The 57,671-nt window shown below is 48.9% G+C and carries 47 protein-coding genes; 29 read left to right on the top strand and 18 right to left on the bottom strand.

Going from position 1 to position 57,671, the window contains the following annotated elements:
• The first annotated feature begins 133 nt into the window (after nucleotides 1-133).
• Nucleotides 134-787: a DNA oxidative demethylase AlkB gene (gene alkB, locus J1778_RS03225; protein ID WP_217171972.1), complete on the top strand. Its 654-nt coding sequence runs from the start codon at nucleotides 134-136 to the stop codon at nucleotides 785-787.
• A 108-nt stretch (nucleotides 788-895) separates the two neighbouring features.
• Nucleotides 896-1,375 (top strand): cold shock domain-containing protein, encoded by a 480-nt coding sequence (locus J1778_RS03220; protein ID WP_217171971.1) that lies wholly within the window; start codon nucleotides 896-898, stop codon nucleotides 1,373-1,375.
• Between the two features lie 69 nt (nucleotides 1,376-1,444).
• Here J1778_RS03220 and J1778_RS03215 read toward each other — a convergent pair whose 3' ends face one another.
• From J1778_RS03215 to J1778_RS03190, 6 genes are all read right to left on the bottom strand, one after another.
• A complete protein-coding gene (locus J1778_RS03215; RefSeq protein WP_217171970.1) occupies nucleotides 1,445-2,413 on the bottom strand; it encodes a Csu type fimbrial protein in 969 nt (322 codons plus the stop codon).
• Nucleotides 2,410-4,956, bottom strand: coding sequence for a fimbria/pilus outer membrane usher protein (locus J1778_RS03210; RefSeq protein ID WP_217171969.1), 2,547 nt, complete (start codon nucleotides 4,954-4,956; stop codon nucleotides 2,410-2,412). Before J1778_RS03210 ends, J1778_RS03215 begins: the two co-directional genes overlap by 4 nt.
• Nucleotides 4,957-4,974: 18 nt before the next feature.
• Nucleotides 4,975-5,772 carry a fimbrial biogenesis chaperone gene (locus J1778_RS03205; protein WP_238484545.1) on the bottom strand — a complete coding sequence of 266 codons (798 nt, stop codon included), beginning with the start codon at nucleotides 5,770-5,772 and terminating at the stop codon, nucleotides 4,975-4,977.
• Between the two features lie 18 nt (nucleotides 5,773-5,790).
• Complete coding sequence (locus J1778_RS03200) at nucleotides 5,791-6,330, bottom strand: Csu type fimbrial protein (RefSeq protein ID WP_217171968.1); 540 nt, start codon at nucleotides 6,328-6,330, stop codon at nucleotides 5,791-5,793.
• 8 nt (nucleotides 6,331-6,338) lie between these two features.
• Entirely contained in the window at nucleotides 6,339-6,857 is a 519-nt protein-coding gene (locus J1778_RS03195; protein ID WP_217171967.1) for a Csu type fimbrial protein, read from the bottom strand.
• A 63-nt stretch (nucleotides 6,858-6,920) separates the two neighbouring features.
• Nucleotides 6,921-7,466, bottom strand: a complete 546-nt coding sequence (locus J1778_RS03190; RefSeq protein WP_112287777.1) for a Csu type fimbrial protein — start codon at nucleotides 7,464-7,466, stop codon at nucleotides 6,921-6,923.
• Nucleotides 7,467-7,887: 421 nt separating this feature from the next.
• Between J1778_RS03190 and J1778_RS03185 the strand changes: the two genes are divergently transcribed.
• On the top strand, nucleotides 7,888-8,664 hold the full coding sequence (locus J1778_RS03185) for a YdcF family protein (protein WP_217171966.1): 777 nt from the start codon (nucleotides 7,888-7,890) through the stop codon (nucleotides 8,662-8,664).
• Here the strand turns inward: J1778_RS03185 and J1778_RS03180 are convergent.
• The gene (locus tag J1778_RS03180; RefSeq protein WP_217171965.1) at nucleotides 8,643-10,211 is read right to left on the bottom strand and encodes an MFS transporter; all 1,569 of its coding nucleotides are present in this window, start codon (nucleotides 10,209-10,211) and stop codon (nucleotides 8,643-8,645) included. The two genes, J1778_RS03185 and J1778_RS03180, sit on opposite strands and share 22 nt — an antisense overlap.
• Nucleotides 10,212-10,326: 115 nt before the next feature.
• Here J1778_RS03180 and J1778_RS03175 point away from each other — a divergent pair, with 115 nt between their 5' ends.
• Nucleotides 10,327-11,208 (top strand): LysR substrate-binding domain-containing protein, encoded by an 882-nt coding sequence (locus J1778_RS03175; protein WP_217171964.1) that lies wholly within the window; start codon nucleotides 10,327-10,329, stop codon nucleotides 11,206-11,208.
• Between the two features lie 67 nt (nucleotides 11,209-11,275).
• Here the strand turns inward: J1778_RS03175 and J1778_RS03170 are convergent, their stop codons facing one another.
• Nucleotides 11,276-13,393, bottom strand: a complete 2,118-nt coding sequence (locus tag J1778_RS03170) for a glycosyl hydrolase family 18 protein (protein ID WP_217171963.1) — start codon at nucleotides 13,391-13,393, stop codon at nucleotides 11,276-11,278.
• A 447-nt stretch (nucleotides 13,394-13,840) separates the two neighbouring features.
• Between J1778_RS03170 and J1778_RS03165 the strand changes: the two genes are divergently transcribed.
• The 5 genes from J1778_RS03165 to J1778_RS03145 all read left to right on the top strand — a co-directional run bounded on the left by J1778_RS03165 (nucleotide 13,841) and on the right by J1778_RS03145 (nucleotide 18,527).
• Nucleotides 13,841-14,287 (top strand): winged helix-turn-helix domain-containing protein, encoded by a 447-nt coding sequence (locus tag J1778_RS03165; RefSeq protein WP_217171962.1) that lies wholly within the window; start codon nucleotides 13,841-13,843, stop codon nucleotides 14,285-14,287.
• A 21-nt stretch (nucleotides 14,288-14,308) separates the two neighbouring features.
• The gene (locus J1778_RS03160) at nucleotides 14,309-14,851 is read left to right on the top strand and encodes a glycoside hydrolase family 108 protein (protein ID WP_217171961.1); all 543 of its coding nucleotides are present in this window, start codon (nucleotides 14,309-14,311) and stop codon (nucleotides 14,849-14,851) included.
• Between the two features lie 141 nt (nucleotides 14,852-14,992).
• A complete protein-coding gene (locus tag J1778_RS03155) occupies nucleotides 14,993-15,934 on the top strand; it encodes a LysR family transcriptional regulator (protein WP_217171960.1) in 942 nt (313 codons plus the stop codon).
• 197 nt (nucleotides 15,935-16,131) lie between these two features.
• Entirely contained in the window at nucleotides 16,132-16,464 is a 333-nt protein-coding gene (locus tag J1778_RS03150; RefSeq protein ID WP_217171959.1) for a phage holin family protein, read from the top strand.
• 290 nt (nucleotides 16,465-16,754) lie between these two features.
• Complete coding sequence (locus J1778_RS03145; RefSeq protein WP_217171958.1) at nucleotides 16,755-18,527, top strand: glycoside hydrolase family 19 protein; 1,773 nt, start codon at nucleotides 16,755-16,757, stop codon at nucleotides 18,525-18,527.
• Nucleotides 18,528-18,624: 97 nt separating this feature from the next.
• On the opposite strand, the gene J1778_RS03140 is transcribed toward J1778_RS03145, so the two are convergent.
• From J1778_RS03140 to J1778_RS03125, 4 genes are all read right to left on the bottom strand, one after another.
• Nucleotides 18,625-19,761: an aminotransferase class I/II-fold pyridoxal phosphate-dependent enzyme gene (locus J1778_RS03140; RefSeq protein ID WP_217171957.1), complete on the bottom strand. Its 1,137-nt coding sequence runs from the start codon at nucleotides 19,759-19,761 to the stop codon at nucleotides 18,625-18,627.
• Between the two features lie 44 nt (nucleotides 19,762-19,805).
• Nucleotides 19,806-20,630, bottom strand: a complete 825-nt coding sequence (locus tag J1778_RS03135) for an amino acid ABC transporter permease (RefSeq protein WP_113878136.1) — start codon at nucleotides 20,628-20,630, stop codon at nucleotides 19,806-19,808.
• The gene (locus tag J1778_RS03130) at nucleotides 20,630-21,448 is read right to left on the bottom strand and encodes a transporter substrate-binding domain-containing protein (protein WP_217171956.1); all 819 of its coding nucleotides are present in this window, start codon (nucleotides 21,446-21,448) and stop codon (nucleotides 20,630-20,632) included. Before J1778_RS03130 ends, J1778_RS03135 begins: the two co-directional genes overlap by 1 nt.
• A 162-nt stretch (nucleotides 21,449-21,610) precedes the next feature.
• Complete coding sequence (locus tag J1778_RS03125; RefSeq protein WP_217171955.1) at nucleotides 21,611-22,270, bottom strand: DUF1345 domain-containing protein; 660 nt, start codon at nucleotides 22,268-22,270, stop codon at nucleotides 21,611-21,613.
• 153 nt (nucleotides 22,271-22,423) lie between these two features.
• Here J1778_RS03125 and J1778_RS03120 point away from each other — a divergent pair, with 153 nt between their 5' ends.
• Both J1778_RS03120 and J1778_RS03115 read left to right on the top strand, forming a co-directional pair.
• Entirely contained in the window at nucleotides 22,424-23,716 is a 1,293-nt protein-coding gene (locus J1778_RS03120) for a hypothetical protein (RefSeq protein ID WP_217171954.1), read from the top strand.
• Nucleotides 23,713-24,348 (top strand): LysE family transporter, encoded by a 636-nt coding sequence (locus tag J1778_RS03115; RefSeq protein ID WP_217171953.1) that lies wholly within the window; start codon nucleotides 23,713-23,715, stop codon nucleotides 24,346-24,348. Before J1778_RS03120 ends, J1778_RS03115 begins: the two co-directional genes overlap by 4 nt.
• Here J1778_RS03115 and J1778_RS03110 read toward each other — a convergent pair.
• A complete protein-coding gene (locus J1778_RS03110; RefSeq protein ID WP_217171952.1) occupies nucleotides 24,338-25,153 on the bottom strand; it encodes an AraC family transcriptional regulator in 816 nt (271 codons plus the stop codon). The two genes, J1778_RS03115 and J1778_RS03110, sit on opposite strands and share 11 nt — an antisense overlap.
• A gap of 705 nt (nucleotides 25,154-25,858) precedes the next feature.
• Here J1778_RS03110 and J1778_RS03105 point away from each other — a divergent pair.
• Nucleotides 25,859-27,220, top strand: coding sequence for an APC family permease (locus J1778_RS03105; protein WP_217171997.1), 1,362 nt, complete (start codon nucleotides 25,859-25,861; stop codon nucleotides 27,218-27,220).
• Between the two features lie 69 nt (nucleotides 27,221-27,289).
• On the opposite strand, the gene J1778_RS03100 is transcribed toward J1778_RS03105, so the two are convergent.
• Together J1778_RS03100 and J1778_RS03095 are read right to left on the bottom strand one after the other, a co-directional pair.
• Nucleotides 27,290-27,613 carry an AzlD domain-containing protein gene (locus J1778_RS03100; protein ID WP_217171951.1) on the bottom strand — a complete coding sequence of 108 codons (324 nt, stop codon included), beginning with the start codon at nucleotides 27,611-27,613 and terminating at the stop codon, nucleotides 27,290-27,292.
• On the bottom strand, nucleotides 27,610-28,278 hold the full coding sequence (locus J1778_RS03095; protein ID WP_217171950.1) for an AzlC family ABC transporter permease: 669 nt from the start codon (nucleotides 28,276-28,278) through the stop codon (nucleotides 27,610-27,612). Before J1778_RS03095 ends, J1778_RS03100 begins: the two co-directional genes overlap by 4 nt.
• A 97-nt stretch (nucleotides 28,279-28,375) precedes the next feature.
• Here J1778_RS03095 and J1778_RS03090 point away from each other — a divergent pair, with 97 nt between their 5' ends.
• A complete protein-coding gene (locus J1778_RS03090) occupies nucleotides 28,376-28,924 on the top strand; it encodes a helix-turn-helix domain-containing protein (RefSeq protein ID WP_217171949.1) in 549 nt (182 codons plus the stop codon).
• On the opposite strand, the gene J1778_RS03085 is transcribed toward J1778_RS03090, so the two are convergent.
• Genes J1778_RS03085 through J1778_RS03075 form a run of 3 tightly spaced genes read right to left on the bottom strand, consistent with a single transcriptional unit; the run spans nucleotide 28,921 to nucleotide 34,033 of the window.
• Nucleotides 28,921-29,886 carry an acyltransferase gene (locus J1778_RS03085; RefSeq protein WP_217171948.1) on the bottom strand — a complete coding sequence of 322 codons (966 nt, stop codon included), beginning with the start codon at nucleotides 29,884-29,886 and terminating at the stop codon, nucleotides 28,921-28,923. The genes J1778_RS03090 and J1778_RS03085 overlap by 4 nt on opposite strands.
• On the bottom strand, nucleotides 29,883-32,948 hold the full coding sequence (locus J1778_RS03080; RefSeq protein WP_217171947.1) for an efflux RND transporter permease subunit: 3,066 nt from the start codon (nucleotides 32,946-32,948) through the stop codon (nucleotides 29,883-29,885). The genes J1778_RS03085 and J1778_RS03080 overlap by 4 nt, the downstream gene beginning before the upstream one ends.
• Nucleotides 32,948-34,033, bottom strand: coding sequence for an efflux RND transporter periplasmic adaptor subunit (locus J1778_RS03075; protein ID WP_420804061.1), 1,086 nt, complete (start codon nucleotides 34,031-34,033; stop codon nucleotides 32,948-32,950). The genes J1778_RS03080 and J1778_RS03075 overlap by 1 nt, the downstream gene beginning before the upstream one ends.
• 292 nt (nucleotides 34,034-34,325) lie before the next feature.
• Between J1778_RS03075 and J1778_RS03070 the strand changes: the two genes are divergently transcribed.
• The 16 genes from J1778_RS03070 to J1778_RS02995 all read left to right on the top strand — a co-directional run bounded on the left by J1778_RS03070 (nucleotide 34,326) and on the right by J1778_RS02995 (nucleotide 57,546).
• Nucleotides 34,326-37,055: a cation-transporting P-type ATPase gene (locus J1778_RS03070; RefSeq protein WP_217171945.1), complete on the top strand. Its 2,730-nt coding sequence runs from the start codon at nucleotides 34,326-34,328 to the stop codon at nucleotides 37,053-37,055.
• 996 nt (nucleotides 37,056-38,051) lie between these two features.
• Complete coding sequence (locus J1778_RS03065) at nucleotides 38,052-38,567, top strand: helix-turn-helix transcriptional regulator (RefSeq protein WP_338019635.1); 516 nt, start codon at nucleotides 38,052-38,054, stop codon at nucleotides 38,565-38,567.
• Between the two features lie 873 nt (nucleotides 38,568-39,440).
• Nucleotides 39,441-40,871, top strand: coding sequence for an undecaprenyl-phosphate galactose phosphotransferase WbaP (gene wbaP / locus J1778_RS03060; RefSeq protein WP_217171944.1), 1,431 nt, complete (start codon nucleotides 39,441-39,443; stop codon nucleotides 40,869-40,871).
• 290 nt (nucleotides 40,872-41,161) lie between these two features.
• Nucleotides 41,162-42,301 carry a polysaccharide export protein gene (locus tag J1778_RS03055; RefSeq protein WP_217171943.1) on the top strand — a complete coding sequence of 380 codons (1,140 nt, stop codon included), beginning with the start codon at nucleotides 41,162-41,164 and terminating at the stop codon, nucleotides 42,299-42,301.
• Complete coding sequence (locus tag J1778_RS03050; protein WP_274388724.1) at nucleotides 42,301-42,735, top strand: low molecular weight protein-tyrosine-phosphatase; 435 nt, start codon at nucleotides 42,301-42,303, stop codon at nucleotides 42,733-42,735. Before J1778_RS03055 ends, J1778_RS03050 begins: the two co-directional genes overlap by 1 nt.
• Nucleotides 42,736-42,756: 21 nt before the next feature.
• Nucleotides 42,757-44,928 carry a polysaccharide biosynthesis tyrosine autokinase gene (locus J1778_RS03045; RefSeq protein ID WP_217171941.1) on the top strand — a complete coding sequence of 724 codons (2,172 nt, stop codon included), beginning with the start codon at nucleotides 42,757-42,759 and terminating at the stop codon, nucleotides 44,926-44,928.
• 56 nt (nucleotides 44,929-44,984) lie between these two features.
• Nucleotides 44,985-46,445, top strand: a complete 1,461-nt coding sequence (locus J1778_RS03040; RefSeq protein ID WP_217171940.1) for a lipopolysaccharide biosynthesis protein — start codon at nucleotides 44,985-44,987, stop codon at nucleotides 46,443-46,445.
• On the top strand, nucleotides 46,445-47,563 hold the full coding sequence (locus J1778_RS03035) for a glycosyltransferase family 4 protein (protein ID WP_217171939.1): 1,119 nt from the start codon (nucleotides 46,445-46,447) through the stop codon (nucleotides 47,561-47,563). The genes J1778_RS03040 and J1778_RS03035 overlap by 1 nt, the downstream gene beginning before the upstream one ends.
• Nucleotides 47,564-47,580: 17 nt before the next feature.
• Nucleotides 47,581-48,687: a glycosyltransferase family 4 protein gene (locus tag J1778_RS03030; protein WP_217171938.1), complete on the top strand. Its 1,107-nt coding sequence runs from the start codon at nucleotides 47,581-47,583 to the stop codon at nucleotides 48,685-48,687.
• 9 nt (nucleotides 48,688-48,696) lie between these two features.
• Complete coding sequence (locus J1778_RS03025) at nucleotides 48,697-49,887, top strand: O-antigen ligase family protein (protein ID WP_217171937.1); 1,191 nt, start codon at nucleotides 48,697-48,699, stop codon at nucleotides 49,885-49,887.
• The gene (locus J1778_RS03020; protein WP_217171936.1) at nucleotides 49,887-51,188 is read left to right on the top strand and encodes a glycoside hydrolase family 55 protein; all 1,302 of its coding nucleotides are present in this window, start codon (nucleotides 49,887-49,889) and stop codon (nucleotides 51,186-51,188) included. The genes J1778_RS03025 and J1778_RS03020 overlap by 1 nt, the downstream gene beginning before the upstream one ends.
• A gap of 48 nt (nucleotides 51,189-51,236) precedes the next feature.
• Nucleotides 51,237-52,217, top strand: coding sequence for an acyltransferase family protein (locus J1778_RS03015; RefSeq protein WP_217171935.1), 981 nt, complete (start codon nucleotides 51,237-51,239; stop codon nucleotides 52,215-52,217).
• A gap of 75 nt (nucleotides 52,218-52,292) precedes the next feature.
• The gene (locus J1778_RS03010; protein ID WP_217171934.1) at nucleotides 52,293-53,714 is read left to right on the top strand and encodes a mannose-1-phosphate guanylyltransferase/mannose-6-phosphate isomerase; all 1,422 of its coding nucleotides are present in this window, start codon (nucleotides 52,293-52,295) and stop codon (nucleotides 53,712-53,714) included.
• Nucleotides 53,715-53,728: 14 nt separating this feature from the next.
• Nucleotides 53,729-55,108: a phosphomannomutase CpsG gene (cpsG, locus tag J1778_RS03005; RefSeq protein WP_217171933.1), complete on the top strand. Its 1,380-nt coding sequence runs from the start codon at nucleotides 53,729-53,731 to the stop codon at nucleotides 55,106-55,108.
• Between the two features lie 85 nt (nucleotides 55,109-55,193).
• Complete coding sequence (locus tag J1778_RS03000; RefSeq protein WP_217171932.1) at nucleotides 55,194-56,348, top strand: glycosyltransferase family 4 protein; 1,155 nt, start codon at nucleotides 55,194-55,196, stop codon at nucleotides 56,346-56,348.
• Between the two features lie 127 nt (nucleotides 56,349-56,475).
• Nucleotides 56,476-57,546 carry a GDP-mannose 4,6-dehydratase gene (locus J1778_RS02995; RefSeq protein WP_217171931.1) on the top strand — a complete coding sequence of 357 codons (1,071 nt, stop codon included), beginning with the start codon at nucleotides 56,476-56,478 and terminating at the stop codon, nucleotides 57,544-57,546.
• Nucleotides 57,547-57,671: the final 125 nt, after the last annotated feature.

Raw genomic sequence — 57,671 nt, 5'->3', positions numbered from 1 at the left:
GGCGCGGATTTTTCAGCATCGGCGTCATTTCACCCTGTTGCAGGGATCCGCTGACTTACTGCGCGCTGGCAGCGTCCATGACTGTCAGGCTACATCCGTTATACTTAACGGATACGCATGAACGGAGGCGCTTATGAATTTGGATCTTTTCGATCACCCGGATTTTCACCCGAACTGGCGTGAGGACTTGTGTCCCGGTGCGGTGGTGCTGCGCGGTGCCGCGCTGGAAAACGATGTGGCGTTGCTGGCGGAAATCGACCGTATTGCCGGACTGGTGCCTTTTCAGTATCGTGCGACGCCCGGCGGTTACGCGATGTCGGTGGCGATGACCAACTGCGGGGATGTCGGCTGGGTGACAGATAAAGCCGGATACCGTTATCAGGCGACATCGCCGGAAAACCATCAGCAATGGCCGCCGATGCCAGAATTGTTCCACGCTCTGGCGGTGAAAGCGGCAGAGCAGGCGGGATTTCCCGGATTTGAGCCGGACGCCTGCCTGATTAACCGTTATCAGCCCGGTGCCAAAATGAGCCTGCATCAGGACAAAGACGAGCACGACTTCAGTCAGCCGATAGTGTCTGTCTCGCTCGGTTTACCGGCTGTGTTTCAGTTTGGCGGCATGGAGCGCAGCGATAAAACACAGCGCGTGCAGCTGACGCATGGCGATATTGTGGTGTGGGGCGGCCCGTCGCGGCTGCGTTATCACGGCGTATTGCCGCTGAAAGCAGGCGAGCATCCGCTGACCGGATCCTACAGATTTAATCTGACGTTCCGAAAAGCGATATAAAGTGAGGGCATCGGGCAGTAAAGCACAGGACTTTATCCTCATTCTGCTTTACACTGCCGCCCTGCAAAAACTGACATGTTGAATAGATAATTACTTAGGCGGTAAGCGATGAACGGCGTAATCACAACCTGGTTTGAAGATAAAGGTTTCGGTTTTATCAAAGATGAAAACGGCGATAACCGTTATTTCCACGTGATTAAAGTTGCAAACCCTGAGCTGATTAAAAAAGATGCGGTAGTCACTTTTGAGCCGACCACCAATAACAAAGGCCTTTCCGCCTTTGCTGTGAAAGTCGAGCCGGAGAGCAAATACATCTTTATCGCCGGTGAGCGCATTAAAATCACCAGCATCAAATCCTTCCTGGCGTTTAACGAAGAAGTACCGGCAGAGTCGAAGATCGACAAAGAAAACGCCGTGCTGTCCGTGGGCCTGCTGATGAACCGCATCCGCCCGCAGGAAGTCCAGAAGAAAGCTGAAACGCGTACCATGAAAAAGCTGCTAATCACCACCTTCCAGAACAGCACTTATGTGTTTACGGAAGACGAAATTGATGTGGATGCCACCGTTAAAACCCTGAAAGCACTTTAAGATTTTCTGTTCCAAAACCGGTGCGCATTCGCTGCACCGGTTCTGTTTTTCCCTTTCCCTTTTTCTTTCTTAATAAGTCACCGTCACGGTCACCGTATCGCTGTAATTTCCGGCGGGCTGGTTGCTTTGCGCCAGATTTACGGAAGCGGTATATGGAAACGATTGTGATGTGCCGGTACCGGTCGCGCTGCTGTTGGTTGCCGCCGTCCATACCGTGCTGTCGCCTTTAAATATCTGATATTGCAGATAACTGGTGGTGCCGCCGACGGTGGAGGCCATCTGCCGGTACTGACCGGATGCCGCGACGCTGCTGGTGAGATTGACGGAATAACTGGCGTTGAGTGTACAACGTACGCTGATGGTATTAGCAACCACCGTTGTCAGGCCGGAAGGCAGCGCAGCGCTGCCAAAACCCACGTTCGGCGCGCTATCGATATAGCAAAAGTTGGTGACGTTAAGCGTCAGGTTGACGGAGCCGCTGACATTGCCGGTATCGGCGATACACAGCAAAGTGCCAACGGCCACCGAGCAGATGTTCCATCTCCAGGCGATAGGGATGGTATCCGTATAGGTACCGGCCGCCAGATTGGACAGCGTTTGGGGCATCACATATAACGGTAACGTACCGTTCGGCCCGGAGAATAACCCCAGTAATCCCAGTGCGGTTGTGCTGCTCCAGGTAATCACATCGCCCTGGTTATACACCGTGCCGCAGCTGCTGTCTTTACACAGGTTGTAAGGCAGATACTGACCGGTGGCCGCACTGTAAAGACGGGGCTGGGTGCCGCTCGGATGCAGTGTGGCGCCTATGGTGGCGGTAATGGTGTTGGTGCCGCCGATACTCAGCAACGGTCCGGTGCAGCTCAGGCCGCTGCTGCCCGAGGTCACCAGCGGTGATGTGCTGACCGCAAACGAGTTTTGGGTGCCCAGCGTGATGGTGGTGGCCGCCGTGGTACATCCGGCAAAAGCCTGCGATGTCGCGCCCAGCAACAGCATCAGCAGCAATCCCTGACGTATCCACTGCCTGAACATTCTCATGATTTATCTCCTGCCGTGGTTTTCGCTGTGCCACCGGGGCATGCCAGCGGGCCAACCTGCTCAATGCTGTGACGTTGAGGATCTAAGGTGAAACTGACCCGGCATACCGAATGATCTTCCTGCTGGATAGTCAGCACGTTGTTTTCCTTCAAATGCGAGAAGTACACCAGCCCGTCGTAACCGGTGACGGTGGTTTGCTGCGTATTTTGCTCGGTGACCAGTGTGCCCAGCTTGAGCGGTTGTCCTGCGGCGTCGTGCAGGGTGATATTGGCCGACAACACTTTCTCAACGCTGAATTTCACCACCACGCCGCTGCCTTGCTTCACCGCGATGCGGTCATTGACATTATTAGCCACCACGTCGGCAGGCAGCGGCAGGGTATCGATTTCCACTTTGGCCGGGTAATACGAGCTGACCGTCGGGATCAGCAGATGACCTTTCTTGTCGGTTTTGCCCATTTTCTGGTTCTCGAAAAGTACCGGAACGTCGGCGTAATGATCGGTATCGACCACGATAAAGGCATCATTGATCTTGTCCGAAAGGAACCAGTCGTTAGCCATAAATACGATTGAACCACTTAAGTCTGCCCAGTTGGTGTAATCGCCCTGATTGCCGTAGAACCCGCCCTGAAGGGTGGCATAGCGGGATTTCCAGGTGGCATCGGCCTGCTGATACGGATCGTTGCCGCCGCTGTAGGCCAGATTCCAGCCAAGGCCGCCGTCGGTTGGCGTGGCTTTGCTGGCACCAATCTGCTCCTGATAATTGCCCGCGCTGTCACGCTGTACACCAGCGTTCATGTTGATACTGGTGCCAATGGGAATGATGAATTGCAGTTGCGCGCTGTAGCCACTGTCGCCCAGCGTTTTGTTGAGCGATAAAAACATGCTGCTTTGTCCCCACAGCGAGCGGCTGTAGGAGAAATTCACCAGACGGGTATGCGAATTGTCATAGGCCTCCACGTCGTAATAGCCGATGCCCATCGTGCCGTTCGAAGACCCGAACGGTGATGTACTGAACGTCACCTGATCCGCCTGACGGCTTAACCGTGTGTCGCTGGTGTACGACGTCAGATCCTGATAACCCACCGTGCGTTTTGAACGCAGCGCCGAGAGGCTGAAAACTGTCGAATAGTAGGAATAACCCAGCGTGTACTGGCTGCCATCCTTTTTGTCAGTGATATTCTCGCCGGGCGGATTGTCGATTTCGCCGCTGGAATTCGGGATGCCCGTTATCTGCCCGTTGTTGACATTATCCTGCGTAATTATCTGGTTATCGCTGCTGACCGGCGGGTGATCGGCCTTACTCTGGCTGCCGGAAACGCTCAGTGTCCCCCAGGTACCTACCGCGACATCCGCGCCCAGTCCTCCCAGCGCCAGGCCTTGCACGATTTCGGTATGACCGGACAGGGTCAGATAATCGCTCAGCCCGTAACGGTAAATCCCGCTGAATGCGGCATCCGAATAATCGCCGTTAGTGACACCATAATTGTTACGCACCGCCCCGAGCGAGAAATCGAAATCGCTGAGGTTTTTGCGCAGCAGGGTGTTGGAAACATAGAACGGCACGCTGGTTGAAACCTGACGTCCGACCGCATCGGTGGTGACAATGGTCGCTTCACCGGCACCGTTGATATACGGCACGTTGGTCAGCGTAAACGGCCCGGAATTCAGGTTATTACTGCTGGCCTTGTAGCCATTGAGAAACAGGTCAACAGTGCTCGGTACCGCTGCCGTGCCGCTGTACTGCAACAGCGGATAAGTCACCAGATCCGGGCGAACGGCGAAGTTGCGGCTGATACGCAAACCGCCCATGCGCGCCGAATTACTCCAGGTCAGGGAATCGCTGACGAAATCCCCGACCTGATAGCTGATCAGGTTTTTCTCGTCGGTGAATCGCCAGAACGTGTCATAACGCAGATAGCCGTCCTGCGCGCTGCTGCCGCCATTTTCGTTATTGCCCGAACCGTCAACGTTATAGCGGTAAGTACCGGTATTGGTGAGCAGCCCGAGACTGCTGAATAAACGTTGCTCCATCCAGGTGGCGATAGATTTGGAACCACCGGGCGGGTCGGTGTAGTACGAGTCATAGTTAAACAGCAGGCCGGTGCTGCTTTGCGACGGTGTGTAGTTCATCAGCGGATCACCACTGACATTCTGGTTCGGCAACCAGGCGTCCGGCACCGTTAACACCAGTTGCTGGGTGGCCGAATCGTATTTCGCTTTCACGTCCGGCAGTTCGCCGACATTGATCAGCCCCTGCTGGCCGTTAATGTGGATGTGATTTTTTGCCAGTACACCGGCTTCCACAAAATAGGCATTATTGCGATACGTCACCGGCACCACCTGATTATCCGTCTGACCGTTGACCACAATCGACAGATAAAACATGGCGTCCGTCACCACCGGTGCCGCTCGCGGGGCATCGGGCAGTGAAGAATATTCCTGTGCCTGCGCGCTGAAGGTACTCAGGCAGATCAGGCACAGGCTTCCCCGGAAATACAGCGTTCGCTGATGACCTTCACGGGGAAGATGTCTGATTGGCATCCGGTGCGGCTCCTGCTGTTATTCGCCGCGTGGGATGACAATCGGTTTGGTGTTATCCGCAATTTGCGCATTGAGCTGTGCCCCCGGCGTGACGCCTGCCGGCACCGGCCAGCGCATCTGCTGCCCCGGTAATACATAGCCCATAAAACCGCCGACCATGGTTTTTACGCCTTGCTTCTGATTGCCGGTGGATGACCAGAACACGTTACTCAGACGCGCATGCACAATGCCGGTATTGCGCACCTGCAAATAGGTTTTGCCGCCTTCAGATACCGAACGCCAGGTGAGGATCGGGCGGGTCGCCGTTGATTCATCGCGTTTCATGTCAGGACGTTCGTTGGTCCATAAACTGCCGCCATCCATAAACAGCGGCAGGAGATAACGCATCTGCAATTGCAGCCCGACTACCGCTTTATCTTTGCCTTCACCGGCACTGTTCAGCGGGGACGGGATCTCATCAATAATAATGCGGTATGCCTGTTCGGTATTCGCGGGCACCGGCGTGTTGCGGATCAAACGGATCAACTGGCGCTGTCCCGGCGGCACGGTAGCGAAGGGCGGGCTGGCGACCACGTTGGTCTGATCGGCGTACTTCTCGTTAAAATTCTCCTGCTTCCAGGCCAGCACGCGCACCTGCAAAGACACCGGTTCCGCACCGCGGTTTTCCAGCCACAGGGCCGATCCGTTCTGATCGGATTCGATAATCTGATAGACCGGCCACACCAGCACTGAACTGGCAGCCTGAACCGCCATGCTGGAAAACAAAGCCACAGCCAGGGCGGTGGCGGCAATCATGCGTGAGAACATCGTCGTCATAGCTCATATCCTGATGATTCAATAAGTGAGAGTCACGGTTACCGTGTCGGTGTAAGTGCCCGCAGTGGGTGACGTCGTGAAAGAAAACAACCGGCCATAGACCGGGTAAGTTTGTGTGGTTGAGGGAAAGCTGCTGATGGTCATCGCCTGCGCACCGGTTCCCCAAACTACGGTGCGTGCGGCGTTCTGATACAGCTGATAGGCCAGCGTCGCGGTGGCACCGCTGTTGGCCATATAACGTTGTGCGGCAGAGCCGCCGTGTATGCCGTAATCCATCCCAATCGCCACCGTGGTGCCCGGTGTGCAGGTGACCACCACCGAGCCTGCACCTGAGGTGCTGGTCACATCGACATTGGTGGGAACGGAAGGAAATGAGCCGAAATTGAGGGTGCCGAGATTGGTGGTCGGACTGGACAGTGAGCTGCCGAAAACGCAGCCATTGGTGAGCGTGGCCGTGACGGTAAATGTGGCGGTGGCTGTCGCGGCGCGTGCCGAACTGCACAGCATCAGCGGCAGCAGCATAAACAACAGCTGCGGCACCAGCAGACGGCCAGGCATAAAAACCTCTACCAGGATACGGTGACATTCACCGTATCCTGATAAACACCGGCAGCAGGCGTGGTCTGTGCCGGAACGCGGCCATAGACCGTGCTCCACTGATCTGCACCGTTGCCGGTTCCGCTCACGCCGGTGACATTATCCCAGACCGTGGTACGCGCCGCTGTGGTGTAAAGGTTGTACTGCAAGGTCAGTGCGCTGTTGGTGGTATTAACCATCCTGCGGGCAGTAACGACGCCACTGCTGCCGCCATCCATGACGATTTTATACGTCAGCCCGTTCACGCAATTAACGCGAATCGACCCCGCCAGTTGCGCGCTGGTGGCGTTAACTGCGCTGGTGAGCGACGCATAATTGCCGAAATTCAGCGTACCGAAGCTGGTGCTGCCGGACGTCGTGGTTCCCGCATTGCAGGCAGGCAGCAACGTGGCACTGATGCCAATCGTTGCCGCCTGGCTGAAGGGAATGCGCAACTGCATTGACACCAGCAGGGCAGCCGGCAATAGCAGCAGTACCTTGATGTCCATGATCTTTCCTTCCTTGAAACAAAAGCCAGTCAGAGGCGAAACCGGCTCTGATGGAAAACAGCCTTACCAGGAAAGAGTGGCAACAACGGTATCGTTATAGGTCCCGGCAGCCGGTGTGGTGCTGGTCTGGTCAGCAGGCAGCACACGACCATAAATCGGGATATTTTGCGCAGTGGTGCCCGTCGTCAGAGTAATCGGCGTATTGATGGCGATTTCTGTGGTACGTGCAGTGTCAGAATAGAGACGGTAAGGAATGCTGTTGCCGCTGGATGTCATGGTCCGCAGCCCGCCGGTTGCCGCCAGTCCGCCATTCAGTGACAGCGTCGGTGTCAGCCCGGTGCTACAGGTGATGGTGACGGCACCGGTGCCGTTGGCACCAAATACTGTCCCGTTGATCACGCTGGTCAGATCCGCGTAATTACCAAAGTTCAGGGTACCCCACTGGTTGGTCCCGCCCGTTGATGTGCCGTTACCGACAGTACAACCGGTGCTGATGGTCAGCTGAACGCCTACCTGTCCTGTTAAAGTACCGGCTGCCTGAACACCTGCCGCTAAGATCAGCGTTGCAGCAGCAAGACCGGCCAGTAATAATGATTTTTTTTCGCCCATGATGACTCCCAATAACAGCTTACACAGTTGTGCATTCATGCAACGGCGTTGCATGTGGAAATCCTCTGGTGGTCAATAATTAACGCTAAAAACTGCAAGAAAAGCCGGTAATTAACAGCGTTCGGGACGGGTGTTATGTTTTTCCTTCACAATGGAACGGAACCCTGACCTTATGTGCATGATGGAAAACGCTGTTAAGGTTAAATATAAGTTAATAAATTTACCTTAAGGGGATCTTTTCAGCATTCTGGTTAATAAGGATAAAAATTCTATAAATTACAAATTATCCATTTTTTATCCCGTTTATTTTTGTTTTGTATTGTTAATGATTGCGTTAAGGCCACTAAACGATGAGGCTTTTTAACCATTGATTTTGTGGTGATATCGATTTGCTTCTCGCGATAGTTCAACGGAGCTACTGATGTTTTCAGATGATGTGATTGAGGATATGAACCGGCTGGCGCATTTTCTCGCCTTTGATCAGACCTCAGGAAAGGGGCCGGAAGGTGAACCGTCTCTGATGATCCTGCTGGGCAATGCAATTTTGCCGACCGCAGAAGCGGCGTTTCAGGCGCTGGCGCAGGGGCGGATTTCCCGTTTGCTGATTGCCGGGGGGATAGGTCATTCCACCGAATTGCTGTATCAGGCGGTACAGACACAAATGCGCTACCGGCATATTCCGACGTCAGGGCGCAGTGAGGCCGAAGTGCTGAATGATATCGGCGTTCAGTGCTGCGCTGCACCGCAAAAAAAGATTTTGCTGGAAACTGCCTCAGCCAACTGTGGCGACAATGCCTTACAGGCACGGCGGGTGCTGGATCTGGCCGGTGATCGCTCCACGCACATCACGCTGGTGCAGGATCCGCTGATGCAACTGCGTACCGACGCCAGCTTCCGCCACGTCTGGCGCGATCGTCCTGACGTGACATTCCTTAACTGGCCGGTGCTGGTGCCTCAGCTGGAACGTGAAGGCGATGGGCTGCGCTTTGCCGGAGAAGGGCATCACAGCCTGTGGTCGCTGCCACGGTTTGTGTCGCTGCTGCTCGGCGAAATTCCGCGCCTGCGTAATGCGCCGGGCGGTTATGGCCCGCGGGGAGCGGGCTTTATCGCAGAAGTTGATATTCCGGCAGAGATTGAGGAAATTTATGCCCGCCTGAAACCGGTGCTGGAGGCGGATTACGGTGACAGATCCTTCTGACTCCCTGCGGGTACGGGATCGGTTTCATCCTGATGATTCCCGCGCAGCGCCAGCAACACCACCAGCGCGGAAAACAGCGTAATCGCCATCAGACATAACAGTAGCGGATGCAGTGAAGCAGCATAAATCTGCTGAAGCTGCGCCGTGCTGGCCTGCGGAATAAGCTGCTGCGCTACGGCCAGATTACCGGTCGCCAGCCGCTGCGCCGCCTGAGTGATTGCCGGTAAGCTGATCGCCTGGGCACCGATCGCACTTCCCGTAAAATTCGCCGTCAGCGCGCTGTGCGTTAATGCTGAAAGAATGGCACCGACAATCGCCAGCGAAATGCCTTCCCCGGCCACCCGCGTGGTGCTGAAAATCCCGGTCGCCATGCCCGCCCGTTCTTTGGGAACGACGCTCACTGACAGTCCATCCATCAGCCCCCACGGCAGGCCGGTGCCGATACCGATCACCACCATCGGCGCGATCATGTCTGTCACATTTTGAGTCAGCACCGCCTGACTTAACCAGCCTAAACCGGCGGCAGCAATCACCAAACCCGATGTGCATAACACGCCCGCGGATACCCAGCGCGTCAGCCACGCCGCCAGAAGGGGAACTACCAGCATCGGCACCGAAAGTGCCATCATCATGAGTCCGGCACGTTCTTCGCTAAGATTTTCTACGCCGATAAACAGCATCGGCAAAATCACCAGCAGCACCACAAAACAGAAACCGGTCGCGAGTGGCAGCGCCTGCACACCGATAAAACGGATATAGCGGAACAGCGATAAATCGAGCATTGGTTTTTTTACCCGCAGCTCAGCAGTGACAAAAATCGCCAGTAACAGCGCCGCACCTGCCAGCAGCAATAGCACCGGCGTGCTGTTCAGGCCAGCCTGCGGTATTTCCATCAGAGCCCAGGTCAGCAGCGCCAGCATAGCGGTGAAGGAGACCGTGCCCGGCCAGTCGATACCCGCCGCCTGCGGATTGCGGGTTTCGCGCATTTTGCTGGCTCCGCTCACCAGCGCCAGCGCGGCAATCACCGTCGCGGAGAAAAATACCGAACGCCAGCCGAAGTGGGCGATCAGCACACCTGCGAGGAACGGACCGAAGGCCAGCCCGATGCCAAAACTGCTGCCCATCAGACTGAAAGCCCGGGTGCGCGCGGCGCCGTCAAATTCCTGTGCCAGAGCCGCCGCGCCACCTGCCAGTGCACCCGCCGCCGCGATGCCCTGTGCGGCACGCAGCAGATCAATCCACAGCAAACTGCTGCTGAAAGCCTGCAATAATGACAGCAGTGCAAACAGCGAAACGCCGCTGACAAACACTTTTTTACGCCCCAGCTCATCAGCCAGCGCGCCGGCCGCCATCAAAAAACAGCCGAAAGTGAGCATGAACGAATTGGTTATCCAGCTCAGCGCCTGCGCGCTGCCGCCAAGTTCGCGGGCAATGGCGGGCGTTGCCACCGCGCCGCTGACAAAATTGAGCGGCAAAATCACTGCCGCCAGACACACGGTAAACAGCACGCGCAGGCTGCCCGTCGAGGGTGTAGTCGATGATTTCATGGCTTCTTCCGATAAATGAGAATAATGGTGATGATAAAATGTCAGTAATATTGCGGAAACAGGGCGTAAGTCCGATGATTGAGGACTAAAACGCTCGAATAAACGGGAGTGGAAAATGGAAAACCTCAACGGCCTGCTGGCCTTCGTCCGTGCAGCGCAGAGTCAGAGTTTTGCCGCGGCCGCGGAGCGCATGGGGATTTCGGCCTCGGCGGTCGGCAAAAGCGTGGCGCGGCTGGAGGAAAAACTCAGCGTGCGCCTGTTCAACCGCAGCACGCGGCGCATCAGCCTGACCGATGAAGGCCAGCTATTTTTCGAACGCTGCCAGCAAATCGTTTCACAACTGGAAGAAGCGGAGCAGGAGCTGGTGAAGATTTCCGCTGTGCCACGCGGGAAATTACGCATTACCGCGCCCGCTATTGGATACCGCATCCTGTTGCCGCATCTGCCGGAATTTCGTCAGCGTTATCCCGATGTTGAACTTGATCTGGATTTCAGCGACCGGATGGTGGATGTCATCGACGAAGGTTTTGATATCGCGATCCGCAGCGGCGAACTGAACAGTTCACAAATGATGTCACGCCGCCTCGGGCCGTTCCGTTTTGCCATTGTGGGCAGTCCGGCGTATTTCACCCGCCATCCTGTGCCGCTAAAGCCTGACGATCTTTATCAGCACGCCTGCCTGCGCTACCGGTTTCCGAGCAACGGACAATGGCAGGAATGGGAGATGACAGGCGTGACGCCCCCTGAGCTGCCGCTGGCACTCAGCAGCAACAATCTGGAATCGATTTTACAGGCGGCATTGCAGGGGCTGGGACTGGCCTATGTGCCGGAATTTATTGTGCGGCCTTATCTTGAGTCCGGTGAACTGGTGGCGGTACTGCATGATTTTCTGAAAGAAGGCGGTAAGTTTTCGGTAGTGTGGCCGAGCAGCCGTCATATGCTGCCGAAAGTGCGGGTATTTATCGATTTTTTGACGGAAAAACAGGTCCTTGGATAACGCACGACGGCATAAAAAAACGGGGCACATGGCCCCGTGAGATTTTTTAAAGCCTGTCAGTAGCGGATCAGATTTGCTTCCACTGTGACCATTCACCGGTAAATTCGGCTTTGCCCGGCTCATTGCCCTGAGTCCAGTAGTTGGCCTGGTAATCTTTACCGTTCAGGCTGACTTTGTCGCCGGTGTTGTACACTTTGCTCGCATCCCAGGTGGCATATTTGCCAGCCGGAGAAGGTGTAGGTTCCGGCTCTGCTGGTTCTACAGGTTCTACAGGTTCTACAGGTTCTACAGGTTCTACAGGTTCTACAGGTTCTGGTTCAGAAGGCTCCGGCTGACTTGGTTCTGGTTCAACGGGTTCTGGTTCAACAGCCGCATTGCCCAGGACGGTCACGGTGATAGATTTGGAGGTAGATTCCTTACCATGCTCATCGGTGACGACCAGAGAGAAGCTGAAATCAGACTTGCTGACCAGCTCCGGTGCGGTGAAATCAGCACTGACGCTATTGTAAGAGGATAACCCGATAGCGGCAGGCGCAGTCCATTTGTAGGACAACGTGTCGTTGTCGCGGTCGGCAGAACCCGCTGCACTCAGACGTACTTTAGCACCGCTGAACACTTGCAACTGGATTTCACCAGTAGGAGCAGTGTTGCTTTCAACTGGCACTTCATCAGCAGGAACCTGACCCTCGATATTGACCCCTTCGAAATAGAACGGAGACATATCAATGACCTGCTGCTCGATAGCATAGCCAAGACCTTCACGTGCGGCATTGACCAGCAGGCCGTTGTCCTGATCGATAGTCCAGGTAAACAGTGCACCCAGACCTTTTTCAATCACATAACGGCCTTTCTCACGAACGGTACGCGGGGTATCAATCGACATGAAAATGCCGGAATCTTTGTTGTAAAGATAGTCCGCATCAGCCACCTGGTCGGTGTACACCGCAAAGCCGTTACGGCCTGACTTATTTTCCAGATCCAGATAGTTATTCACCAGGTCATACCATTCGGTGGTGCCGCTTTCGAATGTCCCGACGGTGGTTTTGCCTGCATCCGGCGTATAAGTGCCTTCTAAAGGAGAATAACTTTCCAGCACTGCATTCTGCGCGTTACGGGAGTAAGCTGCATAACCGACGTTCATGCGATCAGCCGGGAAGCCTTTTGCCAGCAGGTAATCAATGATGGTGTCGATGCCCCAGCCACCTTCGACCAGTGCATGCAGATTGGTGTGGTGCGACAGTTTTTCAGCCCAAGGTGTGCCGAAGAAGTCATAGGTCATCAGGTTTACGCCGTGCAGACCGGCAGCCAGCAGGGCAGGAACATCGGATTTTTCCAGAATGGCCACGACGGCAGAGCTGGCGATGCTGATTTTCACGTCAGAGCGTCTGATGGCAGCCATCTCTTTTGTGATTTCAGCAATCAGCAGGGCGTAGTTAGCACCATCATTATCATCATACGGGTTGTTATTCCCGGCATTACCTGGGTATTCCCAGTCGATATCCACTTCGCTGAACATCGGGAAACGGGTGAACAGACCGGCAACGCTTTTCGCAAAGATACTGCGACCTTCAGCGGTTTTCGCCATGTTGTGGAAGCCGTTACTTAACGTCCAGCCACCAATACTCATGGAAAGCACCAGATCATGACCGACTGCTTTGGCGCGTTTTTGCAGATCACGCAGGCCGCCGACCAGCCCTTTAACATTGGCCTGGGTGGCTGTTTCAGGAGAAAGCTCAACCCAGCCCGGATTATCCAGGTTGTTGTTAGTCGTGGACGTAAAGTCGCCCCACGGATCCAGGAACGTCGCCTGATGGGTCGTTTTGCCCAACTGAGCGGCAGCTTTCGAGACGGTAAAGGCTTTTTCACCCTGATCGCCTACGATGCCAACAAAGCCGAAGATAATTTTGTCGTAAGCCGTCGGTGGAATATTGGCGAGATCAAAACCACGACCGCGCGCCTCTTTGGCTGCCTGCGGGTTTTGCAAACGATCGTCATATTGTGACCAGTCAGTGTAGTAGCCAAATACTTTAGGTTTGTTTGCTTTGGCATATTTGTTATATACCGGTTTTGTTACGCGGGCAGAGGTATAGCTATATTCTGCAGTTTCTGTGGCGGGAACGAAACCGTCTTGTTTATAAGAACCTTCAGTTAATGGGTCTTGCTTAATAATTTTGCTGGTAGACATAGTGATTTCCTAAAGTTTGATTGAATACATCAACAGCCATTTGCTGCTGGTGGTTATCATCGTGGCGGAAATAAAAACCGGCAAATCACATTGAGATATAAATAAAAGTGACTACGATAAAATTTGTGATTGTTTTTTGGTCGGTGCATGCTGGCTAATTTTATCATTGTCAATAATCACGCTGATGACAAAATTACATATCACAAATTAACCATAAAAACATTACCATTCAGTATGTTGAGTAACCTGTGGCTGTTAAGTGAGAATTAAGTTGTTTTTGAGTTTTACTTAATAACCCCTCATATATTATGGGTGAATCACATCTTAACTAAAATACCTAATATTAATCCTATTGCCTGTGGAGAAATTAATAAAAGTAGATACGCTTAATCATCAGCAAAGATTACGTGGGGTTTCTCAGATGTTTGAAATAATGGAGGAGGGAAGATGATGGCTGTTTACCTGATAAATAGTGAATATGTTTTTAATGAAAAAACAAAGGAATTTAAAAGACTCCACAGTGATGTAAATATTAAGCTGACTTCAATGAGAGCACGCTGCCTGAGTTATATAATTGAACATGCTAAAGATGAAGTCATCGAAAAAGAGGCCATCTCACAAGCATTATGGGGAAGCAGAAGTAAATTCACCAGCGACGCCAGCCTCACTCAAACTCTTTATTTAATACGACGTGATCTTAAATTTGCCGGACTTGATGAATTTTTTATTACCGTGCCGAAATCAGGTATCCGTGTCAGTACCTCAGCCACCGTCGAAATCATGGAGGATAAGGCCCCACCTGTCAAAAACATCAGGCCTTGGCTGCTGGCGTTTGGTTTTATCGTCTCAGTGTTGTTGCTCGGTACCGCGTTGTTCCTGACGCTTCAACTTTAACCGTTGTCGGAGGAATACCTTATGTTTACCAATCCTGTGATCAATTCTGTACTGAAAAACGAAGGCGGTTATGTCGACCACCCGAATGACACCGGTGGCCCGACCCATTGGGGCATTACCGAAAAAACCGCCCGCAGCTATGGCTATACCGGGAAAATGATCGACTTCACGAAAGAAGATGCCTACCTGATCCTGGAGAAAAATTACTGGTATCAGCCGGGGTTTGACAAAGTTTATGCCATCGCCCCTGTGCTGGCACTGGAACTGTGCGATACCGGCACCAATATGGGGCCGGCGGTCGGCATTAAATGGTTGCAACGCTGGCTGAATGTGTTTAATCACGAGGAGGCCCACTATGCTGATATCGCGGTTGACGGCAAAATCGGTCCCGGTACGTTAAAGGCGTTGACGCAGTTCATCGAGAAACGCGGTACGGAGGGAGCTGGTGTGCTCGTCACCTCCCTAAATTGTAGTCAGGGGCAACGTTACCTGGAACTGGCTGAAGGGAGAACAGCCAATGAATCATTCGTTTATGGCTGGATGAAGGGGCGCATAAATCTTTAGTGTTTGGCAGAGTCTTTGGGAATGAGTATGCCAATCATAATGCTTATCAATATTAAAGATGGATTTTTCTGACAGTAAAATGCATAAAGAGTTGTATTCTTCATTTCGCAGCAAACTATCCCATTATCTGGAGAGCCAATAATGAATGCGCCACATACAATTAATTTCGATTACAACCTAATTAAGATAATGAATGAAGTCATTGTTTCGGGGAATATTTCTAAGGCAGCAGAGAATCTGAGCCTTACTCCCTCAGCGATAAGTTTGTCGATTAACAAACTCAGGCGGCACCTTGGGGCGGATTTGTTCTACCGTACGGCCACCGGTCTTAAACCGACGGCCACCGCGCTGGATATTCATGACTCTTTTGTTAACGCTATCACTATTATTGAAGACGTTCTTCAGTCGACAAAAACAGAGGGGCCATCCTGTCCAATATTACGCGTGATGTGTCCTGATGTGCTGGAAGATTATTATTTTAACAGGATGTATAAGAACGATTCTGGAAAAGCAGTAAAAGTTGAGTTTTCCAGCACGACGAATATTAAGGATGATGAAATGGTAAAGAGTTTGTTGCATGCGAATATCGATGTGGTCATTTCGCATCATGTCCTGCAACATGAAAAAATTACTTCGGTAAAGATGGATGCCATGGATAACTTCGTTATCTTGTGTGGTGCGAGCAGTTTATTGTCTAATCAAAAGGAACTGGCGTTGCTGCACTATTATGCGTTACCTCACGCAGTCTATAATGACGGTATTTATACTGATTTTACCAACCTTCTTGGCACCTCTCTGACCATTGATGCCCCTTATGCGGGCCTGGTCAAAGTCATTTATCGCTCTTCTTCCATCAACGGTATCATTAGCGCGCTGGAACGCAGTGATATGCTGACGGTCTTGCGTCGTATACTGGCAGACTATTTTATCAGGGAGCGAAACTGTAAGCTAAAGTGCTTTGATTTACCGAAAGAAATTTCTATCAAACAGTCGCCTGTTTACATGCATTACTTGTCCAACAGCAGCAAAAGACGTTATGTACATATGATACTTTCTCAACTGAAGACTATTGAGGCTGTCTGAACATTGTGGCAAGAAATGCGGTTAACGAGATTAACGATGAGATATTTTTATTTTTTAATGACAATTTTTTAATAAATACCCTTCGCCGGATGATTAAAATTAATTATTGAGGTGAAGTGATTATTGCTTTGATGCCAACAGGATTATGATTGTCGCAGTTATCTAATTGTACTTAATTAATCTATGAGGTTTTCATCATGATCACTTTTCATGCCAAAGAAGTCGTGTTTATCGAATTTGAATTATTAGTATCCATATTAGTGATGTCTTCATGGGGGGGGGTAGTGCGTTTCATTATGCGCTGCAAAAGTAAACCAACCATTGAGGATATTTATAAATGCTTTGCGCAAGTTGTGGTGTCGTGTTTCACCGGATTTCTGCTAAGTATCGTTTTTATCGAAAAAGATATGAGTTTTAATATGATTTTGCTGACCTCTGGGATGGGAGGCGTACTCGGCGGGCCGCTATTAATGATAGTCGGTGACCGGGTCAAGAAGTTGGCAGAAAACTTTACGTTTGCCCAGCGGTAAACGAATTGAATCAATGGAAGTTTAACACTGAGTAATAAGTGTGCGGACCGGTTCCTGGTGAACCGGTCCGCATTTTATTTCCATTAACGAAACTTTATAGGCCGAAATTTAATAAATATCATCCTGTTTTTATGATGTTTATGACTTTGTTTTTATTAGCAGTGAGGAGATTAGGCGAATAATCTTTCGATCAACAGGGCAGGGAAGCGTTACAGAGACTCTGGCCGGTTAATGTCATGCAGAAATTACTTTCAGCATTTAACTTCGACTCTATTTATAAGGTTATCCTTATGCGCAGAACTAAAGATAAAGCTCTTTTGCAGCTTATTACACTTTCCTGTCTGATGTCCGGCATGGCACCGGCTCTGGCAGCCGATACGTCAGACCCTTACGTCATCAAAGAAAGTGACCTGATCAAAAAAGAGAACAGCCTGACTCAAAACCCGCTGATGCAGGAAGTGAAGGCTTCTATCCGCACGCTGGATAACGATTCCGTGGATAAAATTGCTCCCGGCCGCAGTGATAACCCGGCTAACGTCAAGCGGGTGGAAAGCATTCTGGGTAGCGATAAGTGGGAATACATCTTCCCGCTGCGTGACCCGAGCTATACCTACACCAAGTTCCTGCAAGCCATCGGCAAGTTCCCGGCTGTATGCGGTACCTACACAGACGGACGTGATTCTGATGCTATTTGCCGCAAAGGCCTTGCCACCATGTTTGCACACTTCGCACAGGAAACGGGCGGTCACGAAAACTGGCGTCCGGAAGCGGAATGGCGTCAGGGGCTGGTTTATCTGCGTGAAATGGGCTGGAAAGAAGGGCAAAAAGGCGGCTATAACGGCGAATGTAATCCGAACGTCTGGCAGGGACAAACCTGGCCGTGCGGTAAAGATGCCGACGGTGATTTTGTCAGCTACTTCGGTCGCGGTGCCAAACAGCTTTCCTACAACTACAACTATGGCCCGTTCTCGGATGCGATGTTTGGCACGGTCAGAACCCTGCTGGATAAACCGGAGCTGGTTGCCGATACCTGGCTGAACCTTGCCAGCGCGGTGTTCTTCTACGTCACGCCGCAGGCACCGAAGCCGAGCATGTTGCATGTGATCGACGGCACCTGGCAGCCGAACGGTCGTGATAAAGCCAACGGTTTGGTGCCGGGATTCGGCGTGACCATTCAGATCATTAACGGCGGCGTTGAGTGCGGTGGCGCACAGGAAATTGCCCAGGGCCTGAACCGTATTTCGTATTACAAAAGCGAAGCGGAGTACCTGAAAGTGCCGGTTCCGGCAAATGAAGTACTGGGTTGTAAAAACATGAAGCAGTTCGATGAAGGTGGCGCGGGTGCCTTACCGCAATACTGGGAACAGGACTGGGGATGGTCAGCCGAAACCCCTACTGGCCTGACTTATTCCTGTCAGCTGGTCGGTTACCAGACACCTTACTCTGCGTTCAAAGAGGGCGATTACAAACGTTGCGTGCAGCACTTCTTTAACGTGAAAGTGGTGGATGATGCCGGTAAAGAGGAAGCGGTAACGCCTGCCCCTGAACCGACGCCAGCCCCAGCACCAGCACCGGCTGACGGCAATTCTGCGCCGGTGGCAAAACTCTCCGGCCCGATTGGGGATGTGGAAAGCCAGGCGAATGTGACGCTCAATGCGGCTGAATCTACCGACGCTGACGGCGATAAACTCACCTACAGCTGGTTGCTGCCGAACGGCACCACTCTGGCCGGTAACGATCGTGAGTCGCTGAGTTTTGTTGCACCGGTAGTCACCAGCAAGCAAAGCTTCAACTTCACCCTGACCGTATCAGACAGTAAGAAAAGCAGCGTGGCGACTTATGTTCTGACGGTGACACCGAAAGTATTGCCGCTTCCTGATGAAGGCACCAGCACCGGCTGCGCTGACAACTGGGATGCCGGTAAAGTGTATAACGGCGGAGAAAGTGTTAACTGGAAAGGTAAGGAGTATCTCGCGAATTACTGGACTCAGAACAATGAGCCAGGTAACCCGTCGTTCACTGGCGAATGGTCACAGTGGAAAGAGATCAAAGCCTGTAAGTAACCTGTAAGTCAATGGCAATTCCGGTTTCCGTTCACCGGGGAAAACTAAAATGGGTGCGATGTTTGCGCCCATTTTTTTCATCGCTCAACTGCCGGGTTTACGCGCCCCGTTTATCCAGCCATTTACCCATTTCGGCCAGCGCTTCGTCCAGATTTTCCCGACCAAAACCGATGCGCAGAAAATCTTCCGATACCGTGTTCAGTTCTGACGCGTAGGCCACCGAAGGAATGACCATCACACCGGCTTGTTCAACCAGTTGCGTAGCGAAAGCTTCTGCACCCTCTGCACCGGTATAACGTGGAAATGCCAGCACCCCGGCCTTTGGCACGCTGAGTCTGAACAGGTGCGGGTATTTCTCCAGAAATGCGGTGAGCGATGCGAGCTGACGGCGTGAGCGTTCCATCACCCGTTCGAGTATTGGCGCACGGGCGTTAAGCGCCACGGTGGTAAGAAACTCACCGGGCATCGAGTTGCAGATAGACAGATACTGTTTCATACGCTCCAGTTCCAGCATCCACAATTTATCCTGACACGCCACCCAGCCGATGCGCAGACCCGGTAATCCGTAAGCCTTTGAGGTCACATTCAGGGAGATCCCGCGCTCGTAAACATCGGCCAGTTGCGGCAGACGATCGGCCGGATCAAACTCGGTCAGCCGGTACACTTCGTCTGAAAAGATCCAGATCCCGCGCTCACGGCACAGGTCGATCAGATCGTTGAGTTGCTGACGGCTGATCAGTGCGCCGGTTGGATTATGCGGGAAGTTAATCACCAGCACTTTGGTATTGGCACGCAGTGCATCTCGGACTTTACCGGTATCCAGCGCCCAGTCGTTATCTTCATCGAGCGCCACGCCGGTGACGTCGCACAGCGATAACGGCACACTTTCCAGCGACTGGTAATTAGGGGTGATCACCACGGCGTGATCGCCGGATTTGAGCAGCATCTGGAAACTGGCGTAAATCGCTTCATCGGCACCGGCAAAACTGATGACGTCCTGCGCGGTGATATTTTTATAGGTCGAGGCGATGGCATCGAGCAGCTCGGGTGTTCCGCGCAGCGGCGGGTAATCCAGAACGGTTTGCATGAACGGCGCGCGGTGCTCTTTCCCTGCCAGTTCAAATAACGTATCGAGGCTCATCGATTCCGGATAAGACGACGACAGCGGGAAACGCACGGCGTGCTCGAGACGCGAGAGAAAGCTGATTAAACGAAAATCTTCAGGAAAAGCCATGACATACCTGCGATAAAAAGTCAGAACATCTGAAAATAAAGAGTTTAGCGGCGCTGGCCCTGGGCAAAGCGGCGCTCAAGGCGGCTTTGCAGCAGTTCCAGCACAATTGACATAATCCAGTAAATCGCCGCCGCAGTCGCCAGCATTTCCATATACCGGTACGTACTGCGCCCGTAAGACTGCGCCAGAAAATTCAGTTCCCACAGTCCCATCAGCGAGACTAATGAGGAATCTTTCAGCATCGAAATAAACATCGAACCGGCGGGCGGAATAATAATGCGCAGCGCCTGCGGTGCCGTTACGTGAACGGCCACCGTCCAGCGTGATACGCCCAGCGCCAGCGCCGCTTCCTGCTGACCGCGCGGTACTGAAAGTACGCCGCTGCGGATAGTTTCCGCCAGATACGCGCCGTAGTTCATCGACAACGCAATAATGCCGGAACTGAGCGCGCCGAGCACAATCCCGACCTGTGGCAGTGCCAGATAAATAATCAGCACCTGCACCAGCAGCGGGGTACCGCGAAACAGCGAGGCGTAAAACGTCGCACAACCAAAGGCCAGCGCGTTGTCAGACATCCGCCCGAGCGCGGTAATCAGTCCTATCAGCAGACAGAAAAACATTGAGCAGGCGGTGATCATAATGGTCAGCGCCGCGCCCTGAATGAAGCCGTCCGGCGAAAGACGCAGCCCCAGCAGGAAGGGAAGTTTCTGACCGATCAGGCTCCAGTCCAGCCCCATTTTGCTGAACGCGCCGAGCAGCAGACTGAGTAAAATCAGCCAGGTCAGCCCGGTTTTAAATTTAAACGCGTGTGCGTGGTGCCAGCGCTCCGGGGTTTCCACCTTGGGCTGGCTGTCCGGGATTTGCGGCATCACGGTACCTCGTGCGTAATATCTTCACCCAGCCAGTGCTGAGAGATTTTCGCCAGCGTGCCGTCGTCACGCAGCGATTTAATGGTGTCCGCCACTTTCTTATCCCACTCTGCGTCGCCTTTGTCGGTGGCGACCCAGTTAGGTTCTGCGTACAGTTCGGTGACAATTTTAAACACCGGCGCACGCTTGATACGGGCGTTAGCGGTGGCTAAATCGGATACCACGCCGTCAAGACGAACGCCCGGTCCAAGTGCCAGATTCTGGAACGCCACTTCTTCATCACTTGGAATGACCTGCACGTTATCGAACGGGAAAGCGATAGGCTTGCTGCCGGGGATGACCAGCGTTTTTTGCAGGTAAGTTTCGTAGGAAGAACCGATGCCGACGCCAATCTTTTTGTTGCTCAGATCGGCTGCCGATTTAAGGCGGTCATCTTTCTTATTCACCACCAGAACCGCTGGCGAATTGTAGTACGGCGTCGGGAAATCCAGCACTTTGGCACGCTCAGTATTTGGCGTCATCGAGCAGATACAGGTATCCCAGCGCCCCTGCCATTTCCCGCCGACAATCGTTTCCCAGCCCGGCGCGATGATTTCAAGTTTTACGCCCATGCGTTGCGCCACGGCTTTCGCCACATCCACGTCAAAACCGGCCAGCTGATTATTGTCATCAATAAAACCAAAAGGCGGATAGTCGTTGACGATGGCATTGCGCAGAACGCCAGTTTTAGTCACGCGATCCAGTGTCGCACCGGCAAAAGAGGCAGCAGAAAAAAGGGTGGCAGCAAGGAGTGTCACAGCAACAAACGGAGTGCGCATAAAGGGAGTTTCCTTAAACGTAACCAGATTGGGAGAATATTGTAAAAACCTACACTAAGTTTTAGACGTATAGAAGTCTATATTCAGCGTTTTTCCACTTATTCTCCACTTATAGTCAACTCTGCGGAAAATCCTGTGAATAACAGCGCATTACTTCAATCCCTAGTTCAGCAAGCCCGCCCCGACGTTAATCGAAAAACCTAAAATCGCCAGATTAAAGACAAATGAAATGACCGACTGCAGCAGGGCAATCTGGCGCATATCGGTAGTGCCGGTGGCGACGTCGGCGGTTTGTGAGGCGACGGCGATGGTGAACGAGAAATACAGAAAATCCCAGTAGCCGGGTTCGGCGGGTTTTTCCGGGAAAATCATCGGCGTAACGTCTTTTGTCCGTCGCAGATAATGGTGATGGGCGTAATGCATGGCAAACGACGTCGGCAAAAGCGCCCACGAGGCGATAAGCGTGGTCGCGGTCAGCAGAATGTGCAGAGTCTTTGCCGTTCCCGTGAGTTCTTTGAGTGAGCCGAGTTCCATCAGGATCGCCAGAATGCTCACAAGACACGTCAGCGTGACCAGCGTCAGCACCAGCGTCGCGCTTTCATCCTGGGTTTTGGCGATATGCGGAATATCTTTTGCTTCGGTACGCAACATGCGAAACCACAGGAAAAACAGGTACAGCCACGCCAGCACGTTCCAGCCGGTCATCAGTCGCTGCAAAATCCCCAGATGGGCGGGAAGCGCAAAAAAGCACACCACACCGGCAATTATCGAGATCATTAAACGGCCACGCACGCGCAGATAATGGCGCAAAGATAAACTCATGATGTCAGACACCTGGCAAAAAAGACGGATACGTTAACTGTAGTTGCTGGAGGCAATATCACGCGTTCGGACTTATGCGCAATTTCTTCCAATACCCGATCACAGCGGAATGATTTATTAGGTTTACCTCATTGCGCTCAAGGGTCTGAAACTATGTTTACTACGTCATTTTGGCCAGCTGCTGCGGCATACCAGGTTTCAATGATGGATCTGGATGCTCCGGAAAATTTAAATCCCAAAGCTCTGCAAACTATTCACTATTGCCTGCGCCTGACGGAAGCCATTAATCAGCTGGAAGCTGCATGTGAAAGTCGTTTGCTGGATGCGCTGCGTGAAGAGATGTCGATTCAATGTTTCCGTCTGGCACCGATGTTTGACGATCCGGATACCCGTCGCGGCCTGTTTTTACGGGCGGAAATTCTGGCGGATGACAGCTGCGGAAAAACGGTTCTGCCGCAGATTGCCGGCCTGAATGAACAGCAACTGGTGCTGGGTATCGGGAACACATCGACATGGGTCGGTAAATCGAAACAAAGTTTTTATTCTTCATGGTTTGGTGAACCCGCACCGGTCTTACAGGAAATCTCGGATGTGATGGACAATTTATTCCCGCAAAGCCTGCTGTATCTGCAAAAGGAAATTGCCGCGGATTTACTGGCGATGCCGGGCTGTGCTTACAAAATTATCAATCTGTTTGGCATTGCGGGTGAGGCCAATACCTATCCGAAACACTTTGCGTATTTCTTCCCGGAAGACGAAGGACTGAAGTATTCGCCGGTGAAACGCACGGTGGTATTTGCCAATACCTATCTGCAACTGTTCGAACTATTTTCGCGTACCGAAGCAGTAAAGATGGGCTGGGCGGAAGAATCGTTGCCGGAAAGCCAGGTGTGCCAGCGTTATCTGATTGCCTGGTTCCGCGGACATGACCTCGGGCATTCGCTGGTGCGTAATGAAAACGTCTTCCCGAAACTCAGCAAAATTGACCGCTGGGGTTCAATGATGGTGCAGGAAGCGCTGGCGGATCAGTTCGGTCTGCTGATGTGTCTGACGCCGCAGGTGGCTGACGGATTGCAGCTCGACCGCACGGTACTGGCGCGCATTTATTTCCTTGAAATGCTGCGTTATCTGCGCCGCGGCCCGTCAAGTTATCCCGATGCCGGTGCGGCGTGGATCCAGTTCAATTATCTGCGTGAGCACGGTTGTGTTGAGCTGAAAGCCGACACCATTGATTTCCATCCTGAGCTGTTTTTTAGCCAGATGGCAAGTCTCACCCGACTCATGAGCGAAGAACTGCTGGGTGGCGATACTGAACGTGCGCAGGCCTTCATGCTGCAACATTGTCCGCATACAAACCCTGAAGATGTTGAGGTGCTGATGGCCCGGCTGGGCACGACCAATGACATGATTGAATACAACCAGTTAATTAAGAGAGTCCCGTTATGATGCCGTTTTCAAATGGATTTTTGCTCAGTCTGTCGCTCTGTCTGGATATCGGGATTGCCAATATCGCCATGATGACGCTGGCGATGCAGCGCGGATATTTTCACGGCTTCTGGCTGGGTATCGGCACCTGCATCGGGGATTTGATTTACGCCGTGCTGGCGCTGGCAGGGATGACGATTTTGTTGCAATACCAGAGCGTGCGCTGGGTGTTGTGGGTCGGTGGTTCGCTGATGCTGATGTGGTTTACCTACAAAATGATCCGCGCCGCACTGGCTCCGGCGGAAGATCTGAATTCGGGAGACAGCGTTCAGCAACGATCGGTATGGCGAAATTTTGGTCGCGGCATTGTGTTGGCGATGTCCTCTCCGACGGCAATTCTGTGGTTTGCTGCCGTCGGTGGGGCGCTGATTTCCCGAATGGGGCAAGGCGGGACGGCAAACGCGTCGTGGTTTCTGAGTGGCTTTTTCATTGCCGGCGTATTCTGGACGGCAGTGATTTGCTCGGTCGGCAGTCTGGGAGGGAAAATGCTCGGTACCAAAATGCTCCGATATTCTTACATGGCCTCTGCGGTGATCTTCTCTTACTTCGCGCTGTATGTGGTGATCACCGGCTATCGAGAATTTATCGTGTAAGCCCCTGACTCATCTGCTGCGAGGCATTAAGTGACAGCGAATAAAGATGGGGAGTGATCCCCATCATTTTACGGAAAGTATTAATGAAGTGGCTTTGATCGTAAAAGCCCAGGCGGATAGCCACGTCCAGCGCATTACCGTTTTTGCGCAGCTGATTGCGCGCTTCCAGTAAACGTAACTGCATATGGTATTGCAGCGGCGGCATGCCGATGTGCTGGCGGAACAGCCGGACAAAATGGAACTTACTCAGTCCGCTGACCTGAGCCAGCGTATCAAGATGAATTTTCCGTGTCAGATGGTCGCGCATAAAATCGAGAGCAAGCTGTACAGGGCGCAGCGACTGTTCCTGTTCTCTGGCCGGTTCTTCCAGCAAGGCGCCGAGCAGCCACAGTAAATTTTGTTCCTGATCGTCATCATTGAGTGTGCGTTTGTAATGGCACAGCGCGGAAAACAGCGCCGGATTATTCAGCACGCCTTCTTTAAGCACCGGCGCGCAGTGGTCGGAACGCAGATTCTGGTCAACCGACACCTGGCGCAGTAACGACTGCGGAATATGTACGCTGAGGAATTCGACCTTGTCATCGCCAAACAGGGACGACTGAATAGTGGCCGGATTATAAATCGTGATTTCGCCACCGCGCACCAGCTCGGTTTTGCCATGCAGCCAGATTTCTTCCGTGCCGGTCAGATTGGCACTGATGACGTATTCGTCGTGAGTATGACGCGGAAATGAGGAATTACTCGCGGTCAGATGCGAGCACTCAATGTCGTTAGCCATCGTCCATTCAGAAATAGAAAGAGACACGTTCCACCCCGTAAATCATTGCTGTGCGAAAAAAATGACACGTTCTTTTTTTCTTATGCAGAATTTATAGCACAAACTGTGCACAACAAAAGTGAGTGACTTTTATCACGACACCTCTCCGGCATGCCGTGCCAGCACATCCCCCAACAGGCTGCCTCCGACGCGTTACTCATCCGGTTTTATAAACAGTCTGATCTAAAAAGGCTTTGGCGGGCGGATTTTTCAGATTTTGCCCAGTAGTGCGATATGAGCGAGGTCTGCCGCAAGGGAATCGATCGGGGAAGAGACTGAATGTTACATAACAGGCCTGAAGGTTATATTTAAGCGCCGGAATTCGATTATTAATAACGGAAATTCATGTTTGTTTTACATGATGAGAACAATTTATAAAACTCCCTAAAACCCGCTTTGACAATACGTGCCAGTTTTTACTGGTTATTTTATTTAATGCCTGTGTTTATTCTTCCCCGCCTTGTCATTTCATTACGGAATAAGGCAAAATATGCGCCCCCGCAAATCGGGGGATTATTCGTTATTTCTGCATTGGCGAAGGTACTCTTCGCACAAGAAAACATTTCAAAACAGAGGCCGGGCTTAGTACCGGATAGATATTTACTTTCAGATACCGACAGTCATGTCGCAAGGAAACATTAATGGTGCAGCACTCTCACTATGCCGCGTTTTCCATCATGGGAATTACACATCATGCCGGATAACGTCGTTACGGGTACCGCCTCCCGCGTGGAATTGCGTAAGAGTCTTACGTTGATTCCGGTTGTCATGATAGGCCTGGCCTATATGCAACCCATGACACTGTTCGATACGTTCGGTATTGTCTCCGGCCTGACTGACGGCCATGTGCCGACGGCGTATGCGTTTGCGCTGATCGCCGTCCTGTTTACCGCGCTGAGTTACGGCAAGCTGGTGCGCCGCTATCCTTCTGCGGGTTCGGCTTATACTTACGCGCAAAAAGCGATTCATCCGGTGGTCGGCTTTATGGTCGGCTGGTCGTCGCTGCTCGATTACTTATTCGCGCCGATGATTAATATCCTGCTGGCCAAAATCTATTTTGAAGCGCTGGTGCCTTCGGTGCCGTCGTGGATATTTGTGGTGGTGCTGGTCGGGTTTATGACGTTGTCGAATCTGCGCAGTATTAAAACCGTCGCCAACATTAATACGCTGGTGGTGGTCTTGCAGATTGTGCTGATTACGGTGATCACTGGCATGGTGATTTATGGCGTTGATCACGGCACCGGCTACGGTACGTTAGCCAGCACTAAGCCTTTCTGGGGTGAAAATGCGCATACTGTGCCGATGATTACCGGCGCGACCATTCTGTGTTTCTCCTTTACCGGCTTTGACGGCATCAGTAATTTATCGGAAGAAACCAAAGACGCAGAACGGGTGATCCCGCGGGCGATTTTCCTGACGGCATTAATCGGCGGCGTGATCTTTATTGCGGCGACGTATTTCCTGCAACTTTATTTCCCGGACATCTCCAGCTTTAAAGACCCGGACGCGTCACAACCTGAAATTATGTTGCAGGTGGCGGGCAGGGCGTTCCAGTTTGGCGCACTGATTTTCTCCAGTATCACCGTGCTGGCGTCCGGTATGGCGGCGCACGCGGGCGTTTCCCGTCTGATGTATGTGATGGGGCGCGATGGCGTATTCCCGAAACGCTTCTTCGGCTATATCCATCCGAAATGGCGCACGCCGTCTTTCAACGTGCTGCTGGTGGGTGCGATTGCCCTGATGGCGATTAACTTTGACCTGGTGACGGCAACGGCGCTGATTAACTTCGGCGCGCTGGTGGCGTTTACGTTCGTGAACCTGTCAGTGATTTCGCAATTCTGGATCCGTGAAAAACGTAATAAATCCGTGCTGGACCACGTCCAGTATCTGCTGCTGCCATTGTGCGGTGCGCTGACGGTCGGTGCGTTGTGGGTGAATCTGGAAGAAGGTTCGATGGTGCTGGGGCTTATCTGGGGGGCAATTGGCTTTATCTATCTGGCCTGTATGACCAAAAGTTTCCGCAATCCGGTGCCGCAATATGAAGATGTGGCGTAACGCTCGTCTTCCTTAAAACACCGCCGCTTTAAAAAAATGGCTCCTTTACAGGAGCCATTTTTGTTTCTGCTAGTGAATACCCATCCAGCGCATCAGCGCCGTAACGGCGGCTGCCGCGATAATAATCACAATCAGCGGCGCTTTTCGCCACGCTAATAAGAGCGCTACGCCGACGCCAATAATCCGTGCGTATCCGGCAAAATGCTGGCCTTCAAACAATGCCGACGTTGCCGCGACGGCCAGCAACAAGGTGGTCGCCGAATCGGAAAGCATCGTCTGGGTTGCCGGTGAGAAATTCAGGCGCGAACCCAGCCGGTAACCGGCAACGCGCATCAGGAATGTTCCGGCGGCCAGTACCGCAATACCGGCAATAATCAGGTTGTGAGAGGTCATTTCCGGTTCCTCCAGGTGAGTAATCCGAGCAGGGAAAACAGCACCGGCATACCGGCCGGGACAAACGGCACGGCGGCGACGGAAATCAGCGCACCACAGGAAGCGGGAATGCGCGTCCGGCGGCTGCGCAATGCCGGGAAAATCAACGCCAGCAGAATGGCCGGGAACACTGCGTCGAGGCCAATAGCTTTGATGTCCGGAATGAACTGACCGATATATGCGCCGGCAATCACGCTGACCGGCCAGAACAGCGCGATGCCTGCGCCGCATAACCAGTAGGCTTTTTTGCGTTTTTCATGGGTGGGCTGGGAGATGCCAAATACCACGCTTTCGTCATTCATGAGGTGGCAACCGAGCCAGCTCATGCCTTTGCTGCCGACCAGATCCTTTACCGCAATTCCGAACGGTAAATGGCGGGCATTGACCAGTAATCCGGCGGCTGCAGCGGCGAACGGACTGCCCCCGCCGCCGACGATGGCGATAAACAAAAACTCCGATGCACCGGCCAGCACCAGCAGCGAGAGCATCAGCGGCACCCACAGCGGAAAGCCGCCCGCGACGGCCAGCGATCCATACGAAATCCCCACCAGACCATCGGCCAGGCAGACCAGGAAGATGGCTTTCACCACATCACTTCCCAGCGGTGAAAAGAAACGCGCAGACATAATTTAATCCCATAACGAACGATTTCCCATTATAATGAACGCATCTGAATCGTTCTTCAAGTCGAACGATCGTTCGTTATATAAAACAGGCAGGATCATGTCACAACCCATCAGCGTTATCTCTAAAGGTCTGGTTCGTGAACGTCAGCGGGCAGGTTTGTCACTGGCAGAAGTGGCGCGTCGTGCTGGCGTCGCCAAATCAACGCTTTCTCAGCTGGAAGCGGGCAACGGTAATCCGAGTCTGGAAACCCTGTGGGCGCTGTGTGTGGCGCTCAATATTCCTTTTGCGCGCCTGATGGAACCGGAAATGAACAAGATGCAGGTGATCCGCCGTGGCGAAGGGCCGGCAGTGGTCGCTGAACTGGCGGATTATAAAGCCGTTTTACTGGCGACGTGTCCGCCGGGTTCGCGTCGGGATATTTATCTGCTGACCACGCAACCTGGCGCAGATCGCGTTTCCAGTCCGCATCCGCAGGGATCGGTCGAGCACATTATTATTACGCAGGGGCGCGCCCTCGTCGGGCTGATTGACTCACCGGTTGAGCTGAACGCCGGGGATTACATTTCCTATCCTGCCGACGTGGAACACATTTTCCGCGCACTGGAACCAGACACCATGGCGGTGCTGGTATCAGAGCAGAGCTAAAACGTAATCAGTTTCTTCGTCACCCTGTTCTTTAGCAGCAACATTGAAGACAGCACTGAAAGCAGGAACGTCAGCAGGATAACGAACAGCTTGGCGGTCAGGGAATTGATCGGGATCCACTGGATTAATAAATTGAAAAAGGTGTAGTGGAGAATATAAACCCCGGTCATGGTTTTCCCCAGCGAACTGACCATTTGACTCACCGGCAACCGCGTGGCGTCCTGTTTGACGCCATTGGCCGCGATAATAATCAATACCACCAAAATATAGACCTGCGATCCGGTCAGAATAAAACTGTTACGCTCGATGTTGAAGAGTGAAAAGAAGAAATGCTTTTCATAAAACCAGGTGAAGATATAGACAAACGGTATGGCGATGGCGGCAATTTTTGCCACCCGCGGGCGACCGTACAGCGCGGAAATCACCGGATCATACAACAACTGCCCGGTCAGATAATAAAGGACCCAGGTCCAGATGCGGAACTGTGCGGGCGTCGAAAAGGCTTTGTGTTCAGTGTAATAGATGGCCAGCAAATCATACGCAAACGAAAAAATCAGCAGTCCGGCAATCAGTGCGGCGAGGATGACGCGTCTTTTGGCCAGCCATTCCACTAACGGATGAAAGGTATAAATAATGACCAGTGAAAAGATAAACCACGGCTGGATAAGATAACCTTTCTGATAGGGTCCCCATAAATAATAAACCGAAAACCAGAAGATGAAGAGGGTTAATATGCTGCGAATTTTCTTCATCTGCCATTCTGTTGTGTGCTGTGAACCGGCATCCATATAACCGGTAACCACAAAAAACAACGGCGTGGCGATGGTCGAAATAAAGGTCAGAAAAGCCAGAATACTGTCGTAGTTATAATTGTAATTGTCGTAAGTGTTATAAACGGTAAAAAAAGTCACGGCGGTCAGGCAGCCGAGCGTTTTAATAATATTCAGTCCCGTGGTGTTCATTGTGTACGTCGTTGTCCTTCACGATGGAAACAGTTGTAAATCACCGGCAGCGCGAGCAGCGTCAGCACGGTGGCGAATCCCAGCCCGAACATGATAACAACCGCCATGCTCTGGAAAAAGACATCAAGCAATAGCGGGGCGAGGCCGAGCACCGTGGTAAAAGCTGTCAGCAGGATAGGGCGCAGACGCGAGGTGGCGGCGTGGATTATTGCCTCGGTCTGACTCTTCTCTTTTTTCTGCTGGCCGATTTCCTCGACCAGTACGATGCCGTTACGGATCAGCATGCCGCTCAGGCTGAGCAGGCCAATCAGGGCCATGAATCCGAAGGGAATACCGGTCAGCAGGAAGCCAAACGTCACACCGATCAGCGCCAGTGGCACGGTCAGCCAGATGGCGATGGCATTTTTCACCGAACTGAACATCAGCACGGTGATGATAAACATCATCAGAAAACCGATCGGCAACGTGGTGAATAATCCCTGTTGCGCTTCGGCGGAGTTTTCCGCGTCGCCGCCCCATTCTATGCTGTAGCCGTGTGGCAGGGTCAGCGCCTCAACCTGCGGTCGGATGCGCGCCAGCATATCGCCGGAGGTCTCGCCGCTGGCCGGATCCGGATCGGTCAGCACGGTCAGCACCCGCGATCGGTCGCGGCGCATGATCAGCGGATCTTCCCATTCGACTTTGAAATCACTGACCACGTTACTCAGCGGGATAAACTGCTGGCGCGTCTGGCTCCAGACCATGATATTCGCCATGTGATCGACATCCAGCCGTTCCGCTGCCGGAGGGCGCAGAACCACCGGCATCAGCGTCGAGCCGTCACGGAAAATGCCCACGGTGCTGCCGCTGAAATTCATCTGCAGGGCGCTGTCAACGTCACCCCGGTCAACGCCCAGTTCGCGGCCCAGATAAGGTGAGAACACCGGGCGTACCATTTTGCTGCGATCCTGCCAGTCGTTACGCACCCCGTCTGATGCACCGTCATCAAGAATAATTTTATCGACCTGGCTGGCGATCTGGCGAAGCGTATCGGGATCGGAGCCTTTGATGCGTACTTCAATTGCGCTGCCGCCGGACGGACCAAACATGATGCGTTTCAGGCTGGCATTCACTTCAGGATAATGATCACGAATGTTCTGTTCGGTGCGGCGGGTCAGTGCGGCGATTTTCCGCTGATCATCCATACGCACCATTATCTGCGCATAGTTGGAATACTGGCGTTCGCCGTTGTAAGTCAGAATAAAGCGCATCCCGCCCTGACCGACGGTGGTCACGGTGTTTTCCACGCCTTGCTGATGATTGATCTCTTTTTCGATTTCTCCCGCAATTCGCGCGGTGTGATTGATATCCGTGCCGTAAGGCATCCATAAATCGACGAAGAAAACAGGCGTATTAGACGACGGGAAAAAGTTCTGCCGCACAAAGCCGAATCCCCAGACTGACGCCACCAGCAACGCGGCGAGCACCGTCAGCGTAAGGGTCTGGCGCACCAGCAGCGCCGACAATACGCGCCGGTAAACGCGAAATATCCAGCCGCCGTAGGGATCGGCCTGCTCGTCTGGCTTTTTCTCCGCCACTTTCATGTTGGCGAATGCCCATTTCACCAGCACCGGCGTCAGCGTGAGAGCGGTCACCCAACTGAGCATCAGCGATATCAGTAACACCTGGAACAGCGATTTACAGTATTCACCGGTCGAATCCTGCGAGAGGCCGATCGGTGCAAACGCCAGAATGGCAATCACCGTTGCGCCCAGTAAAGGCAGGGCAGAGCGTTTAATGATATGCGAAATGGCATTCATCAGCGGATTGCCCTGCTGGCGGGAAATCAGCACACCTTCCACCACCACAATCGCGTTATCCACCAACATACTGAGCGCGATAATCAGCGCGCCGAGTGAAATACGCTGAAGCTCGATGCCGAACAAAAACATGATAAGCAACGTGCCGAGCACGTTCAGCGCCAGCGAGACGGCAATGATGATCCCGCTGCGCATTCCCATGAAAATCAGCAATACGCCCACCACAATTGCCAGCGCCATCAGAAAGTTAATGATGAATCCGTCTACGGATTTCTTCACTTCGGAAGCCTGATCGTAGAATACTTTAAGCTGGATCCCGGCCGGTTTATCGGCGGACAGCTGCTGCATCCGGGCTTCAATCGCGTGACCAATGTTCATGACATTCACACCGGGAATATATGAGACACCAATGGTCAGCGCATCGCGGCCATTGGCGTGGTAAATATTGCCCGGATGATCGTTCACACCCTTCGACACCGTGGCGATATCACGCAGGTAAATGCTGTGCGTAGATCCGGCGGGGCTGATCAGCACATTATTCAGTTCATCAATATTCTGAAAACCACCGGTCGGATGCAGACGGATCGACTCACTGCCGACCGTCATGCTGCCCGCGTCGGACACCAGATTCTGCCGGTTCAGCACATCGGCAAGGCGCGGCAATGTCACGCCATAAGCGGCCATTTTGGCGCGGGAAATCTCGATATAGACCTGTTCAGGAAGGATGCCGCCGATGGCGACCTTACCGACGCCGGGCACCAGCACCAGTTCCCTGCGCAATTGTTCCGCGTATTTACGCAGTTCGGGATTGCTAAAGTTGTCGCCATAAATCGAGAAAAAATAGCCGTACACATCGCCGAAATCATCGTTCACAAACGGCGGGCTGACACCGGGCGGAAATTGCAGCGTGGCGTCATTGACGCGGCGGCGCAGTTCATCCCAGATTTGCGGCAGTTCGGAGGAGTGATAGCGGGAATCAATATTGACGGTGATTTGCGATAAACCGACCGCGGAAATAGAAGAAATGTTATCGACATAAGGCAGGCGTTGCAGGGCGTTTTCCAGCGGCAGCGTGACTTCCTCCTCAACCTGCTGGGATGACGCACCGGGATACTGCACGGAAACCACGGCAGTTTTAATGGTAAAAGCCGGATCTTCCAGCCTTCCGATATTGAACAACGCAATCAGGCCGCCCACGCCGAGCAGCAGAATAACCAGCCAGACGCGGGTCGGATTATTGATAAAGCTGTCGTTAATACTCATCACAGACCCCGTTCCCTGACCCAGATGCGAACCGGTTGCTGAGCGTGTAATTCGCTCACGCCTGCCGCGACCACTCTGTCACCTTTTTGCAGTCCGTCCTTGATTTCGATGCCCTGAGAGGTCAGTTCGCCGACGGTCACCTTGCGGTCTTCGACGTGTAATGTGTCGCCTTCACCGGCAATCAACCAGACGTGTGCCTCATTGCGCTGACTGCTGTCCGGATTAAATACCGCTTCGACCGGAACCACCAGCGTATCTGCGGGCGTTGCCGTTGCGAGATTGGCCGGATTGATGGTCACCGTACCGCTTAAACCGGCGACGGCCGGGAAGTTTTCCGGGCGCGGCATGATCAGCGTCACCTGCCAGGTGAGTGAGTTGGCTTCGCTGCTGGCGGTGTGTTCTTTATAGGTGGCGGTGAATTCGCGGTCAGGAAGGTTGTTGATGCGCACCCGTGGCTGATAACTGGCATTACGCATATCGAGGCTGGTAAACAGGTTTTCCGGTACGCTGAAAATCACATCTAATAGATCGGAACGACTGATAGTCGCGACCGGCTGACCGGCGGCGACGACCTGATGATTGCGCACAGAAAGCCGGGCGATCACGCCGCTGAACGGTGCGGTCAGGTTCAAATCATTCAGTTCTTCCTGCGCGATTTTCAGCGCTGCCCTGGCCGAATCGCGGCTGGCTTTATGCACTTCGAGTTCAGCCTGCGAGACCACGTTGCGCCGTGCCAGCGTCTGATAACGTTCGAACTGACGCTGGGCCAGCGTGGCGGCGCTCTGACGATCGTTCAGGCGCTGGCGGGCATCGTTGTTGGTCAGCCGGGCAAGGATTTGTCCCTGTTTCACCGCTTCGCCTTCACGCACGTCCAGCGTCTGCAACTGGCCTGCGCGTTTAAACGCGATGTCGGTATTATCGCCTGCCAGAATGCGGGCTGGAAACACGCGGGTACTCAGCGGACTGGCCGCTTCAGCAGTGGCGATTTTAACCTGACGCGGCGGGACGGGAGCGTCTGTGGTTTTCTGATCACAGGCGCTTAAAAGGAAAAGGAGGATCAAAGCGGGAGAAAAACGGATATTCAAAATACTTCCCCTCATGCAAAATACATGTGAAAAAATAATTACCGGCAGAATAGTGAGGGCTTTAATACGCAGGCTCCGCTATTTTCCGCTATGACGTATTTTCAGTGAGACTGTTTAGCTACTTATTGTTTTTCTTTATTTAATTGTTTTTTTAAAGCACGGAATTAACACTATTTAAGTCGATATATTATAGTTTATACAGCTTTATCTATCTTGCCAGAAAACATCACGACAATTCATTCATTACCCGCTTCATTCATGAACCATTTCAGGGGTCAAGGAGTCAGGCATTATGAATAATCCAGCGCCACTTGCTGTGAATAAAACTGCTGTGAATGCATCCACCACAGAAAAACTGTGGTATCAGCAAACCGTAGAAGAAAGTCTGGCAGGGTTGCAGACAGGGCCTGCCGGGCTTTCCCCCGAAGACGCACAAAATAAATTAAAACATTACGGACCGAACGTTCTTCCGCAAAAAGAAGGTAAGTCTTTATTTATAAAGTTTATCTCTCACTTTAAAGACATTCTCATCTATATATTACTCGCGGCGGCCGTCGTCACCGCCATTATGGGGCACTGGGTCGATACGCTGGTGATATTAGGCGTGGCGGTGATCAACGCATTAATCGGTTTTATTCAGGAAAATAATGCCGAGAAATCATTGAAAAGTATTCAGAATATGCTTTCCAGTGAGGCGCTGGTATTACGCAGCGGACAACAGGTCACCGTGGCAACCGATGAAATTGTGCCGGGCGACATTGTGCTGCTGCGCCCCGGTGACAAAATTCCTGCCGATTTACGTCTTATTGATGTCCATAACCTGCGGGTCGAAGAAGCCATTCTGACCGGTGAATCCACCGTGGTGTCGAAAAAGACTGATGCACTGGTAGGTGAGAAATCGATAGGCGATCGCAAAAATCTGGCGTTTTCAGGCACCACGGTCAGTTCCGGTACCGCCAGCGGCGTGGTATTTGCCACCGGCGGCCAGACTGAACTTGGCCATATCAATGAAATGTTGTCCTCCATTGAAGACAACAAAACCCCGCTGCTGGTGCAGATAGACAAACTGGGTAAATCTATTTTCGTCATCATTCTGTTCATGATGGTGGCGCTGCTGATTTTCGGTTATCTGCTGCGCGATATCCCGTTTGGCGAACTGCTGCTGTCGGTGATAAGCCTTGCGGTCGCAGCGGTACCGGAAGGCTTACCGGCGATCATTTCGATTATTCTTTCGCTCGGCGTGCAGGCGATGGCGCGCTCCAAAGCCATTATCCGCAAGCTGCCTACCGTGGAAACACTGGGCGCGATGTCAGTCATTTGTTCGGATAAAACCGGCACCCTGACCATGAATGAAATGACGGTCAAAGCGGTGATTCTGGCGGATAACATCTGGACGGTGGAAGGCAACAGCTACGAACCAATGGGCAGCTTCTCGATTGCCGGTTCGGCGTCGCCGCTGCCAGCGGATTCTTCGCCTCTGCTTACTCAGTTTTTGCGTACCGTGGATATCTGTAACGACAGTACGCTGAAACAGGACGCTCAGGGCCACTGGGGCATTACCGGGGGCCCGACCGAAGGGGCGCTGAAAGTTCTGGCGGCCAAGGCGCATTTGCCTGAGATCGCGTTCAGTCTCAGCAGTAAAATTCCGTTTGATTCGCTCTACAAATATATGGCGGTGGCCGGTGAGAAAAACGGTGAATCGCAGATCATGCTGACCGGCGCACCGGATGTGTTGCTCAAACTCTGTCAGTTCCAGCAGACGCCGCAAGGTGCGGTACCGCTGGATCATGCGTACTGGGAGTCGGCGATAACGCGGTATGCCAGCGAAGGACTGCGTATGGTGGCCGCGGCCTGGAAACCTGTCGATCAGCCCGTCGCCTCACTGGATCATCCGGAACTCAGCCACGGCATGGTGTTGATCGGCATTGCGGGCATGATGGATCCGCCGCGTCCGGAAGCGATTGTGGCGATCGGCGAATGTCAGCAGGCGGGGATCCGCGTCAAGATGATCACCGGTGACCATCAGGAAACGGCGATGGCGATCGGTAAAATGCTCGGCATCGGTAACAGCGGGAACTCCATCACCGGTTATGAGCTGGAACATATGGACGACGCCCAACTGAGAACGGCCGCAGTACAGTTCGATATTTTCGCCCGTACCAGCCCGGAACATAAACTGCGTCTGGTGAAAGCGTTGCAGGAGACCGGTGAAATTGTCGGAATGACCGGCGACGGCGTGAATGATGCGCCGGCGCTGAAACAGGCCAACGTCGGCATTGCCATGGGCATTAAAGGCACCGAGGTGACCAAAGAGTCCGCCGATATGATCCTGGTGGATGACAACTTTGCCACAATCGCCAACGCGGTCAGAGAAGGGCGCCGGGTTTACGATAACCTGAAAAAAACCATCCTCTTTATTATGCCGACCAACCTGGCGCAGGGGTTGCTGATTATCATCGCTATTCTGATGGGGAATCTGCTGCCGTTAACGCCGGTGCAAATTTTGTGGATGAACATGGCAACGTCCGCCACGCTCTCCTTCGGGCTGGCGTTTGAGGAAGCGGAAAGCCGTGTGATGCGTCGTCCGCCGCGCAACGTCAGCGCGCATGTCATGGATAAATACGCCATCTGGCGTGTGGCCTTTGTCGGATTACTGATTTCCATCAGTGCCTTCATGCTGGAAGCCTGGCTGCAACCGCGCGGTTATGAGCCTGAATTTATCCGTACGGTGCTGTTGCAGACGCTGGTGACTGCGCAGTGGGTGTACATGATTAACTGCCGCGATTCGGACAACTTCTCCCTTAACCGTGGCCTGCTGCAAAACAAAGGTATCTGGATTGTCACCGTGGTGCTGTTCGCGCTACAGGCGATCATTATCTACGTTCCGCTGATGAACACGTTGTTTGGCACGCGACCATTGCCATTCATCTACTGGGTCATCGGGCTGCTGATCGGCATCGCGCTGTTCGTGATTGTCGAGATAGAAAAAGTGCTCACCCGTAGCTGGCGCAAGGCAGGTTAACCGCCAGCAATGTAATCAGATATCCTCAGCTAAAACCTGAAACCAGCCGAAAGGCTGGTTTTTTATTGCCCGGTTCAAGCGTTATTTTACAAATATTTACATTTTGGAAAACGTGATTTGCATATTTTCGCGACCTGTCTGACAGAGGAAGAACGTTAAGGATAATTCCTCGTTTTTGATACAGAGATGTTACGTTAAGCGGAGGGGTATTTAAGAATACTCTTGGTCATGTTATTGGCTTAAAAACAAATGAAGGCCAATGTTTGTTTCAAAATAAAGCAATAAGACTATTTAATCATCATGTAAGAATAGTCTCAGGTTTGCCGGTTGAATTGCAAATGTTAATTTACAAGCATAAATGTATATAAAAAAACAATAGATCTGTTCTCCGTAATAAGATTTTCAGAAAATCACCCAATTCTTACGTATTGATGTTTATTATCGGTAAATAAATAAAACTTAATTCATCATTAAAATAGAGAAATATTCTGTTTTAACTGAAAGTTTCAGGTAAATTAGTGTGTGAATGAAACACACCCCATGGGGAAGATTATTGTTGAGACTGTTCTTAGTTTTTTGTTGAAATAAATCAAAAATCGTCGTATTGCTCACATTTTTCTGGCGTATTTGGAAAATCACTAGGAATTCGCCTAGTAAAGATTGATGAATTTAACGATAAGAACGTGTAAATCGATCGGTTAAACCTATTGTTGTTTCCAATTATGAGCGAGAAAAACGATTTGAAGAGTTTCCGCTGCGTATTACTCTACATACGGCTACTGAAAAGATTTAAATAGGATATAGAACTAATTTTAATATTCGTTTTCCTTATATCGTTCTGAGAGTGCTTTATTCTTCCCCGGCTCCACGGGGCAGGATTTGAGCGTTTTTAAAACCTCACAATTAGGCGGCCCAATGCCTCGGGTAATAATTTGGAGTGAGTGCCAGTATACGAAACTGGCGTTGAAAGAAATAATCTCCAGGAAGTTACCTTATGTGAACGACGTCATTTCTTATGACTACGGCGATGAGGTGGACTTGTATGCAAAAGATTATCTGATCATTGATCCTTCAGGCGGCGGGTTCCACAGATGTTATGAATTTTTGAGAGAAAATCTGAGGATATTGGATCCGGAAAGGATCCTCATTATGTCCTCTGCGGTCGATATGTTGATGCTTGAACTTTTGCTTAAGAAAGAATGTAAGTTTCTTAAGAAGAAAAAAGAATTGCCAGCCGTCGTGACTTCTGTAGAACAGTTCATCCAGCTTAAGGGCGTGACGCTTAACAAGGAGGCCTTTAATTACAATATTACCAAGATGGAAGAGAAGGTTTTAGTGATGATGATGTCTGGTCTGTCCGTGACAAGCATATCAAATATTCTCAAACTGAGCGTAAAGACGGTAAGTGTACATAAGTGCAATTCTTTAAGAAAAATAGGCGTTGACGCCAACAGCAGTTCAGCATTGTTTTTTTTGCATAAACATGCCGTGGGAAACAGAATTGGCAGTTAAAAAGTGAATTTATGATCAGATTTTCTTCATTGAGTGATGTTTATGAGCATGACTTTTGAGGGAAAAAATGCATCTGGTCAGCAGAAGTTCAGGTTATATCTGTGCATCTGCAGTGTCTGTCTCCGGGATTATGCCCGGTTTTGAGTGAGTCAGTAATATGATTGCTGTACGCTTTGGTTGGACAATTTCGGAGCAGCAAAGTCGGGGTTGTCCTGGATGATGAATGAATTAGTTGAATATATAAAAATGGGTAAGACTTTTTTTGGCAACACCAGGGAATCCTTTCACTAAAAAAATTATCGATCACCTTAGTTCTTATAGCCACGGTGTCATCATTAATGGCGTCGGGAATTCGCAGCACACAGAGTTTCTGTGTGGCAGTGATGTCTGTACCATGCAAGGGACATTGTGGTTACCTTACGGACAAGAAGAGTTTGATAAGTCCTTTTTGATAAAGAGAATATTAAGTGATGAATGGGTGAATAGTATGTGATTTACCGTTTGTCAGTTTAATGTAGATTGCCACGCATTAATCACCCCAGCTATTTCGGTGAGGGTTAACTGCGTTAAATATTTTATTAGGTATATTTTGGCAAATTGGTGGCCGTAAACCAGGGGCGGTAGCATAGCCAAAAAACCGTGAATTATGAACTTTGTATTAATAACGTATGAAATTTAATTTTTTGAATTTTGCAAAAGACTTTCTGGGGTATGAGATTTTTATCTGCATCAGAGAATGTCATGCGTTTTATTTATCAATAAAACATTCGATGTCTGACTCACGCAGCTATCGCATTATTATTCATCATCATAAAATTCACTCAGGCAAACGCGTGAGGGAAGATTATTATCGTTAATTGTTGTGAGGTGCATATGACATTTCTCACCAGGAACCTTTGGTCAAATTTATTACTCGCTTTATCCGATTTTCTTAGCTTCACCCTTTCTCTTTATCTGGCTAAAGGGATCCTCGGGCAGGTCATGACGCATTTTGAGGAACGGATCCCCGCTGCACAAACTTCAGGCTGGATTGCGCTGCACAGCTTATTAGCTGTTTGTTGTGTGGCGTGGTTCCACTTGCGATTAAGACATTATTACTATCGCAAAACGTTCTGGTTTGAATTGAAAGAAATCCTGCGCACACTGCTTATCTTTGCGCTTATCGAAATCGCCGTGATCGCTTTTGCTAAATGGTATTTCTCCCGTTATCTCTGGGTGCTGACCTGGACTCTTGTACTTATTCTGGTGCCATTTGCACGAATGATGACCAAGCGTGTGCTGGACTCTCTCGGGCTTTGGGAACGTGACGCAATCATTATTGGCAGCGGCAATAATGCGCGTGAAGGTTATAACGCCATTAAAAATGACAGAAACCTCGGGTTACGGGTTCTCAAGTTTATTTCCAGTGAAGGCGGTGATCAGCCTGGAGATACGATAGAAGGCGTGCCGGTTATGCCTTCGGACGAAAACTGGGTACGCACTAATGTCGATAAGAAGACGCAGTTTATCGTGGCGGTAGAATCGCATCAGAGCGGCATCCGAAATGCATGGCTGCGGGTATTTATGATTAATGGTTACCGCTCCGTCTCTGTCATCCCAACGCTTCGCGGTATGCCGCTGGATAATACCGACATGTCATTTATATTCAGCCAGGAAGTCATGATTTTTCGCGTGCATCAGAACCTGGCGAAGTGCTCCTCGCGGTTGGCGAAACGCTTATTTGATATCGTCGGCTCAGTAGCGTTTATCATGCTGCTGTCCCCGCTGCTGGTTTACATCAGCCTGAAAGTGAGAAAAGACGGTGGGCCTGCAATTTATGGTCATGAGCGCATTGGCCAAAATGGTAAGCCCTTTAAATGTCTGAAATTCCGCTCGATGGTCATTAACTCGAAGGAAGTCCTGGACGAGCTGCTGGAAAATAATGCACAAGCGAGACAGGAATGGGATCTGACCTTCAAACTGAAATATGATCCGCGCATAACAACTATCGGCCATTTTTTGCGCAGAACCAGTCTTGATGAGTTACCGCAACTGTTTAACGTTTTAAAAGGGGAAATGAGCCTGGTAGGGCCGCGTCCTATTATTACTGCTGAACTGGAACGTTATTACGATGAAGTTGAATATTACCTGCTCAGCAAGCCGGGAATGACCGGGCTTTGGCAGGTGAGCGGACGCAGTGAAGTCGATTACTCAACCCGCGTTTATCTTGATGCCTGGTATGTCAAGAACTGGTCAATGTGGAATGACATTGCCATTTTATTTAAAACCGTGGGTGTTGTGCTCAGAAGGGAGGGCGCGTATTAGACCATTAACTGAAATCACGTGATGATTTTTTCGATGAATTATTCTGCACCGGATACCTGGATAAGAAATGAATCTTTCACTTTAATGTGCGAGATAAATAATTGTTTAACACTTTCATGGGCTCAGTCATTAAGACCGTTAACTCGGTTTGAAACGATCAGGTATGAAAGTGTTTTGGTGCTTTTATTAATATCTACACACAGGAATGAGAAACTGCGACTGCCAGATTGGAAATATGGATTCGCTCTGAGAGGCAGATATTAAACCTGAACCACAGATGATGTGAAATAATGAAAAATAGATTTTTGAATATTTCTCTGATGATATCCGCGTTGGGACTATTAAGTGGCTGCACCCTTGTTCCCGGGCAGAGTTTAAAAACAGCGGGAAAGGCAGTCATTGAACAACCCGATGATCATTATGATATTGATAAACTGGTTAATATTTATCCCCTGACGCCAACGCTGATCGATAATTTACGGCCACAATCGGTGATAGCCCGCCCTAATCCGCAGTTAGACCAGCAGATTAAAAATTATGAATATCATATCGGTGTCGGCGATGTACTGATGGTGACCGTCTGGGATCACCCTGAACTGACAACACCGGCAGGTCAATACCGAAGTGCCAGTGATACCGGTAACTGGGTTAATTCAGACGGTACGATTTTCTATCCCTATATTGGTAAATTAAACGTCACCGGTAAAACGGTCACCCAGGTTCGTCAGGAGATCAGTACCCGTCTGGCAACTTTTATTGAAAGCCCGCAAGTTGATGTCAGTATCGCCGCGTTCCGGTCGCAAAAAATTTATACCACCGGGGAAGTCATAAAATCTGGTCAGCAACCCGTCACCAATATTCCGCTTACTGTTATTGATGCCATCAATGCGGCAGGAGGATTAGCGCCGGATGCAGACTGGCGCAACGTGGTGCTGAACCATAAAGGTGAGAATACGCAGATTTCCCTGCATGCTCTGATGCAAAAGGGTGACCTGACACAGAACCGCTTGCTGTATCCCGGTGACATTCTGTTCGTACCGCGTAACGACGACCTTAAAGTGTTTGTGATGGGAGAAGTCACTAAACAGAGCACGCTGAAAATGGATCGCAGCGGAATGACGCTGGCCGAAGCGCTGGGTAACTCAGAGGGTATTTCACAAAGCATGGCAGATGCTTCCGGGATATTTGTCATTCGCCCGCTTAAAGGCAGTAATAAAAGCAAAATCGCCGACATCTATCAGTTGAATGCAAAAGATGCCTCATCGATGGTGATGAGCACTGAATTCCAGCTGCAACCCTACGATATCGTTTATGTCACTACGGCACCGGTTGTTCGCTGGAATCGGGTGATATCTCAGATAGTCCCGACTATTGCGGGTGTCCATGACATGATCGAAGCGGGCCGTTTTGTACGGCAATGGAATCCATGATGTTTGATTCTATTTTGATCGTCTGTACCGGCAATATCTGCCGTTCGCCGATTGCAGAAAGAATACTCAGGCTGAATTTACCGGATAAGAAAATAGACTCAGCCGGAACGATTGCTATGGTCGATAAGCCGGCGGATCCCGGCGCAGCGAGGGTGGCAGAAAAGCATAATCTGGTGCTGAGTAACCACCGCGCAACCCAATTCACTGCTGAGTTAGGTCGGGAATATGACCTGATTCTGGTCATGGAAAAATCCCATCAGGAACAGATCAGCCGCGTTTCTCCAGAGACGCGGGGCAAGATCATGTTGCTGGGCCACTGGCTGGGACAGAGGGATATTCCAGATCCCTACCGCAAAAGTCATGAAGCTTTTGAGTCTGTTTACCGGTTAATCGATCAGGCCTGCCAATCCTGGTTGCAAAAACTGAACGGATAACACCATCAGGAAAATCTACGCATGTCACCAGTCATTTCAAAACACCCCGCGTCACTTGATTCAGATGAAATAGATTTAGGGCGCCTGATTGGCGAACTAATCGATCACCGGAAATTGATTATTTTTATCACCGCAGCACTAACCTTGCTGGCGGTGATATATGTTCTGTTTGCCACACCTGTCTATCAGGCGGATGCATTAATTCAGGTCGAACAGAAACAGGGAAATGCCATACTTGAAAGCCTGAGTCAGGTACTGCCTGATTCTCAGCCTCAGTCGGCGCCGGAAATTGCCCTGTTACAGTCGCGGATGATTCTGGGCAAAACGGTCGATGACCTGAATTTACAGGCGGTGGTAGAACAGAAGTATTTGCCGGTATTTGGCCGGGGATGGGCAAGACTGACCGGAGAAAAACCGGGCTCATTAGCAGTGAGTCATCTTTATTTGCCTGATAACGGCAGTGATGCACCCACAATCGTCGTGAGCGTGGTGGATAAAAATAACTATCTGGTCGAGGGCGACGATTTTGAATTAAAAGGCGTGGTGGGGGAATTGCTTAGCGAGAAGGGCATCTCTTTGATGGTCAATGATATACAGGCGACGCCGGGCACTCAATTCCGCGTTTATTATCTGACGAAGTTGAAAGCAATTAATAACTTGCTGGATGCGTTTAATGTCAGCGACCAGGGGAAAGACACCGGCATTCTTAACCTGTCGCTCAACGGCGAAAGTCCGAACCATATCTCGGCGGTCTTAAATAGCATCAGCCAAAACTATCTTGACCAGAACATTGCACGTCAGGCTGCGCAAGACGCCAAAAGCCTCGATTTCCTGGAACGCCAGTTACCGCAGGTTCGTGCTGATCTGAATAAGTCAGAAGATAGCCTGAATACCTATCGGCGACAGAAGGATTCAGTCGACTTATCCCTTGAAGCGAAGTCAGTGCTGGATCAGATTGTTAATGTGGAAAGTCAGTTAAACGAACTGACTTTCCGTGAGGCTGAGATTTCCCAGCTGTACACCAAAGACCATCCGACCTATAAAGCGCTGCTGGAAAAACGTCAGACACTCCTGAAAGAGCGCGACAGACTGAATAAAAGCGTGTCTGAAATGCCGGGTACCCAACAAGAAGTCGCGAGGTTAAGCCGGGATGCGGAATCCAATCGGGCTATTTATATGCAATTGCTCAATCGCCAGCAGGAGTTGAGCATCGCTAAATCCAGCGCAATCGGTAATGTAAGGATCATTGACCCGGCAGTGACTGAACCTAAAGCCGTTAAGCCTAAAAAAGTGCTAATTGTATTGATTGGTATGATATTAGGCGCAGTCATTTCCGTGAGCATCGTCCTACTGCGCTTATTCTTGCGTAAGGGAATAGATTCTCCTGAGCTGCTGGAAGAAAGAGGGATAAATGTTTACGCGAGTATTCCGCTGTCAGAATGGCTGAGCAGAAAATCCAAGTCTGCTAAATACAGTCCTGTGAAGTCCAAAAGAAAAGAGACGGAAACAAGTTTTCTGGTTGTTGAAAATTCGGCCGATCTCGCTATCGAAGCAATACGTAGCCTGCGAACAAGTCTTCATTTCGCTATGATGGAAGCTAAAAATAATGTTCTGATGATATCCGGTCCAAGTCAAAATGCCGGGAAAACCTTTGTAAGCAGTAATCTGGCAGTGGTAATTGCACAGACTAATAAAAAGATACTTTTTATTGATGCTGATATGCGAAAAGGGTATGCCCATAAATTATTTAAAGCAGGCATTGAAATTGGTCTTTCAGATATTTTGTCCGGGAAATCTGATCCTAATTCCTCTGCGATAAATATCCCTTCAGTGGGCATTGATTTTATCTCCAGAGGTGCGGTCCCGCCCAATCCGGCAGAGTTACTCATGCACAGGCGATTCGAAAGTTTGATCAGTTGGGCATCTGAAAATTATGATCTTGTTATTATTGATACACCTCCCATTCTTGCGGTCACGGATGCTGCAATTATCGGAAAATATGTCGGCACAACATTGCTGGTCGCTCGCTATGGAATGAACACCGTTAAAGAAATAGAAGTGAGTATAAGGCGGTTCGAGCAAAGTGGCGTACAGGTCAAGGGGTGCATTATTAATAGTGTTATTAAAAAAGCTAGCAGTTATTATGGGTATGGATATAGTGGCTACAACTATGCTTATTCGGACGATAAATAGCACTTATGTTAAAAGTAAAATAAAACTGAACGCAGGTTTTGTCGGATTTAAAAAATATGACAACTAACTCTTTAAAAGAGCGCACTATTACAGGGCTAATCTGGAATGCCATTGAAAGGTTTATGGTACAGGGCGGACAGTTCGTCATCCGGATTATGATAGCAAGGATGATTACCCCTGCAGAATACGGCCTGATAGGGATGGTGGCCGTTTTCCTGGTGCTTTCTGATGTGATAATTAACGGAGGTTTCTCACAGGCATTAATTCAAAAGAAAGACCGTTCAGACTTAGATTATTCAACTGTTTTTCACATTAACTTTGTATTGGGGTTAATGATATATGGGGTTCTATATGTCCTTGCTCCATATATTTCAGAGTTTTATAGCGATAACAGACTTGTCGAAGTAATCAGGTTAATATCAATCAGTATTGTTATTAAGTCACTTAGCGTTGTTCAGATAGCAAAGTTAAGCATAGAATTAAACTTTAGGCTTAAAACATTTGTTAATTTCTGGGCTGTACTGATTAGTGGTGTATTTGCTATCTATTTGGCCTATATGAATTATGGTGTCTATGCACTGGTTTATCAGGCAATAAGTTATTCAGCTATCGTAACCATTCTGATGTTTATTGTTTCTAGATGGCGACCTAAACTACAATTTTCTTTTACCAGAACCAAAGAACTGTTCAATTTTGGATCCAAGGTATTTTTAGCCGGACTCACCGGCGTATTATCAGATAACTCATATTCAATCCTTATTGGTCGCCTCTTTACGAGCAAGGAGGTCGGGTTTTATGCGCAAGGCCGTAATCTGCCTGACTTACTGTCTGTAAACCTTTTCAACGTTTTGCAAGGTGTTTTGTTTCCGGTAATGGCTGCCGCTCAGGATGACAGGGAGCGGTTGCTGAAGATATATAAAAAGAGCCTGGATATGACAGCTTTCATCGTTCTTCCTTGTATGGTTGGACTCGTGGTGATAGCGGAGCCCTTTGTCAGATTATTCCTTACTGACAAATGGCTGCCTTCCGTTTTTATTATCCAGTGGCTAGCACTGTCGCGCATGATTATTCCACTCGGTGCAATAAATGCGAATCTTTTAAATGCAATCGGTCGGTCCGACCTGTATCTGAAGATTGACCTGATAAAACTTCCATTGACTATCATCGGTCTGTTTATTTCTGCTCCATTTGGATTGAAGTACATGGTTATAAGCAACTTTGTTATTTCTATATTTTACTTTTTTATTAACGCTTACTATCCGGGGAAATTGTTTGGTTACGGTGCAGTGAAACAACTGAAAGATATGTCATTAGTATTCATAGCGACATTATTGATGTTTTTATCGACCTACTTCATCAGTGTCGATGGTGGATTCATTGATATTATTTTGAAGGTTATTCTGGGCGCTGTAGTTTACATGCTGTGTTGCGCAATGCTTAAAGTTAATGCTCTTTGGGAAGTATTTAATTATGCCAAAGAGAAGATGAATAAAAATAGACAGAAAGGTGGTGCGTAATGCGGAAGATATTAATTTTCACCAATGAGTTTTATCCCTTCAAAGGTGGTATTGGTCGATATTGTGAAGAATTAATTAATGTTATTAAACATGATAATCAAGTAACACTCATTGCCCCTAAATATGATGATAAGCTCAAGCAGAGTGACATCAGCAAAAAAATGACATTAAATCTTTTTTCAGGTGGACAGTTTAAATACTGGCATCTGCCAAAACTAATAAAAAAAGTGATGTCTATAAATTTTGATGAATATGACTATGTTTTGGTCGCAGACTGGCCATTTTGGATTGCCATACAATGCGTAAATAAATTTACGTTGAGGAATAAAATAAAATTTAATCTTATGCTACATGGAAGTGAAGTCCTTAATCTAAAGAATGGTAAGGCTTCTATATTTGCAAAGATGTTAAATTTATTTTCTGGTGTGAAAACTATATTTACTAACAGTAATTATACGAAACGTATTTTACTGGAAAACCATCATGTCCCAAAAGAGATCCCGGTAATTGTTACGTATCTTGGGGTTTCTCAGGATGAGAAGATAAGCAATGAAACTTATCTGAATAATGCTAATTCAGAACAGTTCAATATACTCACTGTTGGGAGATTAGACGACAGAAAAGGGTATGATTATGTCATTAAATCATTAGGTTTGCTTCCTCCAGATGTCAGAAAAAAAATCATCTACACCATCGTAGGTAATGGGAGTGATGACTTTATAGAGAATTTGAAAACACTGGCTGAGCGTAATGACGTCAGACTTATGATTCGGTCTGGCATTGGTGACGAAGAACTTAAGAAAATTTACCAGCAAAATAAAGTTTTTGTGCTTGCTGCAAAACATAGTAATAAAAAGATTGAGGGTTTCGGATTGGTTTTCCTGGAAGCCGCAATCTACGGTATACCTTCTGTTGCAACAGATGTGGGGGCAATCAGCGAGGTTGTATTAAATAATCGTAATGGGCTCGTAGTAAAAGAAGATATTCACGAAATTGCTCAGGCAATCATGACGCTCTACAAAGACAGGGTGTTACTCAGCGAATTAAGTAATAACTGTATTTCTGATGTGAAGAAATTCACTTGGTCAAAGCTGGCAGAACTCACCTTGAACGATTAAAAACAGGCAGAAACAAAATGAAAAAAGAAAAAATCCTGTATGTTGATACCTGCCATGATGTCGCCGGTGGACAAAGAAGTCTGATTGCACTACTGGAGAAAATCAATGGGAAAGTTGATTTTAATATCCTGATTGACAAGAAAAACATTAAATATAAAACGGAATTACTGAAATCAGGGATCAGCGAAAGACATATTAATTATATTGATAGCAAACCATTTAACTCACGGGTTATAGGGGGGGTTAATCTGATGTTACGAACCCTGGAGAGGAGTAATTACTACTCTATCGTACATTGTAATACATTTTATGATGGGCTGTTTGCAATGCCTTCATTCCGGATCAGAGGTCGTAAAACAGTTTTTCGCGCACGATGCGGTATTGATTTATCGAATCATGGTTTCGTGGATAATGTTATATACCGACTTTCAACGGTGATACTGGCAAACTCTGAATATGTGAAAAGTACGTTTAAACGGGTGTCAGATTCACTGTTTAAAATAAGGGTTATCTATAACCCACTCGATTTAAAATTTCTGAACAGAACCAGCGGGGAGTCTGTTCAGGATAATGAAAAGTATGTTATTGCTGTTATTGGCGCAATAACTGAAGTTAAGAATCAAATGGAAGTCTTGCAGGCTCTTTATCTGTTAAATGACACTTCAGTTAAGTTAAGGTTTATTGGGGAGCCAAGAAGCACTGAAAAAGATAAAGAATATTGTAAGCAACTACAAAAATTCACCCAGGAACATAACCTGCACGAACAGGTAGAATTTACCGGCTTTGTTTCTGATGTCCGCGAGAGCTTACATGACGTAAATCTGGTCTGTGTCCCATCTGACAGAGAGCCATTAGGGAGAGTGATTTTCGAAACTCAACTCTACGAGATCCCAGTGTTAGCTTCCAATTCTGGCGGCAATACTGAACTGGTCGAAAATAATATCACCGGATATTTGTATGAGCTGGGCAATGTCGAACAACTTGCCGAAAAGCTTAAACTGGTCAAAGCTGATCATTCACTGATAACGAGTAATGCTAAAGATTTCATCATCAAGAGATTTTCTCCGGAACGCACTTATCTTGCAGAATTGAGTTTATACACGGAAATAATGAAATTAGAATGAAGGTATTTAATGCAATCTGTCAATAAGAATAGTATCGCAATTCAATTCTCATGTCTTGCTATGGTTATAATTACATTGATACCTTTTGGGCGTGGGGATATATCCGGCCTCGAAATTGCTTTTCCATTTTCAATGCTGTCATTGTTTTTTTTCTTATTGAGAAAAAACAAAAGAAACAAACACGCTTTATATATTATATTATTTATTTCGTTATGGTCAGTTTGGGTGTTGTCAGGGATTACCTACAGTTACATGTATTATCCGGGTTCAACTGACCACATTCCGGCCTATTTGAGGTATTTCAGAATGCTGGAGATGTATATCCCTGGCGTCCTGATACTGGCTTTTAGCCGCGGAATCAATGAGCGGCAACAGAAGCGGGTTGCATTCTTTTTTATAATTCTTTTCATTCTTGTTACCCTCGAAACATCAGTTGGTTTTTTTTTGCAGAGCCAGGCACTGACAGCCACTCAGATGTATAAATATCCAGGAATGGGTTACGTGTTCAGGGCCGGAGGAGTTGCAAAGGATTCCAGCGCTTACAGTAATCTTATACTTCTTCTAGGATTTACGGCATTTATTGAACTAAGGAGAGCAGGCAGGAACTCGTTTCTATTTACCGTGATTTTGATTTGCTTTCTTATCAATATTTATCTTTCTATGTCCAGAAGTCTGCTGGTTGCTGCTTTGGTTTATTTTGTTTTTAAGCTCGGTCTGGAGCGTAAAATAAAACCCCTGACGTTAATGTTAATCGCTGTATCTATTATTTCATTATTAATTTTTGGAATGAATAACGAGTATTTATCTTCATTCTGGGGGAGGTTATCCGGTGCTAATCAACAGGATATAAGTTCAGGCAGATTTACAACCTGGGCATTACTGCTTGGACTCGTTGGTGATAACCCTTTGCTTGGAGTAGGTTATCGTTTATCCACAGAGAAGTACGGTCTTATTCCTGATAACATGTTTCTCTCACTTTCTGTTGAGACAGGAGTTATTGGGCTTCTACTTTACCTTTCTTTTCTGCTATCACTTTGTTCATTTGTTTATAAAAATAATAGGGATAAATTTCCTCTGATCATGGCTTATACTATCTCTGGTATGTTCATCGATATATCAACATTTTGGGTAAGCGTACCTTTGTTTTTATTTACTATGAGTATCTATAAAAAGCGAGATATTCATGATGAAGGTGAATAATGTGCAATCAGGATCAATTTTTAAAAGAAAGTATAAATGAGCAGAGGCGTTCTTTTTTAAAGTATTCTTCTGTTGGATTTGCAAGCTCGTATCTCTTTCTCAATAGTGCTTATGGTATCAATTCAGTGCCTGCCAGGATTCCTGATCTGAATATGTTAGATTTTGGTGCCAAAGGCGATGGTGTAAATGATGATTCTTTTGCCTTTCAGCGGGCATGTGATGTTGCGGCTAAGCTCGGAGGTGCCAGGATCCATTTACCCGATCCTGATAAATATTACCGCCTGCTGTTTCCTGTCTATTTGTCAGATAACACAGAAGTCTTTGGTCAGGGAGAAAGTACTAAAATCCTCTTTGAGGATCCTTTGTTTGTAAAAGGTCGAGGTGGTTTTGTTATTGGTTCAAGTAAGGAGGCAAACAGAGAATACGCTAAGCAACGTTATTTGCATAAACAGAATATGACCACCATCAATCCTAATTTTAAAAATCCTGAACAACGGCAATATCTTCGGGATAACCCAAAATTCTTACAGGCTGAAAATTCTGTCATTCATGATTTATATATTGAGTCTCAATTTACCCAGCAAAATATAAATGACTGGGGTGGATATGGAATTAATTTTGTTAACGCAAGAAACTGCCATGCTTATAATATTTGGGGGCGTGGCTGGACTCAGTTGATCGGCATGGGATCTGATGTACCGCCGGAAACACCGTCGAATCATAATTGCTCTGCCCGAAATCTGCATGTTATCAGCCCTGACCTTAAAAGAACTTACTATTCCATTGGATTTATTGCGAATTCGACCAACTGCGTCATTGAAAGTGCACAACAGCATAGTCCCATGACACCCGGTAGTTTAAACGGGAGCGGAGTAGCAACTAACTTATGTGAAGACTGTATTATTAAAAACATTCAAATACCGGACTTAGGAAAAACAGTTACCTCTGAAGGGGTTCTTATCAACAACTCTTCTGGTTGCAGTGTGGAAAACATACTTATCGGTAATGCCAGAACAGCAGTCTCGGTCTTTTATAGCGATGCTAAAACACTTAACCCTGAGAAACCTAATTACTTCAGTAATATTAAAGGTATTAATTGTGAGGTTGTGTTAGCTGTTTACTCTAAGTTTAATGTCATCAGGTCCGTCTCTGGTGTTAACAGCATGTTTAATATTTTATTGAAAAATGCTAATGCGACAAATAACTCTATTTATTCCTCACCAGAAGACGTTGCAGCATCAAAGAATCTTTCGCAGCATTTTCTTTCTGTCCATAAATTCATAACGTCGCAGTTACGATAGTTTTTTCAATAATTATTTTTACGATAGCAATGATTTTGGTGATTAATTATGGCCGAAAATAGTAATAAAAGAAATCAACTGACAGATGTTTTCAGGCTGGTGTTGATTTTAATGGTAATTGCAATTCATGCCGGTATTTTCTCTGCAAATTCTCTGTTGAGTTTTTATACTGTAGATGGTTTTTTCAGAGTTGCTGTTCCTGTTTTCTTTATAATAAATGGTTTCTACTTTCAAAAACAAGTTACTGATTTTTTTAAATTTAAGAAATGGTTTAAGAGAGTTGTTTTATTGTTTGTATCCTGGCAGGTTATTTATCTCCCGTTGTACCTTCCTGTACGAGATATTAATGCCAACCATCTTGCTGTATTTTTTTCAGAGTTGATATTTGGTTATCATCATCTTTGGTACATTGCAGCTATGGCAATGGGGGGTGTTGGATTGTATTTTTTAAGAAACCGAAGTTATATTATTTTTATATGCATCGGTCTTTTTTTTACGGGCACCATACTGCAATATACCAGAGTTTTTCTTAAGCCTGATAGCCTATACTATAAGGTGTTTTCCCAGTATTGGATTTTCAGAAACGGGTTATTCTTCGGTTTTCCTATGATGTACATAGGATCATGCCTTGCCAGAAATAAATTTATCCAGAAAGTTCGTGTTGATAAATTAATGCTAATGTTGGTTTTAGGGTGCGGGGTATTAATGGCTGAATTAACCTTTGTCTATTTTTTTGTTTTTAAAGGTGATTCATATCATATTGATTTTATCTTGTCGTTGCTACTTCTTTGCCCTGCAATATTCATCTTTCTGATGAAAGATACAGGTGTTTATTTTAAAAGTTTCAACACCAAAAATTTAGCGCTAATTTGCGGTGCCATGTATTTTATTCATCCTTATGTTATTTTTTTTCTGACTCTCTCTGAGACTCTCTCCTGTAATGAGGTTTATGTGCTTACGGTTGTCATAACTTTATTATTATCAACATTATTATTTTTATTAAAGAATCGGTTACATTTCCTTTTATGAGAGATTATCAGAACAAAAAATGAAGTTATTCCACTATTAATTAAATTAATGCTTTCCATTTAGGTGAGGGTAAAGATGATCCTACCAGTAATCATGGCTGGCGGTACCGGTAGCCGCCTGTGGCCAATGTCTCGTGAGCTTTATCCAAAACAATTTCTTCGTCTGCATGGCGATAATTCAATGTTGCAGGAAACCGTCGCCCGTTTAAAAGGGCTGGATGTTTCTGTGCCGCTGGTTATTTGTAATGAAGAGCATCGCTTTCTGGTCGCCGAACAATTACGACAAATAAATCAGCTCTCTGACAACATTATTCTTGAACCTGTCGGGCGAAACACCGCCCCTGCGATTACGCTTGCTGCCCTCAGTGCTATCAATAACGGCCACGATCCGTTATTGCTGGTACTTGCAGCCGACCATGTTATTGAGTCGCCTGCAGCTTTCCATCAGGCAGTACAAAACGCCATTCCCTTTGCTGAGCAAGGGAAGCTGGTGACCTTCGGTATCGTGCCGACCGGCCCTGAAACCGGCTACGGTTATATACAGCGGGGAACAGAATTCAGCAGCGATGCCGACCCGGTTTTTCAGGTGCAACGATTTGTTGAGAAACCTGATCTTTCTACCGCTTTGCAGTATCTGGAAAGCGGAGAGTATTACTGGAACAGCGGTATGTTCTTATTCCGTGCAAAGCGTTTTCTGGAAGAGATGGCGAAATTCAGGCCGGACATTCTTGAAGCCTGTCTTAAAGCTATTGAAACCTCGCAGACTGATGAGCAGCAAGATTTTATTCGTGTGGATAAAGAATCCTTTATTTCCTGTCCGGATGAGTCTGTTGATTATGCCGTGATGGAAAAAACCACTGATGCCATTGTCGTTCCGTTAGATGCGGGCTGGAATGATGTGGGTTCCTGGTCTGCTCTTTGGGAGGTGAATAATAAAAGCATCGAGGGTAATGCCCTGAGTGGTGATGTATTTACGCATAACGCGACGAATTGCTATATCAATACGGATGAGAAATTAGTGGCCGCCATCGGTGTCGATAATCTGGTCATTGTTAATACCAAAGATGCCGTTTTAGTCATTGATAAAAACCAGGTGCAGGACGTTAAGAAAGTTGTCGACTTTTTAAAGACTCATCAACGCCGGGAATATCGTCTGCATCGTGAGTCGTATCGCCCCTGGGGACGCAACGATAATATCGTGACGGCACCGCGTTATCATGTGAACCGGATAACGGTTAAACCCGGTGGACAGTTCTCATTGCAAATGCATCATCACCGTGCGGAGCACTGGGTAATTCTCTCAGGTACCGCCAGAGTTATTCTGGAAGATAAGGATTATCTGCTCACTGAAAATGAATCTACGTTTATTCCCATTGGGGCTCAGCACAGGTTAGAGAACCCCGGGAAAATTCCTCTCGAACTTCTGGAAATCCAGTCAGGCTCCTATCTGGAAGATGACGATATTATCCGTATAAAAGATCACTATGGTCGCTGTTAATTTGGGGATGAAATATGTCAGATAAATTGACTTGCTTTAAGGCGTACGATATTCGCGGGGAATTAGGTGTTGAATTAAACGAAGATATTGCTTATCGCATCGGTCGTGCTTACGGCGAATATTTAAAACCGAATAAAGTGGTATTGGGCGGAGATGTCCGTTTAACCAGCGAGGCATTAAAACTTGCTCTGGCAAAGGGTTTACAGGATGCAGGATCGGATGTTGTTGATATTGGCGTGACAGGAACGGAAGAAATCTATTTTGCGACGTCTTATCTGGGCCTTGATGGCGGCATTGAAGTAACAGCAAGCCATAATCCAATGAATTACAACGGCATGAAACTGGTTCGTGAAGACTCCCGGCCAGTCAGCGGTGATACCGGTTTACGTGATATTCAGGCGCTGGCCGAAGCCAATCATTTTGCACCGGTGGATCAGGCTAAGCGCGGCACTTACGAGAAAGCCTCTGTGCTGGAAGAGTATGTGGATAAGCTGCTTAGCTATGTCGATCTAAAGAATTTCACCCGTCCGCTGAAACTGGTGTTTAACTCGGGGAACGGAGCTGCCGGTCACGTTGTTGATGCTATTGAACAACGCTTCATTGCCGCCGGGGCACCGGTTGAATTTATCAAAGTTCATCATGAAGCTGATGGCACATTCCCGAATGGCATTCCTAATCCGTTATTGCCTGAGTGTCGTCAGGACACCACGGATGCCATCATTAAACATCAGGCAGATATGGGGATTGCGTTTGACGGTGATTTTGACCGGTGTTTTCTGTTTGATGACGCCGGTAACTTTATCGAAGGGTATTACATCGTCGGTCTGCTGGCGGATGCTTTTCTGGAGAAATATCCCAGTTCGCGCATTATCCATGACCCGCGCCTGAGCTGGAATACCATTGATATAGTCACCGGTGCGGGCGGTGTGCCGGTGATGTCGAAAACAGGTCATGCTTTTATCAAAGAACGTATGCGCCAGGAAGATGCGGTTTATGGCGGCGAGATGAGCGCCCATCATTACTTCCGCGATTTTTATTACTGCGACAGCGGTATGATCCCTTGGCTGCTGGTGGCGGAATTGCTGCATGTTAAAGGGAAATCCCTGAGACAATTGATTAATGACCGGATCACCGCGTATCCCGCTTCCGGCGAAATTAACAGTTACCTGCAACAACCTAAAGAATCTATAGCCCGTGTATTAGCCATGTACGAAGGTGAGGCGGTGAACATCGACCATACAGACGGAATAAGTCTGGAGTTTGATGAATGGCGTTTTAATCTGCGCAGCTCAAATACTGAGCCGGTGGTTCGGTTGAATGTAGAATCACGCGCCAATACAAAATTAATGCAGGAACAAACAAGAAGAATTCTTTCCATCCTTCGTAGTATGTAACCATTAAAACTATTTTATTTAAGTGAGTGATAATGACTCGCTGTGAGTTTGTATTGCTCACTTTTCATTTTATAAGGTTTAAATTATGTCACATGATGTGAGTGTTGGGATTGTTGCTGACTGGCTGGTGACATTTGCAGGGTCCGAAAAAGTTATTGCGGAATTTATTAAATTATATCCACACGCCGATATTTATTCAGTGGTCGACTTCCTTTCTGACGAATCCCGCAAGAAATTTTACGGAAAAGAAGCGACGACCTCTTTTATTCAGCGCTTACCTTTTGCTAAAAAGAAATATCAGCAGTATCTGCCTTTAATGCCACTGGCAATCGAACAACTTGATGTGACCGGACATGACATAGTGCTTTCCAGCAGTCATGCGGTCGCCAAGGGGGTGCTGACCGGCCCTGATCAGTTGCACATCAGCTATGTGCATTCTCCGATCCGTTATGCGTGGGATTTTCAGCATCAGTATTTACGCGAATCAGGGCTGAATAAAGGTCTCAAGGGGAAACTGGCCCGCTGGTTTCTGCATAAAATCAGGATCTGGGATTACCGCACTGCTCATGGCGTCGATCACTTTATTGCCAATTCTCAGTTTATCGCCCGCCGGATCAAGAAGGTGTATGGCCGCGATGCGGATGTTATTTATCCGCCCGTTGATGTTGAGCGCTTTACGCTGCAGGAGAACAAAGAGGATTTCTATTTCACCGCTTCACGCATGGTGCCTTATAAACGTATCGATCTGATTGTGGAGGCATTTAGCCAGATGCCGGATAAGAAGCTGGTGGTCATCGGTGACGGCTCTGAAATGGCGAAGATCAAAGCCAAAGCGGGCCGTAACATTGAAATACTGGGCTATCAGCCTGACGAGGTGATGCAAGACTATATGCGACGCGCAAAGGCCTTTGTTTTTGCTGCGGAAGAAGATTTTGGGATTACACCTGTCGAAGCGCAGGCCAGCGGAACGCCGGTTATTGCTTTTGGTAAAGGTGGCGTTCTGGAGACCATCAGACCTTATGGTGAAAAGAACGCCACCGGGGTATTTTTCGCTGAACAAACAGCGGAATCACTGATTAAAGCTGTGCGTCACTTTGATAAGATTCAGGAGTCTATTCTCCCGCTGGACTGTCGCGAAAATGCGTTAAAGTTCTCCGGAGAAAGATTTCATAATGAACTGGATAAATATATCAAAACAAAATGGAATGAGTTTAATGAACGTAAGCGCATCGTTTATTAAGATTTTGTCATTATTCATGTAGTCTTTAAATTTTTATTCTGCGATTCATCTTACTCAACATAACCTTGCAATTATAATCGTGCATCTGTCCCGATGCGTTTTTTAAATTGTAATCAAAGGGTTTACTATGTCTAAGGTCGCTCTTATTACCAATATCACCGGGCAGGACGGATCCTATCTGACTGAACTTTTACTTAAAAAAGGTTATACCGTTCACGGTATTATTCTGCACAGTCCGGCACTTAATACTGAATCTGTCAGTGAAGAGTTGCATAAAAATAACCCTAACTTTTGCATTCACCCTTATAACCAGGGTGAAATTTCAAATCCGGCCGCATTGCTGGCGTTAATTCGTCCGGATGAAATTTATCATCTGGATATTATCAGCGGCACAGCCGCTCACTCCACTTTATCCGGAACCGGAATCAGTGCCCTGAGAATGCTGGAAGCCATTCGTTCACAAGGACTGGAGCACAAAACCCGTTATTACCATGCGTCATCTTCCGCGTTGTGCGGGCTGGTTAACGGGATGTCGATCAACGAGATGGTGACATTCAATCAGCCTTTTGCGGATGTGGTCGCGCAAATCAGCGATTTTTGGACGGCGGTGAATTACCGGGAGACCTTCGGGATATTTGCCTGCAACGGCATTCTGTTTAATCACGAATCGCCACGGCGAAGTGAGAACTTTGTCACCCGCAAGATAACCCGCGGTCTGGCCAATATCACACAGGGGCTGGAGAAATGCCTTTATCTTGGCAATTTGAATGCATTACGTGACTGGGGACACGCCAGGGATTACGTCAAAATGCAGTGGCTGATGTTGCAGCAGGACAAGCCGGAAGATTTTGTCATTGCAACTGGCGTGCAGTTCACGGTGCGTCAGTTCGTGACTTTTGCTGCGCTGGAGCTGGGGATTAAGCTGCGTTTTATCGGCAAAGGCGTTGAGGAAAAAGGGGTGATTGCCGCGATTATCAGCCCGGTGGCCGCAGCGCTGAAAGTCGGTGATGTGATTGTCGCCGTAGATCCGCGTTATCTCCGCCCGGCTGAAGTCTGCAAGGTTTCGGCTAATCCATCAAAAGCACGACGTCAGTTAGGGTGGGCACCGGAAACCTCGTTACAGGATTTGGTGATCGAAATGGTTCAGGCTGATCTGGCTTCTGCCAAAAAGGCTGCGCGTTTGAAGCTTTACGGATAACGCCTTTCGCTGTTTTTGAATCATTACATAAAAGCCGGAGAATATTAGCGTATTCTCCGGCTTTTTTTATTGGGTAAAACCCAGAAAGCAAAAAACCCGCCATAGGCGGGTTTCTTTAAATAGGG

Origin of the sequence: Rahnella bonaserana (assembly GCF_019049675.1) — a bacterium.
In the GTDB taxonomy this organism is placed as follows: Bacteria; Pseudomonadota; Gammaproteobacteria; order Enterobacterales; family Enterobacteriaceae; genus Rahnella; species Rahnella bonaserana.
The sequence above is the reverse complement of the archived record's forward strand: the minus strand, read 5'-3'. Positions and strand labels throughout refer to the sequence as shown.

Bases quoted from the DNA above. Each gene is read 5' to 3' on its own strand.
- alkB (WP_217171972.1), top strand. From the start codon at position 134: ATGAATTTGGATCTTTTCGATCACCCGGATTTTCACCCGAACTGGCGT.
- J1778_RS03220 (WP_217171971.1), top strand. From the start codon at position 896: ATGAACGGCGTAATCACAACCTGGTTTGAAGATAAAGGTTTCGGTTTT.
- J1778_RS03215 (WP_217171970.1), bottom strand. From the start codon at position 2,413: ATGAGAATGTTCAGGCAGTGGATACGTCAGGGATTGCTGCTGATGCTG.
- J1778_RS03210 (WP_217171969.1), bottom strand. From the start codon at position 4,956: ATGCCAATCAGACATCTTCCCCGTGAAGGTCATCAGCGAACGCTGTAT.
- J1778_RS03205 (WP_238484545.1), bottom strand. From the start codon at position 5,772: ATGACGACGATGTTCTCACGCATGATTGCCGCCACCGCCCTGGCTGTG.
- J1778_RS03200 (WP_217171968.1), bottom strand. From the start codon at position 6,330: ATGCCTGGCCGTCTGCTGGTGCCGCAGCTGTTGTTTATGCTGCTGCCG.
- J1778_RS03195 (WP_217171967.1), bottom strand. From the start codon at position 6,857: ATGGACATCAAGGTACTGCTGCTATTGCCGGCTGCCCTGCTGGTGTCA.
- J1778_RS03190 (WP_112287777.1), bottom strand. From the start codon at position 7,466: ATGGGCGAAAAAAAATCATTATTACTGGCCGGTCTTGCTGCTGCAACG.
- J1778_RS03185 (WP_217171966.1), top strand. From the start codon at position 7,888: ATGTTTTCAGATGATGTGATTGAGGATATGAACCGGCTGGCGCATTTT.
- J1778_RS03180 (WP_217171965.1), bottom strand. From the start codon at position 10,211: ATGAAATCATCGACTACACCCTCGACGGGCAGCCTGCGCGTGCTGTTT.
- J1778_RS03175 (WP_217171964.1), top strand. From the start codon at position 10,327: ATGGAAAACCTCAACGGCCTGCTGGCCTTCGTCCGTGCAGCGCAGAGT.
- J1778_RS03170 (WP_217171963.1), bottom strand. From the start codon at position 13,393: ATGTCTACCAGCAAAATTATTAAGCAAGACCCATTAACTGAAGGTTCT.
- J1778_RS03165 (WP_217171962.1), top strand. From the start codon at position 13,841: ATGATGGCTGTTTACCTGATAAATAGTGAATATGTTTTTAATGAAAAA.
- J1778_RS03160 (WP_217171961.1), top strand. From the start codon at position 14,309: ATGTTTACCAATCCTGTGATCAATTCTGTACTGAAAAACGAAGGCGGT.
- J1778_RS03155 (WP_217171960.1), top strand. From the start codon at position 14,993: ATGAATGCGCCACATACAATTAATTTCGATTACAACCTAATTAAGATA.
- J1778_RS03150 (WP_217171959.1), top strand. From the start codon at position 16,132: ATGATCACTTTTCATGCCAAAGAAGTCGTGTTTATCGAATTTGAATTA.
- J1778_RS03145 (WP_217171958.1), top strand. From the start codon at position 16,755: ATGCGCAGAACTAAAGATAAAGCTCTTTTGCAGCTTATTACACTTTCC.
- J1778_RS03140 (WP_217171957.1), bottom strand. From the start codon at position 19,761: ATGGCTTTTCCTGAAGATTTTCGTTTAATCAGCTTTCTCTCGCGTCTC.
- J1778_RS03135 (WP_113878136.1), bottom strand. From the start codon at position 20,630: ATGCCGCAAATCCCGGACAGCCAGCCCAAGGTGGAAACCCCGGAGCGC.
- J1778_RS03130 (WP_217171956.1), bottom strand. From the start codon at position 21,448: ATGCGCACTCCGTTTGTTGCTGTGACACTCCTTGCTGCCACCCTTTTT.
- J1778_RS03125 (WP_217171955.1), bottom strand. From the start codon at position 22,270: ATGAGTTTATCTTTGCGCCATTATCTGCGCGTGCGTGGCCGTTTAATG.
- J1778_RS03120 (WP_217171954.1), top strand. From the start codon at position 22,424: ATGTTTACTACGTCATTTTGGCCAGCTGCTGCGGCATACCAGGTTTCA.
- J1778_RS03115 (WP_217171953.1), top strand. From the start codon at position 23,713: ATGATGCCGTTTTCAAATGGATTTTTGCTCAGTCTGTCGCTCTGTCTG.
- J1778_RS03105 (WP_217171997.1), top strand. From the start codon at position 25,859: ATGCCGGATAACGTCGTTACGGGTACCGCCTCCCGCGTGGAATTGCGT.
- J1778_RS03100 (WP_217171951.1), bottom strand. From the start codon at position 27,613: ATGACCTCTCACAACCTGATTATTGCCGGTATTGCGGTACTGGCCGCC.
- J1778_RS03095 (WP_217171950.1), bottom strand. From the start codon at position 28,278: ATGTCTGCGCGTTTCTTTTCACCGCTGGGAAGTGATGTGGTGAAAGCC.
- J1778_RS03090 (WP_217171949.1), top strand. From the start codon at position 28,376: ATGTCACAACCCATCAGCGTTATCTCTAAAGGTCTGGTTCGTGAACGT.
- J1778_RS03085 (WP_217171948.1), bottom strand. From the start codon at position 29,886: ATGAACACCACGGGACTGAATATTATTAAAACGCTCGGCTGCCTGACC.
- J1778_RS03080 (WP_217171947.1), bottom strand. From the start codon at position 32,948: ATGAGTATTAACGACAGCTTTATCAATAATCCGACCCGCGTCTGGCTG.
- J1778_RS03070 (WP_217171945.1), top strand. From the start codon at position 34,326: ATGAATAATCCAGCGCCACTTGCTGTGAATAAAACTGCTGTGAATGCA.
- wbaP (WP_217171944.1), top strand. From the start codon at position 39,441: ATGACATTTCTCACCAGGAACCTTTGGTCAAATTTATTACTCGCTTTA.
- J1778_RS03055 (WP_217171943.1), top strand. From the start codon at position 41,162: ATGAAAAATAGATTTTTGAATATTTCTCTGATGATATCCGCGTTGGGA.
- J1778_RS03050 (WP_274388724.1), top strand. From the start codon at position 42,301: ATGTTTGATTCTATTTTGATCGTCTGTACCGGCAATATCTGCCGTTCG.
- J1778_RS03045 (WP_217171941.1), top strand. From the start codon at position 42,757: ATGTCACCAGTCATTTCAAAACACCCCGCGTCACTTGATTCAGATGAA.
- J1778_RS03040 (WP_217171940.1), top strand. From the start codon at position 44,985: ATGACAACTAACTCTTTAAAAGAGCGCACTATTACAGGGCTAATCTGG.
- J1778_RS03035 (WP_217171939.1), top strand. From the start codon at position 46,445: ATGCGGAAGATATTAATTTTCACCAATGAGTTTTATCCCTTCAAAGGT.
- J1778_RS03030 (WP_217171938.1), top strand. From the start codon at position 47,581: ATGAAAAAAGAAAAAATCCTGTATGTTGATACCTGCCATGATGTCGCC.
- J1778_RS03025 (WP_217171937.1), top strand. From the start codon at position 48,697: ATGCAATCTGTCAATAAGAATAGTATCGCAATTCAATTCTCATGTCTT.
- J1778_RS03020 (WP_217171936.1), top strand. From the start codon at position 49,887: ATGTGCAATCAGGATCAATTTTTAAAAGAAAGTATAAATGAGCAGAGG.
- J1778_RS03015 (WP_217171935.1), top strand. From the start codon at position 51,237: ATGGCCGAAAATAGTAATAAAAGAAATCAACTGACAGATGTTTTCAGG.
- J1778_RS03010 (WP_217171934.1), top strand. From the start codon at position 52,293: ATGATCCTACCAGTAATCATGGCTGGCGGTACCGGTAGCCGCCTGTGG.
- cpsG (WP_217171933.1), top strand. From the start codon at position 53,729: ATGTCAGATAAATTGACTTGCTTTAAGGCGTACGATATTCGCGGGGAA.
- J1778_RS03000 (WP_217171932.1), top strand. From the start codon at position 55,194: ATGTCACATGATGTGAGTGTTGGGATTGTTGCTGACTGGCTGGTGACA.
- J1778_RS02995 (WP_217171931.1), top strand. From the start codon at position 56,476: ATGTCTAAGGTCGCTCTTATTACCAATATCACCGGGCAGGACGGATCC.